At 69.1% G+C, this 54939-nt stretch carries 57 protein-coding genes and 1 riboswitch (2 of these 58 only partly in view); of the genes, 36 read left to right on the forward strand and 21 right to left on the reverse strand.

Going from position 1 to position 54939, the window contains the following annotated elements:
* Both CXQ92_RS15505 and CXQ92_RS15510 read left to right on the forward strand, forming a co-directional pair.
* Window positions 1-995, forward strand: partial view of a tetratricopeptide repeat protein gene (locus CXQ92_RS15505; protein WP_104168634.1) — the 3' portion only. 787 nt of this gene lie to the left of the window's left edge; the window shows 995 of its 1782 coding nt (coding positions 788-1782); the start codon falls outside the window, past its left edge; its stop codon occupies window positions 993-995.
* A gap of 101 nt (window positions 996-1096) precedes the next feature.
* On the forward strand, window positions 1097-1933 hold the full coding sequence (locus CXQ92_RS15510) for a class I SAM-dependent methyltransferase (protein ID WP_104168635.1): 837 nt from the start codon (window positions 1097-1099) through the stop codon (window positions 1931-1933).
* Between the two features lie 92 nt (window positions 1934-2025).
* Here CXQ92_RS15510 and CXQ92_RS15515 read toward each other — a convergent pair whose 3' ends face one another.
* On the reverse strand, window positions 2026-2892 hold the full coding sequence (locus CXQ92_RS15515; RefSeq protein ID WP_104168636.1) for a Rieske 2Fe-2S domain-containing protein: 867 nt from the start codon (window positions 2890-2892) through the stop codon (window positions 2026-2028).
* 108 nt (window positions 2893-3000) lie between these two features.
* The gene (locus CXQ92_RS15520) at window positions 3001-3453 is read right to left on the reverse strand and encodes a hypothetical protein (RefSeq protein WP_104168637.1); all 453 of its coding nucleotides are present in this window, start codon (window positions 3451-3453) and stop codon (window positions 3001-3003) included.
* A gap of 454 nt (window positions 3454-3907) precedes the next feature.
* Here CXQ92_RS15520 and CXQ92_RS15525 point away from each other — a divergent pair, with 454 nt between their 5' ends.
* On the forward strand, window positions 3908-4681 hold the full coding sequence (locus CXQ92_RS15525; RefSeq protein ID WP_104168638.1) for a glycosidase: 774 nt from the start codon (window positions 3908-3910) through the stop codon (window positions 4679-4681).
* 115 nt (window positions 4682-4796) lie between these two features.
* On the opposite strand, the gene CXQ92_RS15530 is transcribed toward CXQ92_RS15525, so the two are convergent.
* Window positions 4797-6323 (reverse strand): PucR family transcriptional regulator, encoded by a 1527-nt coding sequence (locus CXQ92_RS15530; RefSeq protein WP_104168639.1) that lies wholly within the window; start codon window positions 6321-6323, stop codon window positions 4797-4799.
* Between the two features lie 93 nt (window positions 6324-6416).
* Here CXQ92_RS15530 and pxpA point away from each other — a divergent pair, with 93 nt between their 5' ends.
* From pxpA to CXQ92_RS15555, 5 genes are read left to right on the forward strand one after another with little or no spacing between them, the layout of a single operon-like run.
* Window positions 6417-7160 (forward strand): 5-oxoprolinase subunit PxpA, encoded by a 744-nt coding sequence (pxpA, locus tag CXQ92_RS15535; RefSeq protein ID WP_258069991.1) that lies wholly within the window; start codon window positions 6417-6419, stop codon window positions 7158-7160.
* Between the two features lie 31 nt (window positions 7161-7191).
* Window positions 7192-7431 (forward strand): acetyl-CoA carboxylase, encoded by a 240-nt coding sequence (locus tag CXQ92_RS15540; protein ID WP_104168640.1) that lies wholly within the window; start codon window positions 7192-7194, stop codon window positions 7429-7431.
* Window positions 7432-7434: 3 nt separating this feature from the next.
* Window positions 7435-8790, forward strand: coding sequence for an acetyl/propionyl/methylcrotonyl-CoA carboxylase subunit alpha (locus tag CXQ92_RS15545; RefSeq protein ID WP_104168641.1), 1356 nt, complete (start codon window positions 7435-7437; stop codon window positions 8788-8790).
* On the forward strand, window positions 8787-9689 hold the full coding sequence (locus tag CXQ92_RS15550) for an allophanate hydrolase subunit 1 (protein WP_104168642.1): 903 nt from the start codon (window positions 8787-8789) through the stop codon (window positions 9687-9689). Before CXQ92_RS15545 ends, CXQ92_RS15550 begins: the two co-directional genes overlap by 4 nt.
* Window positions 9679-10641 (forward strand): biotin-dependent carboxyltransferase family protein, encoded by a 963-nt coding sequence (locus CXQ92_RS15555; RefSeq protein WP_104168643.1) that lies wholly within the window; start codon window positions 9679-9681, stop codon window positions 10639-10641. The genes CXQ92_RS15550 and CXQ92_RS15555 overlap by 11 nt, the downstream gene beginning before the upstream one ends.
* 15 nt (window positions 10642-10656) lie before the next feature.
* On the opposite strand, the gene CXQ92_RS15560 is transcribed toward CXQ92_RS15555, so the two are convergent.
* Window positions 10657-11721: a LacI family DNA-binding transcriptional regulator gene (locus CXQ92_RS15560; RefSeq protein WP_104168644.1), complete on the reverse strand. Its 1065-nt coding sequence runs from the start codon at window positions 11719-11721 to the stop codon at window positions 10657-10659.
* 221 nt (window positions 11722-11942) lie between these two features.
* Here CXQ92_RS15560 and CXQ92_RS15565 point away from each other — a divergent pair, with 221 nt between their 5' ends.
* The 9 genes from CXQ92_RS15565 to CXQ92_RS15605 all read left to right on the forward strand — a co-directional run bounded on the left by CXQ92_RS15565 (window position 11943) and on the right by CXQ92_RS15605 (window position 20949).
* Window positions 11943-12965 carry an asparaginase gene (locus CXQ92_RS15565; RefSeq protein ID WP_104168645.1) on the forward strand — a complete coding sequence of 341 codons (1023 nt, stop codon included), beginning with the start codon at window positions 11943-11945 and terminating at the stop codon, window positions 12963-12965.
* Between the two features lie 44 nt (window positions 12966-13009).
* On the forward strand, window positions 13010-13897 hold the full coding sequence (locus CXQ92_RS15570; protein WP_104168646.1) for a polysaccharide deacetylase: 888 nt from the start codon (window positions 13010-13012) through the stop codon (window positions 13895-13897).
* Complete coding sequence (locus CXQ92_RS15575; RefSeq protein ID WP_104168647.1) at window positions 13897-15285, forward strand: MFS transporter; 1389 nt, start codon at window positions 13897-13899, stop codon at window positions 15283-15285. Before CXQ92_RS15570 ends, CXQ92_RS15575 begins: the two co-directional genes overlap by 1 nt.
* A complete protein-coding gene (locus CXQ92_RS15580; protein WP_104168648.1) occupies window positions 15272-16036 on the forward strand; it encodes an SDR family NAD(P)-dependent oxidoreductase in 765 nt (254 codons plus the stop codon). Before CXQ92_RS15575 ends, CXQ92_RS15580 begins: the two co-directional genes overlap by 14 nt.
* Window positions 16033-16755, forward strand: a complete 723-nt coding sequence (locus tag CXQ92_RS15585) for an SDR family NAD(P)-dependent oxidoreductase (protein WP_104168649.1) — start codon at window positions 16033-16035, stop codon at window positions 16753-16755. The genes CXQ92_RS15580 and CXQ92_RS15585 overlap by 4 nt, the downstream gene beginning before the upstream one ends.
* A gap of 22 nt (window positions 16756-16777) precedes the next feature.
* On the forward strand, window positions 16778-17140 hold the full coding sequence (locus CXQ92_RS15590) for a hypothetical protein (protein WP_104168650.1): 363 nt from the start codon (window positions 16778-16780) through the stop codon (window positions 17138-17140).
* A gap of 146 nt (window positions 17141-17286) precedes the next feature.
* On the forward strand, window positions 17287-18288 hold the full coding sequence (locus CXQ92_RS15595; RefSeq protein WP_258069992.1) for a M10 family metallopeptidase domain-containing protein: 1002 nt from the start codon (window positions 17287-17289) through the stop codon (window positions 18286-18288).
* A 144-nt stretch (window positions 18289-18432) separates the two neighbouring features.
* Entirely contained in the window at window positions 18433-18978 is a 546-nt protein-coding gene (locus CXQ92_RS15600) for a heme-degrading domain-containing protein (protein WP_104168652.1), read from the forward strand.
* Between the two features lie 294 nt (window positions 18979-19272).
* The gene (locus tag CXQ92_RS15605) at window positions 19273-20949 is read left to right on the forward strand and encodes an HNH endonuclease signature motif containing protein (protein WP_104168653.1); all 1677 of its coding nucleotides are present in this window, start codon (window positions 19273-19275) and stop codon (window positions 20947-20949) included.
* 33 nt (window positions 20950-20982) lie between these two features.
* On the opposite strand, the gene CXQ92_RS18465 is transcribed toward CXQ92_RS15605, so the two are convergent.
* From CXQ92_RS18465 to CXQ92_RS15620, 3 genes are all read right to left on the reverse strand, one after another.
* The gene (locus CXQ92_RS18465) at window positions 20983-21126 is read right to left on the reverse strand and encodes a hypothetical protein (protein WP_219815743.1); all 144 of its coding nucleotides are present in this window, start codon (window positions 21124-21126) and stop codon (window positions 20983-20985) included.
* 200 nt (window positions 21127-21326) lie between these two features.
* Window positions 21327-21980: an SDR family oxidoreductase gene (locus tag CXQ92_RS15615; protein WP_104168655.1), complete on the reverse strand. Its 654-nt coding sequence runs from the start codon at window positions 21978-21980 to the stop codon at window positions 21327-21329.
* A gap of 299 nt (window positions 21981-22279) precedes the next feature.
* Window positions 22280-23668, reverse strand: a complete 1389-nt coding sequence (locus CXQ92_RS15620; protein WP_104168656.1) for an LLM class flavin-dependent oxidoreductase — start codon at window positions 23666-23668, stop codon at window positions 22280-22282.
* Window positions 23669-23704: 36 nt separating this feature from the next.
* Window positions 23705-23817: riboswitch (SAM riboswitch) on the reverse strand.
* 221 nt (window positions 23818-24038) lie between these two features.
* Between CXQ92_RS15620 and CXQ92_RS15625 the strand changes: the two genes are divergently transcribed.
* Both CXQ92_RS15625 and CXQ92_RS15630 read left to right on the forward strand, forming a co-directional pair.
* The gene (locus tag CXQ92_RS15625; protein WP_104168657.1) at window positions 24039-24659 is read left to right on the forward strand and encodes a helix-turn-helix domain-containing protein; all 621 of its coding nucleotides are present in this window, start codon (window positions 24039-24041) and stop codon (window positions 24657-24659) included.
* The gene (locus CXQ92_RS15630; RefSeq protein ID WP_104168658.1) at window positions 24656-24874 is read left to right on the forward strand and encodes a hypothetical protein; all 219 of its coding nucleotides are present in this window, start codon (window positions 24656-24658) and stop codon (window positions 24872-24874) included. Before CXQ92_RS15625 ends, CXQ92_RS15630 begins: the two co-directional genes overlap by 4 nt.
* A gap of 165 nt (window positions 24875-25039) precedes the next feature.
* Here CXQ92_RS15630 and CXQ92_RS15635 read toward each other — a convergent pair whose 3' ends face one another.
* Complete coding sequence (locus CXQ92_RS15635; RefSeq protein WP_104168659.1) at window positions 25040-25798, reverse strand: SDR family NAD(P)-dependent oxidoreductase; 759 nt, start codon at window positions 25796-25798, stop codon at window positions 25040-25042.
* Window positions 25799-25922: 124 nt separating this feature from the next.
* Between CXQ92_RS15635 and CXQ92_RS15640 the strand changes: the two genes are divergently transcribed.
* Window positions 25923-26216, forward strand: coding sequence for a GNAT family N-acetyltransferase (locus CXQ92_RS15640; protein WP_104168660.1), 294 nt, complete (start codon window positions 25923-25925; stop codon window positions 26214-26216).
* Here CXQ92_RS15640 and CXQ92_RS15645 read toward each other — a convergent pair.
* Window positions 26213-26791 carry a TetR/AcrR family transcriptional regulator gene (locus tag CXQ92_RS15645; protein WP_104168661.1) on the reverse strand — a complete coding sequence of 193 codons (579 nt, stop codon included), beginning with the start codon at window positions 26789-26791 and terminating at the stop codon, window positions 26213-26215. The two genes, CXQ92_RS15640 and CXQ92_RS15645, sit on opposite strands and share 4 nt — an antisense overlap.
* Window positions 26792-26885: 94 nt before the next feature.
* Here CXQ92_RS15645 and CXQ92_RS15650 point away from each other — a divergent pair, with 94 nt between their 5' ends.
* On the forward strand, window positions 26886-27719 hold the full coding sequence (locus CXQ92_RS15650; RefSeq protein ID WP_104168662.1) for an alpha/beta fold hydrolase: 834 nt from the start codon (window positions 26886-26888) through the stop codon (window positions 27717-27719).
* A 78-nt stretch (window positions 27720-27797) separates the two neighbouring features.
* Here the strand turns inward: CXQ92_RS15650 and CXQ92_RS15655 are convergent, their stop codons facing one another.
* The gene (locus CXQ92_RS15655; RefSeq protein WP_258070020.1) at window positions 27798-28979 is read right to left on the reverse strand and encodes an NAD(P)/FAD-dependent oxidoreductase; all 1182 of its coding nucleotides are present in this window, start codon (window positions 28977-28979) and stop codon (window positions 27798-27800) included.
* Window positions 28980-29184: 205 nt separating this feature from the next.
* Entirely contained in the window at window positions 29185-29919 is a 735-nt protein-coding gene (locus CXQ92_RS15660; protein WP_104168663.1) for a glutamine amidotransferase, read from the reverse strand.
* Window positions 29920-29996: 77 nt separating this feature from the next.
* Here CXQ92_RS15660 and CXQ92_RS15665 point away from each other — a divergent pair, with 77 nt between their 5' ends.
* Window positions 29997-30716 carry a VIT family protein gene (locus CXQ92_RS15665; protein WP_104168664.1) on the forward strand — a complete coding sequence of 240 codons (720 nt, stop codon included), beginning with the start codon at window positions 29997-29999 and terminating at the stop codon, window positions 30714-30716.
* 221 nt (window positions 30717-30937) lie between these two features.
* On the opposite strand, the gene CXQ92_RS15670 is transcribed toward CXQ92_RS15665, so the two are convergent.
* On the reverse strand, window positions 30938-32914 hold the full coding sequence (locus tag CXQ92_RS15670) for an MFS transporter (RefSeq protein ID WP_104168839.1): 1977 nt from the start codon (window positions 32912-32914) through the stop codon (window positions 30938-30940).
* An 89-nt stretch (window positions 32915-33003) separates the two neighbouring features.
* A complete protein-coding gene (locus CXQ92_RS15675; protein ID WP_104168665.1) occupies window positions 33004-33552 on the reverse strand; it encodes a MarR family winged helix-turn-helix transcriptional regulator in 549 nt (182 codons plus the stop codon).
* 248 nt (window positions 33553-33800) lie between these two features.
* Here CXQ92_RS15675 and CXQ92_RS15680 point away from each other — a divergent pair, with 248 nt between their 5' ends.
* The 4 genes from CXQ92_RS15680 (at window position 33801) to CXQ92_RS15695 (ending at window position 37745) form a co-directional block, all read left to right on the forward strand.
* Window positions 33801-36218 carry an FdhF/YdeP family oxidoreductase gene (locus CXQ92_RS15680; protein WP_104168666.1) on the forward strand — a complete coding sequence of 806 codons (2418 nt, stop codon included), beginning with the start codon at window positions 33801-33803 and terminating at the stop codon, window positions 36216-36218.
* Between the two features lie 291 nt (window positions 36219-36509).
* The gene (locus tag CXQ92_RS15685) at window positions 36510-36896 is read left to right on the forward strand and encodes an SHOCT domain-containing protein (protein WP_104168667.1); all 387 of its coding nucleotides are present in this window, start codon (window positions 36510-36512) and stop codon (window positions 36894-36896) included.
* 57 nt (window positions 36897-36953) lie between these two features.
* On the forward strand, window positions 36954-37415 hold the full coding sequence (locus CXQ92_RS15690; RefSeq protein ID WP_104168668.1) for a DUF6325 family protein: 462 nt from the start codon (window positions 36954-36956) through the stop codon (window positions 37413-37415).
* 12 nt (window positions 37416-37427) lie between these two features.
* Entirely contained in the window at window positions 37428-37745 is a 318-nt protein-coding gene (locus CXQ92_RS15695; protein ID WP_104168669.1) for an SHOCT domain-containing protein, read from the forward strand.
* Between the two features lie 154 nt (window positions 37746-37899).
* Here CXQ92_RS15695 and CXQ92_RS15700 read toward each other — a convergent pair whose 3' ends face one another.
* Window positions 37900-38412, reverse strand: a complete 513-nt coding sequence (locus CXQ92_RS15700; RefSeq protein WP_146067488.1) for a hypothetical protein — start codon at window positions 38410-38412, stop codon at window positions 37900-37902.
* Between the two features lie 215 nt (window positions 38413-38627).
* On the opposite strand from CXQ92_RS15700, the gene CXQ92_RS15705 reads away from it, so the two are divergent.
* Window positions 38628-39923, forward strand: coding sequence for an MFS transporter (locus CXQ92_RS15705; RefSeq protein ID WP_258069993.1), 1296 nt, complete (start codon window positions 38628-38630; stop codon window positions 39921-39923).
* A 4-nt stretch (window positions 39924-39927) separates the two neighbouring features.
* Here the strand turns inward: CXQ92_RS15705 and CXQ92_RS15710 are convergent, their stop codons facing one another.
* Together CXQ92_RS15710 and CXQ92_RS15715 are read right to left on the reverse strand one after the other, a co-directional pair.
* Window positions 39928-40242 (reverse strand): DUF6457 domain-containing protein, encoded by a 315-nt coding sequence (locus tag CXQ92_RS15710; RefSeq protein ID WP_104168671.1) that lies wholly within the window; start codon window positions 40240-40242, stop codon window positions 39928-39930.
* Window positions 40243-40360: 118 nt separating this feature from the next.
* Entirely contained in the window at window positions 40361-41479 is a 1119-nt protein-coding gene (locus CXQ92_RS15715; RefSeq protein WP_104168672.1) for an AraC family transcriptional regulator, read from the reverse strand.
* A 69-nt stretch (window positions 41480-41548) separates the two neighbouring features.
* Between CXQ92_RS15715 and CXQ92_RS15720 the strand changes: the two genes are divergently transcribed.
* The 4 genes from CXQ92_RS15720 (at window position 41549) to CXQ92_RS15735 (ending at window position 45568) form a co-directional block, all read left to right on the forward strand.
* Window positions 41549-43072 carry an NAD(P)/FAD-dependent oxidoreductase gene (locus CXQ92_RS15720; protein WP_104168673.1) on the forward strand — a complete coding sequence of 508 codons (1524 nt, stop codon included), beginning with the start codon at window positions 41549-41551 and terminating at the stop codon, window positions 43070-43072.
* Complete coding sequence (locus tag CXQ92_RS15725) at window positions 43069-43920, forward strand: SDR family oxidoreductase (RefSeq protein ID WP_104168674.1); 852 nt, start codon at window positions 43069-43071, stop codon at window positions 43918-43920. The genes CXQ92_RS15720 and CXQ92_RS15725 overlap by 4 nt, the downstream gene beginning before the upstream one ends.
* On the forward strand, window positions 43917-44837 hold the full coding sequence (locus CXQ92_RS15730; RefSeq protein WP_104168675.1) for an alpha/beta fold hydrolase: 921 nt from the start codon (window positions 43917-43919) through the stop codon (window positions 44835-44837). The genes CXQ92_RS15725 and CXQ92_RS15730 overlap by 4 nt, the downstream gene beginning before the upstream one ends.
* 167 nt (window positions 44838-45004) lie before the next feature.
* Entirely contained in the window at window positions 45005-45568 is a 564-nt protein-coding gene (locus tag CXQ92_RS15735; protein ID WP_104168841.1) for a dihydrofolate reductase family protein, read from the forward strand.
* Window positions 45569-45604: 36 nt separating this feature from the next.
* On the opposite strand, the gene CXQ92_RS15740 is transcribed toward CXQ92_RS15735, so the two are convergent.
* Entirely contained in the window at window positions 45605-46594 is a 990-nt protein-coding gene (locus CXQ92_RS15740; RefSeq protein WP_258069994.1) for an alpha/beta hydrolase, read from the reverse strand.
* Window positions 46595-46774: 180 nt separating this feature from the next.
* On the opposite strand from CXQ92_RS15740, the gene CXQ92_RS15745 reads away from it, so the two are divergent.
* On the forward strand, window positions 46775-47374 hold the full coding sequence (locus CXQ92_RS15745; protein WP_104168677.1) for an N-acetyltransferase: 600 nt from the start codon (window positions 46775-46777) through the stop codon (window positions 47372-47374).
* 85 nt (window positions 47375-47459) lie between these two features.
* On the opposite strand, the gene CXQ92_RS15750 is transcribed toward CXQ92_RS15745, so the two are convergent.
* The gene (locus CXQ92_RS15750) at window positions 47460-47780 is read right to left on the reverse strand and encodes a putative quinol monooxygenase (RefSeq protein ID WP_104168678.1); all 321 of its coding nucleotides are present in this window, start codon (window positions 47778-47780) and stop codon (window positions 47460-47462) included.
* Window positions 47781-47990: 210 nt separating this feature from the next.
* Here CXQ92_RS15750 and CXQ92_RS15755 point away from each other — a divergent pair, with 210 nt between their 5' ends.
* Both CXQ92_RS15755 and CXQ92_RS15760 read left to right on the forward strand, forming a co-directional pair.
* Entirely contained in the window at window positions 47991-48497 is a 507-nt protein-coding gene (locus tag CXQ92_RS15755) for a DUF1232 domain-containing protein (protein WP_104168679.1), read from the forward strand.
* A gap of 44 nt (window positions 48498-48541) precedes the next feature.
* Window positions 48542-49570 (forward strand): isopenicillin N synthase family oxygenase, encoded by a 1029-nt coding sequence (locus tag CXQ92_RS15760; RefSeq protein WP_104168680.1) that lies wholly within the window; start codon window positions 48542-48544, stop codon window positions 49568-49570.
* Window positions 49571-49655: 85 nt separating this feature from the next.
* Here the strand turns inward: CXQ92_RS15760 and CXQ92_RS15765 are convergent, their stop codons facing one another.
* The 3 genes from CXQ92_RS15765 to CXQ92_RS15775 are packed head-to-tail and all read right to left on the reverse strand — an operon-like array spanning window position 49656 to window position 53424.
* A complete protein-coding gene (locus CXQ92_RS15765) occupies window positions 49656-50522 on the reverse strand; it encodes a phytanoyl-CoA dioxygenase family protein (RefSeq protein WP_104168681.1) in 867 nt (288 codons plus the stop codon).
* Entirely contained in the window at window positions 50515-52353 is a 1839-nt protein-coding gene (locus tag CXQ92_RS15770) for a glycoside hydrolase family 2 protein (RefSeq protein ID WP_104168682.1), read from the reverse strand. The genes CXQ92_RS15765 and CXQ92_RS15770 overlap by 8 nt, the downstream gene beginning before the upstream one ends.
* Before the next feature lie 39 nt (window positions 52354-52392).
* Entirely contained in the window at window positions 52393-53424 is a 1032-nt protein-coding gene (locus tag CXQ92_RS15775) for a LacI family DNA-binding transcriptional regulator (protein WP_104168683.1), read from the reverse strand.
* Window positions 53425-53608: 184 nt separating this feature from the next.
* Here CXQ92_RS15775 and CXQ92_RS15780 point away from each other — a divergent pair, with 184 nt between their 5' ends.
* Both CXQ92_RS15780 and CXQ92_RS15785 read left to right on the forward strand, forming a co-directional pair.
* Window positions 53609-54922 carry an ABC transporter substrate-binding protein gene (locus CXQ92_RS15780; RefSeq protein ID WP_104168684.1) on the forward strand — a complete coding sequence of 438 codons (1314 nt, stop codon included), beginning with the start codon at window positions 53609-53611 and terminating at the stop codon, window positions 54920-54922.
* A 5-nt stretch (window positions 54923-54927) separates the two neighbouring features.
* Window positions 54928-54939: the beginning of a carbohydrate ABC transporter permease gene (locus tag CXQ92_RS15785; RefSeq protein ID WP_104168685.1), read on the forward strand. Its footprint extends 960 nt past the window's final position; the window shows 12 of its 972 coding nt (coding positions 1-12); its start codon is at window positions 54928-54930; the stop codon falls past the right edge of the window.

Consider the following 54939-nt stretch of genomic DNA (forward strand, 5'->3'; position numbering starts at 1 on the left):
CCACCGGCCTGGCACAACGCATGGGCGACCGCGCCCTCCAGGCGGAGTCCCTCCTCGCCCTCGCGGAAGCGCTCACGCACGGCGCGGGCGGGCGCGGTACGGAGGTCGCGGACCTGCTGCACCGCGTGCTGTCCCTCTCCCGGAACGGCGACCCCGCGGTCCGGTCCGCCGCGTACCGGGAGCTGGGCTTCCTCGCCGTGCAGCGCGGGTTCCCTGCCAGCGGAGCGCGGTGGCTGGCGAAGGCGGTCGCGGCCGCGCGGGCGCTCCCCGACCAACGGGCCAAGGCGCTCGGCGTGATGGGGATGCTCGCGACCGATACGGCCGACTACCGCGGCGCCGTCGTCGTCCTCACCGAATCGGTCCGCCTCAGCGTCGGCCTGGCCGCTGTCCGGCAGGAAGCCTTCGCGACGACGATGCTCGGGCGGGTTCATCTCCTGACCGGCCGGGCCCGCCGGGCCGCCGTCGAACTGGACACCGCCCTGGCCCTCGTCACACGGGACCACTGGACCGCCTTCTCCCCCTTCGTCGAGGCACTGCGCAGCGAGGCGTACCTCGCGCGGGGCGAGGACCGCGCGGCGGAGGACCTGGCCGATCACGCGACGGCGCTCGCCGGATCCTTCGGTGACCGCTGCTTCATGGATGCTGCCGCGCATGCCAAGGCCTCCGTGCTGCTGGCCCGCGGCGACGTCGCGGGGGCGAGCACGTGGATCGACCGCGGGGTGCAGCCCCACCCCTGGTACCGGTGGTTCCGGGGCCGGAACCTCGACCTCGCGACGACGGCCGCGATGTCCGACGACCCGCCCCGGGCACTGCGGTTCGCGCAGGAACTCGGTGAGCGCTCCAGCCGCTACGGGCACCGGGAACTGACGGTCCGCTCCTATTCCAGCCGGGCGCTCCTCGGCGACGACGGCGCTGCCGCCACGATCCGCGTCCTGGCCCAGGGCATCGACAACCCGGCGCTGACCGAGCATCTGGTCCGCCGTCACCAGCTCTGAGACCCCGTCACACGGTCCATCACACGCTGCCCCGTGACACTGATGCGGTCAGGAACGGCACGCGGCGGAAACGCCGCCATCACCCAGGGAAGGGCATCATCATGACAGAAGTACGAACCAACCCCGACGCCGACAAGGAGCTGAAGGCGCGCCACCGCGCCCTGTGGGCGCAGGGCAACTACGCCGCCGTTGCGGCCCAGATCATCCCGGCCCTCGGGCCCGTGCTGGTCGAGGCCACGGGCATCACCGCCGGGCACAGGGTCCTCGACATCGCCGCCGGCACCGGCAATGCCGCTATCCCGGCAGCGGAGCGGGGTGCCACCGTCACGGCGTCGGACCTCACGCCCGAGCTCCTCGACATCGGTCAGCAGCTCGCCCGGGACCGCGGCGTTACCCTCGACTGGGACGTCGCCGACGCCGAGCACCTTCCCTACCGGGACGCCTCGTTCGACGTCGTCGTGTCCTGCGTCGGGGTGATGTTCGCACCCCACCACCGGGAGACCGCCGATGAGCTGCTCCGGGTGTGCGCGCCGGGCGGGACCATCGGCCTGATCAACTGGACGCCCGAGGGCTTCATCGGCCAGATGTTCGCGACCATGAAGCCGTACGCCCCGCCGCCGCCTCCCGGCGCCCAGCCTCCTCCCCTGTGGGGGCGGGAACAGCATGTGACGTCGCTGTTCGGTGACCGGGTGACGGATCTGCAGGCCGAACGACGGCGGCTGCGGGTGGACCACTTCGAGTCGTCGCGTGATCTCCTGGACTACTTCAAGACGAACTACGGGCCGACGATCGGCGTGTACAAGTCGCTGGCCGGGTCGCCCGACCGCGCTGCCGCCCTCGACGCAGAGCTGATTGCGCTCGCGGACCGGTTCGGCTCCGGGACAGGTGGTCTGTCGATGGACTGGGAGTACCTGCTGGTCACGGCCAGGCGGAGCTGAACGCCCGGCCTGGAGCGCTCGCGCTGACGGGGCTGCCCGGCACCTCGGTGCCGGGCATCCCCGTGGTCGGACTGTATCGTCCTCGAACTGCGTCAGCCGGCGTGCGGGAGCGAGACCTCGACCAGGCCTGCCACCACGCGGGTCCTGAACGACGGCTGAGGTGATGTCGCAGGGCCCTGCCTGACCTCGCCGTTCTTCAGCGAGAACGTGCTGTTGTGCCAGGGGCAGACGACGCAGGCGCCGTCGTCGTACGTCACTGTGCCTTCGTTGAGCGGCCCGGCGAGGTGGCTGCACGTGGCGGAGAGGACGGAGACGTCGTTGCCCTGGCGGAAGACGACGAGCGGGACCTCGCCGAGCATCTTCCGCTCGAGCTTGCCCTCGGGGAGGTCGGTGAGCGCGCCGATCGCATGCCAGCCGGGCTCCACGCGGTGCGGAACGTCCTCGGTGTGGTTGGCGCCGAGCGACTGCCGGTAGGACATATGCCCACCGAGGAATCCACCGGCGGAGACGACGGCGAGGCCTGTGTAGGAGAGCACCTTGCCGGACTTCCCGCGCAGGCGCTGGACGAGGGACAGCGTGTACAGCCCGACGGCGGCGAGGTTCGCCGCGGCGTGCACGATGCCCACGCGCTGCTGCTGTTCGTGGCCCTCGGACCAGTCGGTCCAGCCGGCCAGGGCCGTGGGGCCGGCGGTGACCACTCCGGTGCCGATAAGGATCGCCGATGCCTTGTTCGAACCGGGGATCGCATCGAGGATGGCCGCGGAGAACCAGGTGCCCGTCGGCACGAGGATCATCAGCGGGTGCAGTGGATGGCCGATCGGCACACCGTGGAGGATGTCACGGAGCGCGCCGGGCTTGATCACGGCCTGCACGACGTCGCGCATCGTGGTGACGAGAGGATCGAGTCCGGTGGCGTTCTCGAGCTTCTCGACGGATTGCAGGGGGCGGAGGGTCTTCATGGTGTCTCCTCGAGGTGCGGGTGGGCAGCAGCGGAGCTATCGCCTGATTTTCGAAGCATACTGAGGATCGCCGACGTGTGTCGCGCGAATCCGAATGGACGCCGGGCTTCAGTTCTGCCCGCGGCGCCCAGCACCGAACAGGGTGCGCCTGTCGCGCCACGCGCCGGTGGACCACAGCGCCCACACCACGAGCAGGGGCTGGAAGAACAGGCGGGTGAGGCGGGCGCCGTCGGTATCGAGCCCGAAGGCGCTGACGCCGTCGACGTACTGGGCGATGTTGCCGGGGAAGATCGCGACGAAGAAGGCGGCGACCACCCAGCCGACGACCACCCGGTGCCGGCCGGCGGCCACCAGTGCGGCGCCGAGCACGAGTTCGACGACGCCCGATGCGACGACCACGACGTCCGTGTCGAGCGGCAGCCAGGCCGGGACCTGCGCGGCGAACTCGGTCCGGGCGACCGTCAGGTGGGCCGTGCCGGCGACCAGGAGGACCGCGCCGAGCACGAGGCGCGCCGTCGTCCTCGCAGTGGACGTGCGCTTCGAAGCTGCGAGGGACGCCATGCTGCGCACGATAGCACCTGCGCTTCCGCTCGCCGTCGGCCGTCAATAGGTAGTCAGGGACGAGAAACGGGTAGCTGCACGGTCCGTCTCCGCCGACTGCTTCTCCTACTCTGGGGACCGGGCCGGCAAGCATGTCTCGAGCGCACCGGTCGGTCGGATGAGGGAAGATGACGGCGCCTGCCTGCACGAAGAAGCGCCGTCCTGACGATAAAATCAGGGTGCTGTCGTCATCGGACCCCGAACCACGTACCCTGCCTCTTGTAAGAATCCCGCCCGGATCCCACCCGCCATGAGCGCGGGCGACCGGTCACGATGACCGGCAGTCAGCTGCAGGAACACCACGAAGGAGATCGTCATCGCCCCCCGCAACCGCACCAATGCCCGTCTGCGCACCACCCTCGCCCTGCTAGCCGACCACCAGGCGTCCGGCTCCGTCGTCGCGCCCAGCGAGCTGATGGCCAAGGCCGTCGCGGAAGTACCGTTCGATGACAAGGAAGCGGAGCTCCTCGCCGGCGGTGTCCCCCGCGGGTTCAAGGCGCTGACGACGGCGACGTCGAAGCTCGTGAAGGCCGGCTGGCTCGTCAAGGGCCGCAGCGGCTGGACCGCCACCGACGAGGGCGTCCGCGCCGTCGCGGCCTTCGCCGATCCGGAGCAGTTCGTCAACGCGATGATCAGTGGCGCTCCCGTGCCGGAGCAGGTCGAGGCCGTCGTCCACGCTCCCCAGGCGCCCGAGCAGCTGGGTGAGCAGGCGCAGGCGTCCCCGATCGAGGATCCGACGCCGCCCGACGTCCCCCCGACCCTCGAGGTCTCGCCCGACGCCGTGGCCGAGGAGGCCCCGCCCGAGCTCGTGGCTGCCGCCGCCGAGGCGCTCGCAGCGTCGCCCACCGACGAGACCGCCGGTTCGACCGCCGACCTCGCATGGCAGGACCAGCCGCAGTCCGTGGCCCTGTCCGGCGACTTCGCCCCGCTGTTCGGCGACGCCGGCCACTGGAGCACGGACCTCCGCGAGCTGCAGTTCGCCTGGGAGCCGACGGAGAACCTCTGGCTGCACACGCTGCAGCTGCCCGCCGGGACCTACCAGTTCAAGATCCTCGTCAACGGATCATGGGAGGAGAACTACGGCCGGTTCGGCACGCGCGACGGCGCCAACCACGAGCTGCACCTGATCTCCGACACCACGGTGACGTTCCGGTTCGACTACGGCACGAAGGACATCCGGACCTCCTAGGTACGGATCGACCCGTGGCCCCGTCCGCTGGCCCCGGGTGGCGGGCGGGGCCGTCGTCGTCCCGGGGTGGTGACGGCTGCCGTCGTTCCGGGGTGTCGGCGGCGTTCGGCCGCTGCTAGCGGCGGTCGATCACGGACGCCGCTGCACTGGACGCCGGCAGGGTCCCCGACCGCAGGATCTGCAGCGCCAGGAGGCAGGTGGCCTGGCCCTCGAGCGACGTCAGCGACAGGTGGAGCAGACCCTCGAGCTTCCCGAGGCGCTGGGCCAGCGTATTGCGGTGGATGAACAGCTTGCCCGCGGTGCGTCCCGGTTGCGCGTCGTGCTCGAGGAACGCCTCCAGCGTGCCGAGCAGATCCACCGAGTGCGCGGCGTCGTAGTCGATGACCGGCGCCAGGAGCTTGTGGGCACCGGCGCGGGCACCGGACGATGCCGCGGAGGCGATCAGCGAGCGGATGCCGAGATCCGGAGCGCGGACGGGCGCGCGGACCTCCCCGACCATCGTCCCTGCCTGATGGATCCCCAGGCGTAGCTCGTCGATCGTATGGCAGGCCCCCTTGAGCACGAGGGGCTGGCCGGGCAGCTCCCGCACACATGCCGCGAGCAGCCCGGTGGCGGCATCCTCCGCGTCCGCACCGTCCAGCGGCCTCTGGGCGAAGGCGTAGAGGATGCCCGACCTGACCTGCACCCGCACGTCGTCGAACCGGGACTGCAGCAGGAGGCGGATACGCCAGGCGTTGGAGAGGTTGCGGCGTCCCGCGGTCGCAGCCAGCACGAGCGTGGGCTCGTGGACGTCCAGGCCGGTGGATCGGAACGTCCCGGTGAACTCCTCCAGGGCGACCCCCGCCCAGTCGGGTACCTGGTCCAGCAGGGTCTCGAGTTCGCGTTCCTTGTGCGTGGTGGTGTGGAGAGCGGTCTGCAGCTGCACGGCGATGATCGACGCCGCCGGTGCGAGCAGCGTCGCCACGGGGTGCTCCGACGTCGCCTCCCGCACGACCAGCAGGAACGAATCGCCGCTGCCCATGGGCAGCGGGATGCTGCCCTGCCCGGTGCCCGGCAGGTCCGCGAGGTCGGCCGGGGTCCAGACCGAGGCCGACGGCGAGCGCGCGATGACCACGCCTGCTGCGTCGACGATGGCGAGCTGACCCACGGCCGCCAGCGCCGCGGCGTCGAGCACGGCCTGCAGGTGGGAGCCGGACGCGGCGAGCTGCGCGCATTCCTGCGCCAGCTCCCAGGACCGGTTGACGGCTGTGAAGCGTTCCACCTCGAGGACGTTCGTCACGTGGCGGTGGACCTGCAGGAAAGGAACGGACTGCGGGATCTCCAGCAGCGGCACGTCGAGCGCCGTGGCCGCCCGCACGAGCCCCGGCGGGATGAGCCGGTGCGCCGTCCCCGTCCCGAAGGCGATGGCCGCCACCCGCACCCGGACGAGCCGCTCCACGTAGGCGGTCCAGGTGCGCTGGTCCTCGATGTTCAGCCCGATCCCGTTGGTCAGCAGGACGACGTTGTCGCTGAGGAACGGCGTCGGATCGATGGTCTCCGCCGGGGCACACCAGCTGATGTCCCAGCCCAGCCGCTCCACGGACGACGGGGTGTGGAGGCGCAGCTGAAGCGCATCCGCCGCCAGCAGATCGGCGACGATCATGGGGACCTCCTGTGTGCAACGGCCCTCCGACAGGGGAGAACGGAGGGCAAACGCCCACTATATCGGCACCCGATCCATCTCTATGGTTGTCGCATGACGGACGTTGCAGACCGGCGTGGGACGCCGATGATCAATTCGGACATGGGCGAGTCCCTCGGCCTCCACTCCTTCGGTAACGATCCCGCCCTCCTGGAGACCGTCGACGCCATCAACGTGGCCTGCGGATTCCACGCGGGAGATCCGGACACGATGGCGGAGACCGTCGCTGCGGCCCTCGAGAAGGGCGTGCTGATCGGCGCGCACCCCGGGCTGCCGGACCTCGTGGGCTTCGGGCGGCGGGAGATGAAGCTCTCTCCGCAGGAGGTGGAGCACATGATGCTCTACCAGGTGGGTGCGCTCAGCGCCTTCCTGCGGCGGGAAGGCGCGAGCCTCAACCACATCAAGCCCCACGGGTCCCTCTACGGCATGCTGGCCCGGGACGCCGACCTCATGAGGGGGGCCGCGCGGGTGGCCCGGCTCTTCGACGTCCCCGTCTACGGCATCGCGGGCACCGCCCACCAGGCCGTCTGCGAGGAACTCGGGGTGCCCTTCGTGGCCGAGCTCTACGTGGACCTCAACTACGGGCCGGCCGGTGAGCTCCTCATCCAGCGCCGCCCCGAGCCGACCGACCCCGACGCTGCCGCACGCCGCGTCACGCGCGCCCTGACGGACGGCGTCGTCGAAGCCTCCGACGGCACGCTGCTCACCATCCCGTTCGACAGCATCTGCGTCCACTCGGACGCACCCAACTCCCCCGCGGTGGCAACAGCAGTCCGCACCGCCCTCGACGCCCTCTGACCTCCCCGACACCCCACCCGAAAGGACCCCCGTGGCCGACATCGTCTCCCCACTGCCAGGCATCTTCTACCGCAAGCCCGGTCCGGACAAGGACCCCTACGCGAACGAGGGCGATGCCATCGAAGCGGGCCAGACCATCGGGGTGGTGGAGATCATGAAGCAGTTCTCCGAGATCCGCAGTGATGCGTCGGGCACACTGGAGAGCTTCGCCGTCGACGACGGCGGGACCGTCAACCCCGGCGACGTCATCGCCACCGTGTCCGAGGGCTAGCGGATGGAACGCGTCCTGATCGCGAACCGCGGGGAGATCGCCGTCCGCATCATTCGCGCCGCCCGGGAACTGGGACTGGAGACCGTCCTCGCCGCGAGCGAGCCGGACGCCGATTCCTACGCGGCGTCGCTCGCCGACTCCGTCCAAGTGATCGGCCCGGCGCCGGCCGCGAAGAGCTACCTCGACGGCGCCGCGGTGCTCGCGGCCGCCGAAGCCTCGGGGTGCGACGCGCTCCATCCCGGGTACGGCTTCCTGTCCGAGAACGCGCGCTTCGCCCGCTCCGTCCTCGACGCCGGCATCACCTGGGTGGGCCCCTCCCCCGACGCCATCGAACTCATGGGCAACAAGTCCCGCGCACGGCAGGCCGCCCAGGACGCCGGCGTCCCGACCCTGCCCGGGAGCGACGGCGCGCTGGACCCCGACGTCGACCCCCTCCCCATCGCACGGGAGATCGGCTACCCCCTGGTGGTCAAGGCGTCGTCCGGCGGCGGAGGGCGCGGCATCCGGCTGGTGACCCAGGAGGAGGACCTCGTCCAGACCCTCGACGTCGCCCGCGCCGAGGCCCAGGCGGCGTTCGGCGATCCGACGGTGTACCTCGAGCAGTTCGTCTCCCGCGCACGCCACGTCGAGGTGCAGATCCTCGGCGACGGCGAACGCGTGATCCACCTCGGCGACCGCGACTGCTCGCTGCAGCGCCGCCAGCAGAAGATCATCGAGGAGGCCCCCGCCCCCCTGCTGCCCGACGCCGTCCGCGACACCATCCGCGCCTCCTCCATCGAGCTCGGCCGCCAGTGCGGCTATGCCGGCCTGGGAACCGTCGAGTTCCTCTACGACCCGGACCGGGAGCAGGCGGCGTTCATCGAGATGAACACCCGGCTCCAGGTGGAGCATCCGGTCACGGAGATGGTGACCGGCATCGACCTCATCCGGGAGCAGCTGCTGGTCGCAGCCACGGGCCGCCTCCGCCTCGACCAGGAAGACATCACCTTCCGGGGCCACGCCTTCGAGTTCCGCATCAACGCCGAGGACCCGTCGCAGGGCTTCATGCCCAGCCCCGGCACCCTGTCCCGTCTCGACTGGCCGGGCGGCCCCGGGGTGAGGATCGACTCCGGCGTCGTCGCAGGATCCGCCGTCGCACCGTTCTACGACTCCCTGCTCGCCAAGCTCGTGGTGTGGGACGAGACCCGCACCGAAGCCATCCAGCGGTCGGCGCGGGCATTGGCGGAGGTGAGGATCGACGGCGTCAAGACCACGATCCCGCTCCTGTCGACGGTCCTCCACCGGCCCGAGGTCCGGGACGTGACCCACCACTCGAAATTCATCGAATCGACCCCCGACCTCCTCGGAGCTGACGCATGAGCCACGCACCCCAGCACCTCGAGGCCGCCCGCTACACGTGGGGCGGCGACGAGTTCCTCTTCGTCGAGATCTCCGAGAGCATGAGCCTCGCCGCCAACTTCAAGGCGAACGCGATGGCGGCCCGGCTCGCCGCGCGTGCCATCGACGGCGTCGTGGACATCTGCCCCGCCAACGCCTCCCTGCTGGTGCGTTTCGATCCCGACACGGTGCCGCCGGACGAGCTGGAGTCACTCGTGAGGGAGGTCGAGGAGGAGGTCGCGCACCTGAGCGAACAGACACTCGAGACCCGGATCATCGAGATCCCGGTCTGGTACGACGACCCCTACACCCGGGAGACCGGCGCGCGCTTCCGCAAGGGCCACCAGCGGCCCGAGGGCACGGACCTCGATTTCGCGGCGGAGGAGAACGGCCTGTCCTCGCCGCAGGAGTTCATCCGGAAGCACCACGAGTCGCCGTGGCTGGTGTCGATGGTGGGATTCGTGGCCGGCCTGCCGTTCATGTTCCAGATCGTCCCGCACGAGGATCAGCTCGAGGTCCCCAAGTACCTCAGCCCACGCACCGACACCCCGCCACTGACGGTGGGGCACGGAGGATGCTTCGCCTGCATCTACTCGGTGAGGGGCGCCGGCGGTTATCAGATGTTCGGTATCGCCGCGGCGCCGATCTTCGATCCTGCCCAGAAGCTCGCCGACTTCTCGGACTTCATGATCTTCTTCCGACCGGGTGACATCGTGAAGTTCAAGCCGATCGACGAGGACGAATACACGGCGATCCAGGCGGAGGTGGAAGCGGGAACCTTCACCTATCGCCAGACGCCCGTGACCTTCGACCTGCAGAAGGCCCTGACCGACCCCTCCGCGCACAACCGGGACATTCTGGAGAAGCTCAATGGCATTTGACATCCTCGAACCCGGCCTCGCGACCTCGGTCCAGGACCGGGGCCGGTTCGGCTACTACAACGTGGGCATCCCGCAGGGCGGGGCCATGGACCAGTTGTCCGCATCCATGGCGAATGCGCTCGTGGGCAACACCGCCGACGATGCCGTCCTCGAATGCGCCTACCTCGGGCCGCGCTTCACCACGGACACCGACGCCGTCATCGCCGTCACGGGTGCGCCCGTCGAGGTGCGGGTGAACGGGACGCCGGTGGACGAGTGGAGCCGCCTGTCGCTGGCCGCGGGCGACGAGGTGTCCTTCGGGATGCTCTCCGGCGGGACGCGCTACTACATCGCCGTGCAGGGCGGGATCGACGTGCCCGTGGTCCTCGGGAGTCGCAGCACCTACACGCTGGGCGCCCTCGGCGGCTTCCAGGGCCGCGCCCTCAAGGCCGGCGACACCGTCCCGGTCGGCGCCCCCTCCGGCTCCGGGCCCGCCATGGACGTGATTCCCGAGAACCTGCGCCCCGTCCATGCGAAGGAAGTGACGGTCCGCATCCTGCCCGGCCTCTACGACCACCGCCTGACCGCGGAGGGCATGGAGACGCTCGTCAGCGCGGCGTGGAAACTGACCCCCGTGGCGGACCGCATGGGCCTGCGGTACTCGGGGCCGGACCTGGAATGGAAGCCGCGCATCCAGCCGTTCGGCGCGGGGTCCGACCCCTCGAACATCGTGGACGCGGGCTACGCCATCGGATCGATCCAGGTGCCGGGCGGCAAGGAGCCGATCGTGCTGCACCGCGACGCCGTCTCGGGCGGCGGGTACGCGATGGTCGCGACGGTCATCAGCGCCGACATGGACGTCGTCGCCCGGAGCGCGCCGGGGACGCTGACCCATTTCGAGCCCGTGACGATGGAGCAGGCCCTCGCGGCGCGAGCGGACGCAGCGGAGGTGCGGCGCGCCGTCTGGGCGTGAGGTCGAGGGCCCGGGTCAGCCGACCCGCACGCCCCGCCTCGCCCCGACGGCGCCCGATGCGCTGCTCTCCCGCACGAAGAGTTCCGGCCGGTGGCGTACCGACGCGACATCCTCCCCTGCCATGACTCGCCGGAGCATCCCGACGGCTTCCCGGCCGATCTCGAGCATCGGCGAGCGCACCGACGAGAGCGGGATGGGCAACTGCGCGGCCAGGGAGGTGTCGTTGAACCCGACGACGGCGATGTCCTGGCCGACGACGAGCCCCGCGGCGCGGAACGCGCCCATGGCGCCGATGGCGGCGAAGTCGTTGACGGCGAAGACGGCGGTCGGGGGCTCCCCGGGTCGGCTCAGCAGTTCATCGCCCGCCCGGCGGCCGCCCTCGGTGTCGAAGCGCGAGGGCAGGATCCGGTCCCCGGGCACGTCCCCTCCCAGTTCGTTCCAGCGTTCCACGAAACCGTCGGTGCGGTCCACGCCCGTGCTCGCGTAGGGCTCGCCCGCGATGATCGCGACGGAGCGGTGTCCCGTGGTCCACAGGTGGTCCGCGACGAGCCTGCCTCCGCCCGTGTCGTCACACGTGGAGGAGGGGAACCCCGGGTAACGGCGGTTCATGAGGACGAAGGGCACGTGTCGCTTCACGAGGTCGTCCACCAGGCTGCTGCCTGCATGGACGTCGCCGAGGATCAGGCCGTCCACCCGCCGCGCCAGCATGATCTCGGCCTTGCGGCGCTGCTCGTCGAGGTCGTCGTGGGAGTTCATCACGAAGGTCGAGTGGTTGCTCTCGGCCGCGGCCTCCTCGACGCCCTCGTACATGGTCGCCAGGACGATGTCCGAGAGGCGGGGCACGATGACGCCGATGGCCCGCGTGCGCCGGGTGCGCAGGCCGGTTGCCTGCGGGTCGGGTGAGTAGCCCCTCAGCTGTGCCAGGTCACGCACTTTCCGTGCGGTCTCCTTCGACGCCGCCCCGCGCGCCACCGCCGAATCGGAGTGCAGCACGCGGGAGACCGTCGAGACATGGATGCCGAGCTCCGCGGCGAGGTCCTTCAGGGTGACTGCTGCGCGCCCCCTGCCTGATGAATCCACGTTCTCCCCCTTCGCCCTGCGGATTTGTTTCGGCTACATGAAATCTCAGCCGATCCATTGACGAGACCAAGGTCACATCCTATGGTTTTCCTCATTCAACCCAAACGTTTGGGTTTCGTCCAGTTCCACTGAGGTCGCACACCTGCAGAACCCTCGTCACCGCTGGGGCGCTCTGCTTTCCGCAACTCTCACCCAAACGATTGGGTAAGGAGGCAGCACCGATGGAATCAGTCACCGGGCACGTCGTGCTCCTGGCAACGGGTGGCACGATCGCCTCCCGGGTCGACGCCACGGACGGCGCGACCGTGGCCGCCGATACAGGCGGCACGGTCCTCGCCGCGGCGGGCACGAGCGCCGCCGTCCAGGTCGTGGACCTCATGCAGAAGGGCTCGTACCTCCTCACCTTCGACGACATGCTCGCGGTGTGCGAGGCGGTCCACGCCGCACTCGAAGCACCGGAGACGCTCGGGGTCGTCGTCACCCATGGCACCGACACGATGGAGGAGACCGCGTACCTCGCCGACCTCCTCCACGACGACCCGCGACCGGTGGTCTTCACGGGATCGCAGCGCGCGGCCGACAGCCCGGCGCCGGACGGCCCGGAGAACCTGCGCACCGCGATCACCCTCGCAGCATCCTCCGAGGCCCGGGGAAGGGGCGCACTGATCGTGTTCGACGGCGAGGTCTTCGCCCTTCCCGGGACGCGGAAGACCGAGACGACGAAGCTCCGTGCGTTCGGCAATCCCGACCTGGGGTCGGCGGGGTCGGTCGCGACCACCGGAGAGGTCCTGCTGGGGGCTGCTCCCCGGCGGCTGGCCGCGCTCGACATCCCCCCGACCGGCGCGGGCAGCCGCGTGGACATCGTCGCCTGCTACCCGGGAGCCGACGCGACCCTGTTCACCGCGGCACTCGCCGCCGGCGCCCGCGGGATCGTCCTCGAAGCCACCGGGCTGGGTAACGCCAATGCGGAGCTCAGCGACGCCGTACGCCATGCCGTGCAGGACGGCGTCGTCGTCGTCACCAGCACCCGCGTCCACGCCGGACCGGTGCTGGGCGTGTACGGAGCAGGTGGCGGCAGGACGCTCGAGGACGCAGGAGCCGTCCCGTCCGGTTTGCTCCGACCGTCCCAGGCCCGCACCCTCCTGCAGGCGCTGCTCGCGCTCGGCCTGCCCGCCGAGCAGGTGGTCCACCAGATCCGCCGGCGCGGCGACCCGGCACTCCTGGCTCCCGTTCCGCCCCACTGACCGTTTCCCCGATTCGACCCACCCGCACCAGGAAAGGCCCACCCATGACGAAAGACATCCAGATCGCCTTCGGCGTCGACGTCGATGCAGTTGCCGGAATGCTCGGCTCCTACGGCGGCGAGGACTCCCCCTGCGACATCTCCCGCGGACTCTTCAGCGGAGACGTCGGAGGCCCGCGGATCCTCCGCCTCTTCGAGAAGTACTCCCTCCCCTCCACCTGGTTCGTCCCGGGCCACTCGCTCGAGACCTTCCCCGATCTCACCCGGATGATCGTCGACGCAGGGCACGAGATCGGCGTCCACGGCTACTCCCACGAGAACCCGATCGCCATGACCCGCGAACAGGAGACGGCGATCCTCGACAGGTCCATCGAGCTCATCGAGAAGGTCTCGGGACGTCGCCCCACGGGCTACGTCGCACCGTGGTGGGAGTTCTCCCCCATCACCAACGAGATCCTGCTCGAGCGCGGCATCAAGTACGACCACTCCCTCATGCACAACGACTTCGAGCCCTACTACGTGAGGGTCGGGGACAGCTGGACGAAGATCGACTACAGCCGGCCCGCCGAGGCCTGGATGAAGCCGCTCGTCCGGGGGCGGGAGACCGACCTCGTCGAGATCCCGGCGAACTGGTACCTCGACGACCTCCCTCCGATGATGTTCATCAAGGCGGCGCCCAATTCGCACGGGTTCGTCAATCCGCGGGACATCGAGCAGATGTGGCGGGACCAGTTCGACTGGGTCTACGCCGAGATGGACACCGCCGTCTTCACCATGACGATCCACCCGGACGTCTCGGGCCGCCCGCAGGTCCTCCTCATGCTCGAGCGCCTCATCCAGCACTTCAACTCCCACGAGGGCGTCACCTGGCACACCTTCGACCAGATCGCCGATTCGTTCCTGGCACGCAACCCCCGAAAGGAAGGCAACTGATGTCCACCAAAGAGGCGGGCGTCGATCTCTCGACGCCGACCGGGAACGAGCAACGGCAGTTCCCCGTCTTCTCCAAGAAGAAGACCAGCACGGCGACCGTCCTCGCCCTGTGCGCCTGGACCGTCGCCGTCTTCGACTACGGGCTGTTCGGCACGCTGCTGCCGGCCATGCAGGAGGAGTTCGGCTGGACGGCACCGGAGGCTTATGCGGTCAACACCTGGATCGCCGTCGGAACGGCGATCGTGTGCTTCGGTGTCGGTCCGGTTATCGACCGGCTCGGCCGCAAGAAGGGGATGATGCTCACCGTCGGCGGTACCGCCATCGTCTCGGGCGTCACGGCCTTCATCCCCGCCGGCCTCGGCGTCATCAGCAACTCGCTCCTCGTCTTCGTGCGGTCCTTCGGCGGACTGGGCTTCTCCGAGCAGGCCGTCAACGCGACCTACATGAACGAGGTCTACCAGGTCACGGAGGACGAGCGGAAGCGCAAGCGTCCCGGCTTCCACTACTCCTTCATCCAGGGCGGCTGGCCACTGGGCTTCCTGCTCGCGAGCGCCCTCGCCCTGGTGTTCCTGCCGCTCCTGGGCTGGCGCGCGCTGTACCTCATGGCGACCATCCCTGCGATCATCATCGTGCTGCTCATCAGCAAGAAGCTGAAAGAGACGCCGCAGTTCGAGCTGCACCAGCGCCTCACCGAACTGGAGAAGGGGGGCAAGAGCGACGAAGCCCACGCGCTGGCGGGCGCCTACGGCGTCGAGCACTCCTCGACGTCGCCGCTCAAGCGCATCTGGGAGGGCGAGTTCCGCCGCAACACGATCGTCTTCTCGCTCGCCTGGATCCTCAACTTTTTCGGCATCGCGATCTTCAGCGTCCTCGGCACCTCGGTGCTCGCGAACGCCAAGGGCGTGGAACTGTCGGACGCCTTCTGGATGCTTATCGTCATCAACCTGCTCGCCTACTTCGGCTACGTGTTCCACGGCTGGATCGGCGACAAGGTGGGCCGCAAGCGGACCATCATCGTGGGCTGGATCATCTCGGGCCTGTCCTTCGCCGTGATGCTGAGCCCGCTCGTGTCCAGCCCGTTCCTGATCATCCTCACGTACGGGACCGGCCTGTTCTTCCTGGTGGGGCCCTACGCCGCGATCCAGTACTTCATGGCCGAGTGCTACCCCGTGAGCTGCCGTGCCACGGGCCTCGCGTTCATCGGCGCCATGAGCCAGCCCGGGACGATCATCGGCGGCGCGCTCTTCACGATCGTCGCCGCGCAGGCGGGCACCGGCGCAGCCGCCCTCTGGGTGGGAGCCGTCGGCACCCTGCTCTCCGGCGTCCTGATGGTCGCCGCGCGACCCGTCGCCGCCGTCGCCCTCGAGGAACCGCATGCAGCAGTCTGAGGTAGCCATCGTCACAGGCGCCGCCAGCGGGATCGGCCGCGCACTGGCCGTCCACTACGCGGGCCGGAACGTCCGGACCGTCATCGGCACCTTCCCCGGCGACCCGCACGATCCGGAGGAGACCCTCTCCGGCGTGCGGGCCGCGGGCGGCGACGCCGTCATCCACGAGGTCGACGTGCGCTCCACCGAATCGGTGGACGCCTTCGCCCAGCGCGCCCTGGACGAGTACGGGCGCCTCGACTACGCCGTCGCGAATGCGGGCATCCTGCGGAACGCCCCGCTCGACGACCTGACGGACGACCTCTGGAACGCGATGCTCGACGTCGACCTGACCGGCGTGCTCCGGACGCTCCGGTCGGCGTCCCAGCGGATGACGGGACCCGGTGCGCTCGTCGCCGTGTCCTCGATCGCCGGGGGCATCTACGGATGGGAGGAACACGCCCATTACGCCGCGGCGAAGTCGGGCGTGCTCGGACTCATCCGGAGCGTCGCCTCGGAGCTGGGTCCGCGGGAGATCCGGGCCAATGCGGTGATCCCGGGCCTGATCGAGACACCGCAGTCCCTCGACCCCGTCAACTCCCTCGGTCCCGAGGGCCTCGAACGGGCGGGCAAGGACATCCCGTGGGGTCGTGTCGGCAGGCCGGAGGAAGTCGCGGACGTGATCGGCTTCCTGACCTCCGACGCCTCCCGCTACGTCACCGGACAGTCGCTGGTCGTCGACGGCGGCCTCACCATCAAGATGCGCGCATGACGGCGGGCCCGGACGGTCGCCGGACGGGACCCCGGGCCGTCGTCGTGACCGGCGGTGGCAGCGGCATCGGCGCGGCGATCGCCGAGGCGTTCGCCGCCCAGGGGGACAGGGTGGTGGTGATGGACCGTGTCCCAGGTCCGGGGATCATCGAGGTCGACGTCGCACGGGAAGAGAGCGTGAGGGAGGCCTTCGCGGAGGCACGCGACGGGATCGGGACCATCGACGTCCTGGTCAACAGCGCCGGGCTGCTCACCGAGTCCCCCCTCGAGGACATGACGCTCGCGCTGTGGACGGAGACCATCTCGGTGGACCTCACCGGCGTGTTCCTGTGCTGCCGGGAGGTCGTCGGTCCCATGCGGCACCAGCGGTGGGGAAGGATCATCAACATCTCCTCGCAGCTCGGCATCAAGGGCGGCATGGGGCTGGGTCATTACAGCGCAGCGAAGGCAGGCGTGATCGGCATGACCAAGGCGCTCGCCCTCGAGGTCTCGGCGGACAACGTGCTCGCCAACTGCATCGCCCCGGGGCCGATCGAGACGCCGCTCGTGGACGCGATCTCCGAGGACTGGAAGGCCGCGAAGCGCAAGGAGCTGCCGCTGCGGAGGTTCGGCCTGCCGGCCGAGGTCGCACCGACAGCCCTGCTCCTCGCGAGCGATCCGGGCGGGAACCTCTTCGTCGGCCAGACGCTCGGCCCCAACTCGGGTGACGTGATGCCGTGACGGCTCGCGTCCTGGACCTCTGATGTGCGGCGCGTGCGGGCGCGCCGTCATCGCGGATCCGGTCCTCGGCCCGGTCCGGCGGATGCGGGACCTGCTGCTCGTGGCCCAGATGGTCAATGTACTCGTCGACGGACTGCCGGGCAGGCCGGTCGTCCGGGTGATCGGAGAAGGGTGGATCGTCGCAGGGCGCACGGGACGGACGAGCACCTGTGACACCGTGCGGGAACTCTGGCTCGCGATGCTGGACCACGGGCGAGCGGACGCGACCTCCTGCATCGCGGAACGGGTGGCGCGGAGTCTGCCCGGCGCGTCGCCGCTCGCGGACCGGGTGCTGCGCGAGGGCATGGCGGCAGCGAACGACTTCCTCGGCGGCGCTGCGGGGTAGGCCGACCCACGGTACCGCCCGCTACCCGTTCGCGGAGCGGCAGCCTTCGCTCAGGTTTCCCCAAGGACTCGCCACTCGCCCTGATCCGGCGTCGGCCGTACAGCAGGATGGTGCGGGGATCAGTCGGCTGGGGAGGTGCGGGGCGCATGGGGGCAATGGATCGCGAGTGGTACCACGAGGGCCGCGACGCTCGGATGAAGGCCGTCCAGCGGTCGCCGTCGGGCAGGATCCCGCGGTGGGCGCTCGACGACGCCCTCGGCACGCCGTCCACTCCCCCGTCCCGGCGGGGCGCACCGACCTACGAGCGGGCACCGGCCTACGAGCGTGCGCCGGCCGGGAGGCGCAACGCATCGGGCCGCAAGCGGAAACGACGATTCGGCACGGTAGCGGGCCTGATCCTGATCGCCGCCCTGTACGCGACGCCGTCGTTGTTCGACCGCTTCGTCCTGCCGGTCGCGCTGCCCTACCTGCCCGGCGCCGACGTGCCGCCCCGTGGAGTCGAAGCCCACGGCGTGCCGCTCGGGACGCCGCCGCCGGCGCCGTCGTCGACGGCGTTCACGCTGATGGACTCGCCCGTCGAGGAGCAGGAGTGGGTGGCCTACGACCCCTGCCGTCCCGTGCACTACGTCGTCCGGCCCGACAACGCCCCGGCCGGGTCGGAGGGACTCATCCAGGAGGCCGTCGCCGCGGTGTCCGCCGCCACGGGCCTGCAATTCGTCGACGACGGCACCACCACCGAGGCTCCCAGCGAAGAGCGCGACCTCTACCAGCCGGAGCTGTACGGGAAGACCTGGGTGCCGGTGCTGATCACGTGGACCAGCCCTGAGGAGATCCCGGGACTCGCCGGGGACATCGCGGGGCTCGGCGGCAGCGACTACGCCCAGGCGCCGGGGCAGCCGCTGGTCTACGTGGGCGGGCAGGTGCAGCTCGATGCGCCCGACGCCGCCATATCCCTCGGATACCCGGACGGACGCGCGTATCTGAGGGCGACGATCATGCACGAGCTCGCGCACGTCGTCGGACTCGACCACGTGGACGACCCCGACGAGCTGATGTACACGGAGAATGTCGGGCAGGCCTCGTTCGGCGAGGGCGACCTCGCAGGGCTCGCTCTCCTCGGCGCAGGGCCTTGCGCGCCGGGACTCTGACGCGGCCCGGGCGCCTACGCCGTCGCCGCGGCGTGTTCGACGGCGGCAGGAGGCACATTCGGGCCTCGCACCGCACTCCGAAGAAAATTCCTAAACAACAGAGGAAAAGTCCGCCACATCCCGCCGACGACGTAAATTAAGGAGATGAGCAATGACGCCCTCCCGACAGCCGTCCTACCGTTCGATCCCGACGGCGGCAGCGAACAGTCTGCCGAGGCGCTCGAGGCGCTGATCGCCACGGTCGAGAGGGAAGTCGACGAACTCCAATTCACCCGCTTCACGAACGACGACGCCGTTGCTCTGGGGCAGCTGATCGTCCAGTTGGGTGCGGGTCGCAACCTGCCGATCGCGGTCTGCATCCGACGGCCGGACCACATCCTGTTCCGGGCCGCACTCGACGGGACCACGCCCGACAACGACTACTGGCTCGACGCGAAGAGCCGCACCGCCGAACGATACCGCGTTCCCTCCCTGCTGGTCGGCCTCCGGGGGCGCCGCAATGGTGGGCGGGTGGAGGACGATCCCCTGTTCGACACGACGACCTTCGCCGCGCACGGCGGGTCCTTCCCGTTGTACATCCAGGGCGTCGGCCCGGTCGCCACGGTGACGGTCTCCGGCCTGCCGCAGCTGGAGGACCACCGGCTCGTCGTCGAGGCGCTCCGGACCTTCCACGCCGCCGCGGGCCTGTAGGCACCGGACCGACGCCGCTGCGGGTTTCGCATCACGCGGGCGGAATGATCCGCTGGGGCTCCTTCAAGGGCACTGTCAGGGTTTCGGAGAAGTGAACGACGGCGGGACGCCTCCGAGTGCGCCCACAGGCTTGACGGCGCCTCGAGGGTGCCGGTGTGCGGAGTTGCGGTCCTGTGGAACAGATGGGCGCTGGGATTCCACACCTGCTACCTATGTGGATAAGTGAGGTCGACTCTTCCTCCACATTCGCGCCCCCACCGCGCTATTAGTACGCACGTTCTATAAAATTGAGGCATGACCACCGCACCTGTCGAGGGCCTCACCGCACCTCCGGATTCCCTGGACGTGGCATGCACAGCGCTTGCCGAATGCGCCCGCGGTATCGGCCAGGTAGGTGGCACCCGGTCGCGGCAGGACGCCGTGGACTTCCTTCTGAGGATCGAGCACGCCTCGAGGATTATGGACCACCTGCAGATCCTCGCCGCCCGTCTCGCCGAGGATCACCACCTTGCTGACAGTGACGACGAGCGACAGGGCGGCGGTTCGCTCCTTGCGCGGGCCGAGCAATCGGTCAGCGGAAACGTCCTCACTGGTCCTGCCACCGACACCTCGCCCGCATCGCCCGGCAACGAATTCAGGAACTGCACGGACTTCCTCCGTGCCACGCTGGGCATCAGCCGGGCAGAAGCGAAGCGCCGACTGTGCCTTGCAGACGTCCTACTCCCCCGCATTTCGCCGACCGGGGCACCTGTTCCTGCCCGGCTCTCAACGCTGGGCGCCGCGGTGACCTCGGGCCGCATCAGCGGGCGGGCAGCGACGGTCGTCGCTCAAGCATTACAGCGGGTGGAGTCCTTCGCCACACCTCAGCACCTCGAGTCGATGGAGCACCACCTGACACGGCAGGCGATGGAGGCCGACGAAGACATCCTGCGGGTACTGGCACGTCGGTGGGAAGGCGTCCTCGATCAGGACGGGCAGGAGCCGACGGATAAGGTGCTGCGTGCGCGGCAAGGCGTCTTCTTCCGAGGGCGGCGCCATGGACTGCATTTCGTCGAGATCGGGGCGACGGATGAGCAGTTCGAGCTACTCGCGACTGTCATGAATTCAGCAGCGAATCCGCGTGGCCCATCGGGACGGACGGATGCGGCTGCGCCGGGCGGCGGACCGGGGTCTTCGGGGCCCTCGAGGGCTTCGGACGTCCGAGGAGTACCGTGCACTCGACACACGGGGGCACACGCCTCTCATGATCGGCATTCATCGGATGACCGGGACGCGGACGAGAGCCGAGCGGGTTTCGTTGATCCCCGGATGGCAACGAGGGCTCAGGCCCTCCTGGATGGACTCGTCGCCGCGTGTAGGGTCGCACTGAGCACTGCAGCGCTTCCTTCGACCGGCGGCCACCGACCGCAGATCATGGTGACCATCGATCACAGGGACCTCATCGGCGCCTCGCACCGGGCGGGGTATGCGGTTTTCTCCGGGCAGATGAGTGCAGGCAGCATCAGGAAACTGGCGTGCGATGCCGACATCATCCCGCTGGTGCTGGGCGGCAAGGGCCAGGTACTCGACATCGGACGGGCGCAACGGCTGTTTCCCCCGCATCTTCGGCGAGCGCTCGTTGCGAGGGACAAGGGCTGCGCCTTCCCTGACTGCTCCATCCCGGCCGCCTGGTGCGAAGCACACCACCTGAAGCCTTGGTCCAGGGGCGGCGCGACGAGCATCGACAACGGCGTCCTGTTGTGTTCACGCCATCACCACGTCATCCATCAGGGTGCATGGACTGTTCAGTCCCGACAGGGCATTCCGTGGTTCACTGCCCCGCGGACGCTCGGCCCTCCGCGAAGCGCCCGACGGAACAGGTACTGGCAGGCCGGGCAATCCGTCGACGAGGCACTGGTCGAGGATGCCTCCGAGCTGACCCCGCACGTCTCGGAGCACACCACGGACTCCTTGGAGCACAGCACCGGATGACCGGTAAGCCCGGGAGCGGTGCACCTCATGCGCTCAGCGCTTCCGGTGCGTCCGGTGCGTCCGATCCGTCCGATCCGTCAGGTCCGTCAGGTCCGTCAGGTCCGTCAGGTCCGTCAGGTCCGTCAGGTCCGTCAGGTCCGTCAGGTCCGTCAGGTCCATCAGGTCCGTCAGGTCCATCAAGTTCATTCGGAGCGGTGCACCCGATGCGCCCGGTCCACCGGATGCATGTCGCGCGTGCGGTGCCCCGTCTACCACGTGCCAGGTGCCGGCCTTCGTGAATCAGGACCGTCCCCCGCGACACACCGAGGGCGACGGTCGCCTGGCATGCAGAAGGCGACACCCACAACAGGACGTCGCCTTCACATCGCGGACCTGGACTACAGTGCTGCTTCGATGGCCTCCGCTACCGGCGTCTCACCGCTGTTGAACTGGATGGTCTTGTCCACTGTGCCGAGGTTGCCAAGCACGACTGCGGCCACGAGCGCGACGTCCTCGCGGGCCACCGAGTCCTGCTGCGGCTCGGCAGACACCTCGATCATGCCGGTTCCCGGATCGGTCGTGAGAACTCCGGGCTGGAGGATCGTCCAGGCCAGTTCCGAGTTGCGCAGGTGCTCATCGGCCGCAGCCTTCGATTCGGCATAGTGGAAGAAGCCGTTGTCCTCGGGGACTCCGTGGTCCTTGCGTGCCCCGAGGTAGGACACCATGACATAGCGGCCCACTGACGCTTCATGGGCAGCGTCCATCGAACGAATCGCCGCGTCACGATCCACGGCATACGTTGCCTCTGGGCTCGCGCCACCTGCACCGGCAGACCACACGACGGCGTCGTGGCCACGGAAGACATCAGCCATCTGCGCCACCGACAACTCGGAGACGTCAGCGACCACGGGGGTCGCGCCCGCCTGCTCGACATCGCCGGCATGGTCCTGGTTGCGGAAGATCGAACTGACCTGGTGACCCTGGCTCGTGAGGATCTTCGTGAGGTGCAGGGCTACTTTTCCGTGCCCACCGATGATGGCTACGCGTGACATGGGAACTCCTTCTGTCGAATGACTGGTCGTCGGATACCTTGTCTTCGACGCTAGTCCCCGCACCTCGGGCTGGCCACCTTCCTGCGGGTGTTCCGCCGCCAGCGCAGGCCTATTCCCCAGGACCGGCGCCAATGCTCAGGACATCTCGGGGCCCTGCTGACACGTCCGACCGGACGGGCCGGACTGCCGGTGCGGGACCCAGCGAGGCGTCAATAGCCGACGCGTGAGCGTGCAGACCCGACTGACACGTCAGCACCGCACCGCCGAGGGGTCGATGCCCGACAGACCCGGCTGACACGTCAGGGGCGGATCGTCTGGAGTCGGTACCGCGCACCGCGATGCTCCTCGGGCAGACGATCGCCCTTCCCGAACAGCTTCTGCCGCAATGTTCCTTCCGTGTACTCCGTCGGGTACGCACCACGCTTCTGCAGCTCCGGCACGACGAACTCGATGATGTCCTCGAAAGTCCCCGGGGTGATTGCATAGGCGAGGTTGAAGCCGTCGACGTCGGTCTCCTCGACCCACGCCTGGAGTTCATCGGCGACCTGCACACCCGAGCCGACGATGCGCGGACCGAGCCCACCGATCCCCGCCGACTCGGCGATGTCCCGCACGGTCCACGGCGAGCCGTCGTCGTTCACCTTCTGGAAGTTGGCCACGGCGGACTGGATGGCGTTGGACTTGACGTTGCCGAGCGGCTCGTCCGGGTCGTAGACGGAGAGATCCACGCCCAGCCACCCCGAGACGAGCACGAGGGCTCCCTCGTAGCTGACGTACTGCTGGTAGTCGGCGTGCTTGGCCTGGGCCTTCTCCTCCGTCTCGTCCGTGATGACGGTGAGCAGCGTGTAGATCCGCACCGAGTAGCGGTCACGACCCTCGGCTTCGACGGCATCCCGGATCTTCCTGACCACGTCCTTCAGCCGCTCCTTCGTGGGTGCAGCGACGAACACCGCTTCCGCGTTGCCGGCCGCGAAGGCGATGCCACGGGAGGACGCGCCGGCCTGGAAGATGACCGGCGTCCGCTGCGGTGACGGCTCGCTGAGATAGATCCCCGGCACCTTGAAGTACTTGCCGTCATGGTCGATGTCGTGGACCTTGGCCGGATCCGTGAAGACGCCCGTCTCGCGATCGCGGACCACGGCGTCGTCCTCCCAGGACCCCTCGAGCAGCTTGTAGAGGACCTCGAGGTACTCATCCGCGTGGTCGTAGCGCGCATCGTGCTCGAGCTGGTCCTCCTGGCCCATGTTGCGTGCGGCAGAAGGAAGATACCCGGTCACCACGTTCCAGCCGACCCGCCCCTTGGTGAGATGGTCCAGCGTGGAGAGCCTGCGCGCGAAGGGATAGGGGTGCTCGTAGGCGGTGCCTGCCGTGACGCCGAACCCGAGGTGCTCGGTGACGAGCGCCATCGCGGAGACGAGCAGGAACGGGTCGTTGACCGGCGTCTGCGTCCCCTGCCGCAGGGTGGCCTCGTTGGACCCGCCGTAGACGTCGTACGTGCCGAGGACATCGGCGATGAAGACGCCGTCGAACAAGCCCTTCTCGAGGGTCTTCGCCAGGTCGGCCCAGTAGCTCAGGTCCTTGTAGCGCCACGACTGGTCGTCGGGGTGGCGCCACAGCCCCGGCGACTGATGACCCACGCAGTTCATGTCGAAAGCGTTGAAGCGGATACGGCGCGGTGATGTGGGCATGAAGATTCCTCATGTCGGGGCACTGCCGTGGCGGAAGCGCCATACTTGCCCGCACTGCCTGTGCCGGCCGAATCCTCACCTGGGGCACCCCACTACAGCGAGAGGGTTGCCGTCCAACGAACCAGGGTTTTGCGTTGGAGCTCTTGATTCTGCTCACGAGCGTAAGTGGGGCGAGACGCCGCCGTCCACCCGCCGTCGTCACCGGGCGTCACGCGTCCAGCCTCCCCGATGCCCGGCTAGCACCTGCGGCACCGCGAATATCCCCTGTCCGGCGAATGCCCGACGGCGGTAATGCGCACTGGGCGAAGAGAACAACAGGAAGTGCAAAGAAACCATTGCAAATATTTCTTTGCAATGGCACACTGATGTCATGGATGAAGCCAACGGCAGTGGAAGACAGCCCGCCAACGACGGCGACCGCGTCGTCGACGGGGCAGCACTCAAGGCCCTCGCTCACCCCCTCAGGATCCAGCTGCTCGAGGTCCTGTCCAGCTACGGACCGCAGACCGCGAGCAGCATCAGCAAACGCATCGGCGAGTCGAGTGGGGCTACGAGCTACCACCTGCGGCAGCTGGCGCGTTACGGGCTCGTCCGGGAGGTGGCGGATCGCGGGTCCGCCCGTGAGCGGTGGTGGGAACGGCCCCGGGGGTCCCTGACCCTCAGCACTCCCGAACTCGAGCAGGACCCCACCACACGGGAAGCCGCGCGGCAGGTGAACCGCCAGTTCGAACGCGGCCGATCCGAGGCACTCGCCACCTTCATGGCCAGTGGCTCCGAGTCCATCCCACCCGAATGGGCGGACGCAGCCGTGATCGCAACGATGAACGCCCACCTGACGGCGGACCAACTCGCCGCCCTCGCCCTCGACATGAGCGAGATCCTTCGCGAGAAGCTCGACGCCTACCGCTCCGAGCCGGGCACCCCGGCAACCCGCCCCGTCCAGATCCACTTCAACGCCTTCCCCCTCATCGACCTGCAGGAGTCGTCATGACCAGCACAGCCCTTCACATCGGCTACCCGGCGCTCGCCGGCCCACCCCGGGGAGGTCTCGCGTCCCGGACGCTCATCCGCCTGGGCACCGCCTTCATCGCAGCAGGATCGTCTCTGGCCTCCGCGGACGGTACCAACGGGGAGCTCTTCCACCGCCACCTCGAGCGCAGGTGCGACCTGCAAGCCCTCGCCCACAGCGGCATCCATCTCCTCTAGCCGCGCTGCGGGTATCGTCCTCCGGGACGACCACCCTCGTCGGACCGCACCACGGTGACAACGGCCTTCCGGGCAGGCGGTAACTGCCTCCTCCAAACGCACTTCGGCGACCACCGAAGACAGGACGCACCCCGGCGCCCCCGCAGGCTGGACACGCCGCGCCGACTACCGCAGGTAGGACGCCCCGTTGACGTCCACCACAGTGCCGCTGACCCAGAGCGGAGCATCGATTGCGAGCCAGGCAACCGTCTGCGCCACCTCTACCGGCGTCGCGACGCGGTTGAACGGACTCTGTGCGCGCACCGCGTCGCCGCCCGGACCGTCGAGCACGGTTCTGCCCATGTCGGTCTCGACGAACCCCGGCGCGACGGCGGCCGCGAGGATTCCGTGGGGTGCGAGCGCTACGGCGAGAGACTGGGTCATGGAGTGAAGTGCCGCCTTGCTCGCGCCGTAGGCCGACGTGACGGGTTCACCCCGGTAGGCTCCGCGTGACCCGACACTCACAAGCCGTCCACCTTCAGGCCCCATCGGTCGGTCCAGGAGGTGCCGCGCGACGAGCCAGGCCAGGTTCGCGGGCCCCAGGAGGTTCACATCCAGCGTGCGGCGCCATGCTCCCTGCCAGTCCTCGAAGGACACGGCATCGATGGGGTGCGCCACGAACATGCCGGCGTTGTTCACCAGGACGTCGAGACCGCCCAGTCCGCCCACGGCCCCGTCGACGATGCGCCGGCAGGCCTCGGGGTCGCCGACATCCCCGACGACCACGACGTGACCGTCCCCTGGAAGCCCTTCGCACACAGCGGTAGCGGCGTGCTCATCACGACCGGCGTGGACTGCGACGCGGTGTCCACGCCCTGCGAGATCATGGGCGATGGCCGCGCCGATGCCCCTGCTTGCACCGGTCACCAGAATGTTCGAGGTCATGGTTCAGACGGTACATCGTGGGCGGCAGCACAGCAGGGAGGCCTGCTCCTCCGCAGGAAAGCGAACGGCGTACCACCTGATCGCGTTCGTTGACCCCTGCCATCACGGATGCAAGGGTGACTGGATGAGCACCGATTCCACGGACGTCCAGGTCAGCCACAACGAGGCCGAGAGCCGCTATGAAGCCACCCTCCACGGCAACCCCGTAGGCACTGCCGCCTACGAACTGTCCGACGATGCGATCACCTTCACGCACACGGTCGTGGATCAGGGCGTCGAGGGTCAGGGAATCGGAAGCACCCTCATCCGGTACGCGCTCGACGACGCCCGCGGGCAACACCTCACGGTCGTTCCGCAGTGCGAATTCGTGGCGGCCTTCATCGAGGACAACCCCGACTACCAGGACCTGACGGCCTAGGCCGCTCCCCTGATCCCTTCACGCAGGGCCGCGTCGATGAGTACCTCCGCCGCCCGGCGCGCCTGACCCGCAGCCTCCGAGGAACCGGCGATCGCCGCCGTCGTCTGCGCGCCTTCAGCCAGGATCGACAGCTGCGGCGCCAGGTACGGCGGAGCGCCCGCCGCCTCCGCAAGGTCTCCGACGTACTCCTGGAACGACTCCTTGTGCTTTCTCGCGTACTCGGCGACCTCAGGGCTCATGGCACCGAGTTCGGCGAAACTGTTGATGAAGCCGCAGCCGCGGAAGGAGTCCTCGCCGAACCAGTGCGCGAGGTAGTCGAAGATCGCGAGGAGCCGGGCCCTCGGACTTCCCGCCGCGCGGACCTGCGCATCGAGCCCCGCGGCCCAGGACCGGTGCCGGCGTTCGAGGACGGCCATCACGATGCTGCTCTTGGACGGGAACTCCTGGTAGAGCCTCTTGAGCGAGACGTGCGCGGCGGCGCGCAGCTCGTCCATGCCGACAGCCTGGATGCCCTTCGCGTTGTAGAGCCCGTCGGCGGTCTCCACGATACGGCTGCGGATCTCGGGGCTCGTCATCTATCCATTCTACTTGAATTGAGAACGAACGTTCTCTATATTGGCCACCGAGGGAGAACGGACGTTCTCCCCGCTCGAGATAAGGACCACACACATGGGCTTCATCAAGGTCGGCACCGAGAACAGCACGGACATCGAGCTCTACTACGAGGACCACGGCGCGGGCCAGCCCGTCGTCCTCATCCACGGATATCCCCTCGACGGCGGCTCGTGGGAGAAGCAGACCGCTGCGCTCCTGACCGCCGGGTACCGCGTCATCACCTACGATCGCCGCGGCTTCGGCCGGTCCAGCAAGCCGACGACGGGCTACGACTACGACACCTTCGCCGCGGACCTGAACATGGTCCTGGAGACGCTCGACCTCAACGACGCCGTCCTCGTCGGCTTCTCGATGGGTACGGGCGAAGTGGGCCGCTACATCGGCACCTACGGCGAGTCCCGCGTGGCGAAGGCCGTCTTCCTCGCGTCGCTCGAGCCGTTCCTGCTCCAGACCGACGACAACCCCTCCGGCGTGCCCAGCTCGGTGTTCGACGGCATCCGGAGTGCGGCAGTCGAGGACCGCTACGCCTGGTTCACGAACTTCTACGACGACTTCTTCAACACGGACAACTTCCTCGGCAACCGCCTCAGCGAGGAAGCACTTCGCAACGCCTGGAACGTCGCCTCGGGGGCGTCCTGGTACGCGTCGTTCGCCGTCGTCGATTCCTGGCTGACCGACTTCCGCAGCGACGTCGGGAAGGTCACCGTCCCCGCCCTGATCGTGCACGGCACCGACGACCGGATCCTCCCGATCGATTCCACCGGCCGCGAGTTCACCAAGCGCCTCCCCTCCGCCGAATACGTGGAGATCGAGGACGCCCCGCACGGCATGCTCTGGACACACGGCACCGAGATCAACGAGATCCTGCTCCGCTTCCTGTCGAAGTAGGCCACGGACCGACGGCGGGGCGCCGGCACACCCGGCGCCCCGCCGTCGTCCGCGGAGCCGTCCGCGCCGGAGTGACGGTCAGGCTCGGCCCTTCAGGATGAGGTTCCAGTAGACCTTCGGCAGCACGAACCGCTCCAGCACATACGTGAGGCGTCGTTCGCGGGCGAGATCGTCCCACCCCGGCACCGTCGGCATCGGAGCGTACTTGTCATCGAACTCCGAGAAGACCACTGTGTTGTGGCTGACCACGAACGGGCAGGCCGAGTAGTGGTTGTACTGCGCGGTGGGCTTCTTCCCCTTGCGCACGGCCCGGAGGTTCTTCGCGAGGACCGTCGTCTGCATACGCAGCGCGGCCCCGGACTTCGAATTGAGCGTCGACGCGGCATCGCCCAGGGACCAGACGTTGGGGAAGCGCGGATGACGGAGGATCACGGGGTCCACCTCGACGAAGCCGGTCCGGTTCCCGTGCGCCGGCAGCTCCGTGGACTTCAGCCACTCGGGAGCGGACTGGGGTGGCACCGCGTGGAGGATGTCGTAGCCGAGGGTCTCCGAGATGCCGCTGGCGGTGTTCGTCAGCTCGACGGTACGGCCCTCCGGGTCCACGGAGGCGAGTTCGGTGTTGTACCGGACGTCGACGCCGTATTCCTCGATCTTCCTGTTGAGTTCCTCGTCGATGATGTCCATGCCGAAGATGGTGGGCGTGGACACGGCGAGGACCACGTGGATGTCCTTGAGAACACCCTGGCGCTGCCAGTAGTCGCAGGCGAGGTACATGGGCTTCTGCGCCGCGCCGTCGCACGACGCCGGTCCGGGCGGCTGGGTGAAGACGACGGTGCCGCGGGTGAGGTCCCGGAACAGCTTCCAGGCCTTGGGCGCGAGCTCGTATTCGTAGTTCGACGCGCCGTGCGGCCCTTCCATCGCCTCCTTGAGGCCGGGGATGGCGGTCCAGTCGTTCTGGATCCCGGGACAGACGATCAGGTGGTCGTAGGTGACGGCGCTGCCGGAGGCGAGCAGCACCGTGTTGGAGCCGCTACTGACGTCCGTCGCCTTGTCCTGGATCCAGGTGATCCCCCGCGGCATGACCTCTGACTGCAGGCGCACGGCCTCGAAGGCGTCCGCCGTGCCGCCGGCGATGTGAGAGAAGAGCGGCTGGTAGAAATGCCGGCTCCGCGGTTCGATCACGGCGACATCCTTGAACCGGTACCTGCGCAGCCGCCCGGCCAGGGAGACGCCGGCGTTGCCACCGCCGACGATCAGCACCTGGTGGTGGCGCTTCTCGCCGGGTTCCGGCGTGACGGGGACGGTGCGGCCGGCCCGTGCGGTACTCGTGCTCGATCTCGTGCGGAAACGGATGACGGCTACCTCTTCTGTGTCGCCCTGCGCGGCGTGTCTTCCGACAGTACCTCCCGGCACCGCCCCTCGTCAGGACGCGTTTCCGTGGTGGCGCGACCTGCTGAAGCGCTCCTCAGTCCCGCGCGTACCGCCGCACGAACGCGCCGAGGATGGCTGCCGGGTGGTCCACGGCGGAGGCACGTGCCCGCTGGATGTAGTCGTCGGCCTCCTCGGGCGGGAAGTACCCTGCGTACCGGTAGGTCCTGATCCGGCCGATGAGCGCCTCGACGTCGAGCTCGGGGTGGAACTGGGTGGCATACACGTTCTCGCGCACCCGGAACATCTGCACCGGGCAGGTCGCCGAGGATGCCAGCAGGACCGCCGACGACGGCAGCGTGGCGCACGCCTCCTTGTGTCCCACATAGGCGGAGAACGACGACGGCAGCCCGGCGAGCAGCGGGTCCGTCCGGCCGTCGTCGGTGAGGGTGATCTCGATGGCGCCGATCGGCTCCCCATACGTCGAGTCGATGACGGCGCCCTGGTGCCGACCGAGGGTGCCGACCCCGTAACAGGCGCCGAAGAACGGGAAGTCCTCGGCGACCACCGTGTCGAGCAGCCGGCCGAGTTCGCTCTCCACGCGCAGCTGCACGTCGCCCTTCGACTCCTCCGGGTCCGAGGAGTTGAAGGGGCTGCCGCCGAGGAAGATCCCGGAGTAGTCCGCGAGATCGAGCTCGGGCAGGGGCCCGGCCTCGAGCCGGACGCGCCGCAATTGGCCCTCGGTAAGGCCACCGAAGCTCAGGAAGCTCTGGAATTCGGCGTCGGCAGCGTAGTCGTCGACGCGGGTGGCCAGGAGCAGGAACGGTTTCACTCCTCGATGCTACTGGGGGTGGCAAGGCAAGCCGATCCTCCGTAGCCGGGCGAGGGGTGCGATGCTTTACTGCTTCCATGACGGATATGCCGGTCCAGCGCAGCGAGCCTCATGACGGCGGCGTGGCGGGGCGCCTGAACTGGTTGCGTGCTGCGGTCCTCGGAGCGAACGACGGCATCGTGTCCACTGCCGCGACCGTCGTCGGCGTCGCCGGTGTGACGAACGCGGTCGCACCCATCCTGGTCGCGGGGACAGCAGCGGTGGTCGGCGGATCCGTGTCCATGGCGCTGGGAGAGTACGTCTCCGTCAGCAGCCAGAAGGACAGTCAGGAAGCCCTGATCGCGAAGGAGCGCCAGGAGCTCGCGGAGGATCCCGACGGCGAACTCGCCGAGCTCGCGGGTCTGTACGAGCAGAAGGGATTGACTCCCGGGACGGCCCGGCAGGTCGCTGCCGAGCTGACGGAGCACGATGCCCTCGCCGCCCACCTGTCCGCCGAACTGAACATCGACGAGCTCGAGGTCGTCAATCCCTGGCACGCGGCGTTCGCGTCTGCGGCGGCGTTCGCGGCCGGTGCCGTCCTCCCCCTGCTGGCCATCCTCCTCCCGCCCGCCGAGTTCCGGATCCCGGTCACCTTCGTGGCGGTCCTCGTCGCCCTGGCGATCACCGGGGCGATCAGCGCCCACGTGGGCGGGAGTTCACGACGCCGCGCGACGATCCGGCTCGTGATCGGCGGAGCCCTGGCCATGGCCTTCACCTATCTCGTCGGATCGCTGCTCGGCACCACCGGTATCGCGTAGGCGCACGGTGGTGCGGACCTGCCAGGCAGGTTTCCGCCGGTCGCCGGGCAGGTCCGGCAGAACTGGCAACCGGCCGGTCCGGCATTCGAAGTACTCGACGCCGCAGGCGCCTGGCCCGATGGACGAGGACCAGCCCTCGTGACGCCAGGCCACCGGGATCACCCGGCGGCCTGGCGTACTGCTCGTCCCACTGCTGGTACTGCTGCTCCTGCGGATCGGGACTAGCGGTCTACCCCGGCGCGGTCCTCGAGATGGACGTCCACCGCGGAGAGCCCGGATGATGCGGACAGCTCGTCCAGCACGGACAATTCGGTCAGTTCGTCCAGCTCTGACAATTCGGTCAGCTCCCTGGCCGACAGTTCGGACAGTTCCCTGGCTGCACGGTCCACATCGGCCCGGTGGATCTCCACCGGACCGGCACTGTGCCGGCCGTGGGACGGCTGGACGGCCACGACGTCGGACTCGCCCACCGTCCGACGCCCATCGGCGTCGTTCCGGTCCGAAGCGGCCGCACCCTGGTGCGCGACGCCGGCGGCCGGCCGCATAGCAGCACTGATCGACAGCACATCGACCCGGGCGTCCGACGACGCGCCAGGAACCGAAACGCCGGACCGGGCGTCCGACGGCGCACCGGCGACCGACGGCGTCGCACCCGTCGCCGCGGGTGACATGGACGCCGCCGGACCGGCCGGCGCGGCCTGGGCGAAATCGACCGTCCGGCGTAGCGGGGTCTCCTTGATGAACAGGACACAGCCGAGTCCGACGACAGCGATGGCCGCGGTGATCAGGAAGATCAGCGCCGTGCTGTCGCCGTAGGCGGCCCGCACGATGTCGGCGATGGGCGCCGGCAGGTCCACGAGGTCGAGCGACCCGCCCGCCGCACCTCCATTGACAGGGATGCCGGCAGCAGCAAGCCCCTCGGTGGTCCTGGTCTCCACCTGCGTACCGAGGATGGCACCCAGGACGGCGACGCCGGCCGCCCCGCCCATGGAGCGGAAGAAGGCGACGGACGCACTGGCGGTGCCGATGTCCTTGACCGCCACGGTGTTCTGGACCGCGAGGACGAGGTTCTGCAGCAGGAGTCCGAGGCCCAGGCCGAAGACGAAGGTATAGATGCCCACGACCCACAGTTCGGTCAGGTGGTCGATGGTCCCGGCGAGACCGAGCCCTGCGATGAGGAAGAGGGAGCCGGCGACCAGGAACCGCTTCCACTTGCCGGACCGGGTCACGAGCAGCCCGGCGCCGATGGAACCGATGAGGTTGCCGGCGATCATCGGCATGGTGAGCAGCCCGGCCTCGGTGGGTGTCGCGCCGCGTGCCACCTGGTAGTACTGGCCGAGGTAGCTCGAGCTCGCGAACATGGCGACGCCGACAGTGATCGAGGCGATGATGGCGAGGGCCGTGGTGCGCTGGGAGATGATCTTCAGCGGGATGATCGGCTCGGTCACCTTCGACTCCACCACGAGGAGGAGGGCGAGGAGGATGACGCTGCCGCCGACCATGAGGGCGCTCTCACGGGAGAACCACTCGTAGTAGCCCTCCTTGCCGGCGAAGGAGACCCAGATGAGGAGCAGGCTGACGCCCGCCGTGAGCAGGATGGATCCGAGCCAGTCGATGCTGGCCTTGCGGCGCGTATCCGGGAGCTTCAGGGTGACCTGCAGCAGCACCAGGGCGATGATCGCGAGCGGCACACAGACGAAGAACGTCCAGCGCCAGCCGAGGGGCGAGTCCACGATGAAGCCGCCGAGGAGCGGGCCTCCGGCCGTCGCCACGGCCATGACGCCCCCCATGTAGCCGGAGTACCGCCCGCGCTCACGCGGGGCGATGATGGTGCCGATGATCGCCTGCGCCAGGGCAGTCAGGCCACCCATGGCGACACCCTGGATGACACGGGCCGTGAGGAGCAGCGGGATGGTCTGGGCGAACCCCGCCAGGACCGACCCCGCCACGAAGATCACGATGCTGAGCTGCACCAGGACCTTCTTGTCGAACAGGTCGGCGAACTTCCCCCAGATGGGGGTGGTCGCCGCATTGGCGAGCAGTGCGGCCGTGATCACCCAGGCGAAGTCGGTCTGCGACCCGTTGAGGTCGCTCATGATGGTCGGCAGGGCGTTCGCCACGATCGTGCTGCTGAGGATCGCCGTGAACAGGCCGGCGAGCAGCCCGGTGAGGGCCTGCAGGATCTGCTTGTGGCTCATGGGGTCGCCGGCCCCGTGGTGGTGCGACGTCGGGGCCGATTGCCGCTCGGAGACCCCGACTGCCTTCGTTCGGGTGGGATGGGTGGCCATCAGCGTTCTTCCTTCATGATCTCGGACGCGGGGTCCAGGTGGGAACGGCCGTCGTTGCCCGTGCTGTCGAGTGCTGTGCGTGGTGCTTCAGGAGGTGGTACGTCGGGCGGTCCGGCCGCCCGCAACGCGAGTGTGAGGTGCCGGACGGAGAGCGACGCCGCTTCGGCCTCGCTCTCCGTCCACCCGGACAGGACCTCCCGCAGGGTCCCTGCCCTGCGCTCGTACGTCTCGGCAAGACACGCGCGACCCTGCGATGAGAGCGAGAGCAGGCACGCCCGACCGTCCAACGGATCCGGGGTGCGGACCACGAAGCCGTACTGCTCGAGGTCGGCGAGCTGCCGGCTGAGGGCGGACGGACCGATGCCGAGCCGGGCAGCCAACGCCGATGCCCGCAACGGCTCACCCTCATCGATGAAGAAGAGGACCCCCGTGTGAGCCGGACCCAGCTCCGAGTACTTCATGCCCGCCGCTGTGACCGCTCGCAGCGCACGCTGCAGGTCGAAGATGTTGTGCACCAGTTCTCCGGCGGTGGACTGTCCTACGGACATCGAGACTCCCGACTCATATACTTCGTTGCTCTAAGTAACGTTACTCCCGTCATTTCGTTAGGTCAACTAACTAAACCGGGCGCCGGCGTCGTTCATCGCACGAATGCGGTCTCCCGAGTCAAACCGCGCCGGCCAGGCGTGGAAGGCTTGCGGCCCCACCCGGTAGCCTGTTAGGCCTGAGGTATCAGGGCGGGTGGACCACCTGTCGAGGAGTGCCCATCCCTGGGCCACGAAGGAGGACGTCCGCGATGACGCGCAGTGAACCCCGTGTGAACGAAGTCGACGAGAAGGACATCGAGGTCTCGAAGGGGCCCAAGGACTGGGCAGCGGGCCTCCCCGGCGTCTACTACTCCATGAAGCCTGCGATCGAGCACATGGGCGTGAAGCGCACCCTCCAGACCGTCCTCAAGATGAACCACAAGGACGGCTTCGACTGCCCGAGCTGCGCCTGGCCCGACCCCGCCAAGCGCAAGACCTTCGAGTTCTGCGAGAACGGCGCCAAGGCGGTGACCTGGGAGGCAGCGCCCGTGGTGATCTCCTCGGACTTCTGGGCCGAGAACTCGATCACCGATCTCCGTGAGCGCTCCGAGTACTGGCTGGGCATGCAGGGACGCCTCGTGGAGCCCGTGTACAAGCCCGCCGGCGAGGACCACTACCGGCCCGTGAGCTGGGACGAGGCCTTCGAGATCGTCGGCAACAAGCTCAAGAGCCTCGACGCCCCGGACGATGCCGCGTTCTACACGAGCGGCCGCACCTCCAACGAGGCCGCATTCCTGTACCAGCTCTTCGTCCGCGGCTTCGGCACCAACAACCTTCCGGACTGCTCCAACATGTGCCACGAGTCCTCCGGCTGGGCCATGGGCCAGACCATCGGCATCGGCAAGGCGACCGTCACGTTCGACGACTACGCCGACGCGGACCTCATCATCGTGATGGGTCAGAACCCGGGAACGAACCACCCGCGCATGCTCACCGAGTTGGAGGCCTGCAAGGAGACCGGCGGCCAGATCGTCGCCGTGAACCCGTTGCCCGAAGCCGGCCTCAAGCGCTACAAGAACCCCCAGAAGGCTAAGGGTGTCGCGGGCAAGGGCACCGAGATCGCCGACCAGTTCCTCCAGATCCGGCTCGGCGGCGACATGGCCCTCCTGCAGGCCGTCTCCAAGCGCGTGTTCGAGGCCGAGGCGAAGAACCCGGGGACGGTGCTGGACCACGCCTTCCTCGAGGAGCACTGCGAGGGCCTGGATGAGCTGCGCGACTACCTGCTGAAGCTCGACGACGCCACGGTCATCGAGGCCACCGGCCTGCGGATCGAGGAGATCGACGAACTCGCTGCCCGCTACCTCGCTGCCGACAAGGTGATCATCACCTGGGCGATGGGCATCACGCAGCAGAAGAAGGGCGTCGCCACCATCAAGGAGATGATCAACCTCCTGCTGCTCCGCGGCAACATCGGCAAGCCCGGCGCCGGCGCCTCCCCCATCCGCGGCCACAGCAACGTCCAGGGCGACCGCACCATGGGGATCTGGGAGCAGATGCCCCAGACCTTCATGGACGCCCTCGGCAAGGAGTTCAACTTCGACCCGCCCCGGGAACACGGCGTCGATGCTGTGGAGTCCATCCGCCGCATGCGGGACGGACAGGTCAAGGTCCTCGTGGCGCTCGGCGGGAACCTCGTCTCGGCGATCTCCGACACGCAGGTGGCGGAGAAGGCCTTCGAGAACACCGACATGACGGTGCAGATCTCCATCAAGCTCAACCGCTCCCACCTCATCACCGGCGAGGAGGCGCTCATCCTCCCCTGCAAGGGACGCACGGAGATCGACCGTCAGGCCACCGGCGAGCAATTCGTCTCCGTCGAGGACACCGTGTGCGCCGTCCACCCCTCCTGGGGCAGCGTCGAACCCGTCTCCGACAACCTGCTCTCCGAACCGGCGATCATCAGCCGACTCGCCCGCGCAACGATCGACGGCAAGATCGACGCGGACTGGGAAGGCTTCGAGAAGGACTACGACCTCATCCGCGAGCACATCGCCAACGTGGTCGAGGGCTGTGAGGACTACAACCAGAAGATCCGCCGGGAGGGCGGCTTCATCATGGCGAACGGGCCGCGCGACTCGCGGACGTTCAACACCCCCACGGGCAAGGCCGTCCTCACCGTCAACGACCTCGAGTACCTCGAGCGCCCCGAGGGCACGCTGATCCTGCAGTCGCTCCGGTCCCACGACCAGTGGAACACCACCATCTACGGTCACAACGATCGCTACCGCGGCATCAAGAAGGGCCGCCACGTGGTGTTCATCAACCCCGAGGACATCGCCGAGCTGGGCCTGGAGGACGGCCAGAACGTGGATGTCCACGGCGTGTACGACGACGGCGTGCAGCGCGTGCTCCGCGCCTTCCGCGTGGTCTCGTACCCGACGGCGCGCGGCTGTGCCGCCGCGTACTACCCGGAGGCGAACGTGCTGGTCCCGCTCGACGAGGTCGCCGAGGGCAGCAACACCCCGAGGTCGAAGCAGATCATCGTCCGCTTCGAGAAGAGCACCCACACGGCGCCGTCGTCGCACGACCACGTCGCGACCGTGCAGGCCCACGACGTCGAACCGGACGGCTTCCCGACCAACGGCACGACGACGCCGGCGAAGAAGGCAGAGGCAGCGAACGCCTGACAGCACCTTCCAGGAGCAGTCAGCGGCCGACAGGAGGGCGCGGCGGATGTCCCGCCGCGCTCTCCTGTCTGTCCGGATCCCGACTGCCATGTCCGGATCCCGACTGCCTGGTCAGCGCTCGGCGAGACCACATGCGCTGTCCATACGACGCCTCCCAGCGAGGCGTCGTGATCGCTCGCGCGGCGGGACCATCGACCCTGTTTGATCCCTCCCGGGCCCCCTAGCCTGATGCCTAGGTGTGGTGTGCACTCCCGCACTCGGCACCCATCGGGCTATACGAGGAGATCTGTCATGGACGTTCTGGAAGGCATCTGGGATTTCGTCTGGTTCTTCTTCTGGACCTTCGCCTTCATCGCGTATCTGATGGTCCTGTTCTCGATCATCGGCGATCTGTTCCGTGACCACGAGCTGGGCGGATTCGCGAAAGCGGTCTGGCTGATCTTCCTCCTGTTCCTTCCGTTCGTCACGGCACTCGTCTACGTGATCGCACGCGGGCAGGGCATGAGTGAGCGGCAGATGAAGGTGATCCAGCAGCAGCAGGAGTACGAGACTGAGCGCATCCGCTCGATCGCCGGTGTCAGCTCCGCCGACGAGATCAGCAAGGCCGCGTCCCTGTACCAGAGCGGAGCGATCACGGCGGAGGAATACGAGTCGCTGAAGGAGAAGGCCCTCCACTAGCGGCATCCCGCACGACCGGCACCCCCTGTTACATACCGATCCCCAGGAGGAACTGCAGTGACCACGACACCCACGTCAGCAGTCGACGACGAGACTCTCGTCGCCCCGATCGATTTCGTCCTGCTCGAGTTCTCACCCGAGCGCCTGACCGGCGAGGCCGCCCCCGCGCTCATGGACCTCGTGGAGCGAGGGGTGATCCGCCTCTTCGACCTCCAGATCGTCCGCAAGGCGGAGGACGGGAGCGTCGACGTCATCGAGCTCACCGACCCTATCTCCGAGAGCGGCGGGTTCTCCTCCTTCACCGGGGCATCCTCCGGGATCCTCGGAGTCGAGGACATCGTCCAGGCGACCGCTGCCATGAGTCCCGGCACGGTGGCGGCGCTCATCGTCTACGAGAACACGTGGGCCGCGCGGTTCGTGGCCGCGGTCCGCGCGAGTGGTGGCGAACTGATCGCCAGCGCACGCATTCCCGCCACCGACATCATCGAGGCGCTCGACGCGCTCGACGAGACCAACTGAGGAGATCACGACATGCCAGGTCTACTGCGCGGGGTAGCCCGCACCGCCGTCGTCGCCGGCACCGCCACCGCCGTGAGCGGACGGGTGCAGCGCCGACAGGCCGCCAAGTTCGCCGACCGCGACGCGCACACCGCCGCCGACCGCAGCCGGGCCTACGAACAGGACATAGCCGCGCAGGAACCGGAGTACGCGGACGCCGCCGAACCACCCGCCGCGCCGGAGCCCGCCAAGGACATGATCACCCAGCTCCGGGAACTCGCCGCCCTGAAGGAGGACGGGATCCTCACCGAGGAGGAGTTCGCGGCACAGAAGGCCAGGCTCCTCGCGTGATCGCCCGGCGGGCTTGATGACCCGGCGGCGGCTGACGGTCGCCCTTCTGTCCACTCAACGGCTGTGGCCTGCCTTCGCCGCCGTCCGCCCTCGTTCGGCAGACTCGTGTGCACTGCTCCTCGGGTGATACATGTCGGCGCTCTGTCCGCGACTCTCAGTGGATGATCACTTTGAGCCCGATCATCGCCAGACCGAACAGGGCTGTCGTCACAGCGCCGAGGATGCGTACCGGCACCGGAGCCCGGCGCTTCGCGAAAGCGAGATAACCGAGCACCGCAAGGGCGGCAACCTCCGCCCACAGCGCGAACCACATGGCATTCTGGTCGTCGATGACGCGGGTCGCCCCCAGCAGAAGGATGGCAGCCGGGATCGCCGCTCCGATGACCAGACCCGAGGACCGCCGCACCGATGCCCGGAATGCCGTGTTCAGTTCCACGCGGTCGTGTCGACCGACGTTCAGGTGTGCGAGCGTCCCGGCGTAGATATGGGCAGCGAAGAACACCACCACCGTTCCCGCCACGGTCCAGAAGACCGCCCAGCTGCTCTCGCCGTGCCTGCCGGCGGTGACGATGATCCCGGCAACCAGGATCAGGGCGTAGATGGCCTCCTCGGACACGAATCCCGCGTCCATCGCTCGGACTCGTCCAGTCGGTTCTGCCTCAGTCATGGCCACAGGATACGCTGCGACGATTTCCACAGGGATCCGGACCTGTCGACGGCGCGACCCGATGCACCGGCGATATCTGCGGCCGACGTCGACCCGAACGGATCGGGACGCGACCTCCGGATGGGTGGCCGGCATCGCGTCTGGTGATCGAGCTCGCGCACGGCGACTGCGCGGATAGACTGCTGCGGTCGTGACCACAGGGAGGAGTGGACGTCGTGGAGAAGCAGCCGGATACACAGCGGACCCAGCAGACCCGGCAGCCGATCGGGCAGCAGGATCAGCAGCGCCGCGTCCTCCGTGTCCTCGTGTCCGCCCAGGTGCTGGGCGGACTCGGCGCCGGGGCCACGCTGTCCCTCGGTGCGTTGCTCGCGGCGGAGACCTCCGGGTCGAGCGCGTGGTCCGGGATGGCCGCCACCATGGCCACCCTGGGCGCTGCTGCTGCGGCCGTCCCGCTCGCCTCGCTCGCCCAGCGCCGTGGCCGCCGGGTATCCCTGGCCACAGGCGCCGTCGTGTCCGGTGTCGGCGCGGTGCTGGCGATCGTCGCGGCGTCGCTCTCCGCGTTCCCCCTGCTGCTCCTCGCGCTGGTGCTCCTGGGCGTGGGATCCGCGACGGGACTGCAGGCCCGCTTCGCCGCCACCGACCTCGCCACCGAGGCGACGCGCGGTCGGAGCCTCGCCATCGTCGTCTGGTCGACCACCATCGGGGCGGTGCTGGGGCCGAATCTCTTCGAACCCGGCGCGGCCGTCGCACTGGTGCTCGGCATCCCGCCGCTCAGCGGTGGCTTCGTCTTCTCGGCTGCGGCGCAGGTCGGCGCCGCAGCCGTCTATGGGTTGGGACTCCGGCCCGATCCGCTCCTGACAGCACTCGCCCGGCAGGCGGAGGCCCGCCCCGCCGGCAGCGCGCCCCCGGAGCGCCGCCGGGGCCTGCGCATCCTGGCCGACAATCCCACGGCCCGCTTCGCCGTGGTGACGATCGCGGTGAGCCACGCCGCCATGGTCTCGCTCATGTCCATGACCCCGGTGCACCTGCACGACCACGGTGCGGGGCTGTCCATCGTGGGGCTGACCATCAGCCTGCACGTGGCGGGCATGTACGCGCTGTCGCCCGTGTTCGGCTGGATCGCGGACCGCTTCGGGAAGACGGAGGGCATCCTGTGCGGGCAGGCGCTCCTGCTCATGGCCCTCGTCACGGCATGGCGTGGGTCGGAGTCCGAGGCGTGGGTGACCACGAGCCTGGTGCTGCTCGGCCTCGGATGGTCGGCGTGCGTGGTCTCGGCGTCGGCGCTCCTCACCGGTGCGGTGGGAGCGGCGGAACGGGCACCCGTCCAGGGCTCGTCGGACCTCGTGATGAACCTTGCGGGTGCCCTGGGCGGAGCCCTTGCGGGCCCCGCCCTGGTGCTGCTCGGTTACGCGGGCCTCGGCCTCGCGGCCGCGGTGGTCGTCGCCGTCGTCGTGGCCTGGACGCTCACCCGTCTCCCGTCGACACGACGCGGCCTCCCCGCGGACGCGTGAGGCGTCACTGGGCCGAGCCGGTCCAGCCCTTCTGCTCGTTCGTCTGCTCGTCCTTCTCGATGACGGTCAGCACGGTCTTCACGGCCTTCTCGATGGCAGCGTCCGCCTCCGCCCGTCCGTCGGTGGTGACAGTGCCTGCAGCGTAGCCGACCATGAAGGCGCTGATCGCGCCGGCGTCCGCCGTGAGCAGGTGGGAGGTCCGGTTGGCGAGCTCCACGATCCGTGCGTGGTCCAGTTCGAGGTCGAGGACCTGCAGGGCCTGGCCGAGCGTCCGGCTCCAGTCGTTCAGGGTGCGCTCTGCGTCGTCGGGCGTTGCCATGGTGTCTCCTCGGGTCGGGGCGGTCGTGGCTGCCTGAGATGGGCTGCGCCTATCAAGCTGTACCACCGGCACCGCCGTCGTTCAACGACGACACCTCGATCGTCGACTTTCCTTGACTTCACCCGCCTCCGGGGATGCGCCTTACGGACCGAGCGGACGGGGTCGGCTCTCCTCGGAGATCATGACGCCCGGTCCCCGACGCCTGCCTGCCAGTGGAGGTACGCTCCGGCTCCACCCCGCTGCCGGAGCGCACCGCCCGCGGCGTCGTCCCGTACCACCGGCGGACGCACCGCGTGAGGGCGGACTGTTCGGACAGCCCCACGAGGGCCGCGACCTGCTGCAGCGGCAGGTCCGTCCGGGTGAGCAGCCGCAGGGCCGCATCACGGCGGGCGTCGTCGAGCAGGGACTCGAAGGACGTGCCCTCCGCGGCGAGCCTCCGCTGGAGGGTCCGGGCATGCAGGCCGAGGAGCCTCGCGGCGGAGTCGATGCGCGGTGGCGACGTGCCCAGCATGCGGTCGATGGTGTTCCGGACCTGCGGGGCGACCACACGCCCCGGCTCGGGGAAGTGGCTGTGCAGGTAGTCGAGGGCGATCTCCCGCAGGGTGCCGTCCACCCCGGCGAGCGGGCGGTCGAGCAGGCTCCGGGGCACGCGCAGGAGGGAGGCGGGCTGGCCGAACCTCACCTCGGCCCCGAAGAAGTCCGCGTACCGGGCCGCGGGCGCCTTCGGCAGGTGCGAGAGGTGGACCGAGTGCAGGCCGTACGGCCCGTCCACCAGGAACCGGATCATGCGGTGCGAGAAGGCGAGGATCGCGTCGATGGCCTGCCGCGGTGGATCACCCTCGGAGGATCCGTAACAGAGGCCCACGTCGCCGGGACGACCCTCGGGGTCAGCGACGATGGTGAACCGGAGCACCGGGCTGTGGAGGAACAGGAACTGGGAGGCGCACTCCAGGGCCGCGCCCACCGTCGGCGAGTTCTGGATCGCGACCGCGAGGGGGCCGAGGATACCGATGTCCTGGTACTCCGAGATGCGCAGGCCGAGGTCCGGACAGGGCAAAGTGCGGGCAGCCCCCTCGAGGAGCTTCGCCATGGCGATGTCGGAGACGAGGACGTCGTCGCTGTCGATCGCCTCCAGCGGCACGCGGTACTGGGCGGCGAGCGCCGCGGGATCGCCCCCGAACTGCTCGACGACGTCACGGAAGCCGCGCATGCCGGCGGAGCGAATGACGGAACCCATGTCGTCCAAGGGTAAATAGCTGTCGCACGAAGTCAAGCCCCGCCTTGACGGTCACGGAATAATGATCGGATGGACACTTCCCTCGAACACCTCGATGTCGTGATCGTCGGAGCTGGCCTCTCCGGCATCGGCGCTGCCTACCGCATCTCCACAGAACTGCCGCGCAAGAGCTTCACCGTCCTCGAGGCGCGCGATGCGATCGGCGGTACGTGGGACCTCTTCCGCTACCCGGGCGTCCGGTCCGACAGCGACATGTTCACCCTCAGCTACCCGTTCCGTCCGTGGACCGAGGCCGAGGCGATCGCCGACGGCTCGTCCATCCTGAAGTACATCCGCGACACCGCGGAGGACCCCCGCATCCGCGAACGCATCCGCTTCTCCACCAGGCTGATCAGCGCCGCCTGGTCCTCGGCGGACGCCCGGTGGACCCTCGACCTGGATGTCACGGAGGACGACGGCGGCGGGTCCGTCACCGTGGAGCGGCGCCGGCTCACCTGCGGATTCCTCTACCTGTGCAGCGGCTACTACGACTACGACCGCGGGTACGAGCCGACCTTCCCCGGCCTCGAGTCCTTCGAGGGCGAGGTGGTGCGGCCCCAGTTCTGGCCCGAGGACCTGGATTACACCGGCAAGCGCGTCGTCGTGATCGGCAGCGGCGCCACCGCCGTCACCCTGGTGCCAGCCATGGCGAAGGACGCCGCCCACGTGACCATGCTGCAGCGCTCCCCCACCTACATCACGGCCGTGCCGAGCCGCGACAGGTTCTCCGACGCCGCCCGCCGCCACCTGCCCGCCGGCCTCGCCCACCACGTGGCCCGTGCCAAGAACGTGCTGTTCACGCAGGCGTTCTACCAGCTGTGCCGCCGCCGCCCGGAGATCGCCAGGAAGCTCATCAGGACCCAGACCGCCCGGATCCTCGGTAATGAGCGGATGGTGGAGGAGCACTTCACTCCGGCCTACGACCCGTGGGACCAGCGCCTGTGCGTCGCCCCCAGTGCGGACCTGTTCAAGGCGATGAAGCAGGGCTCGGCGTCCGTGGTCACGGACACCATCGACACGTTCACGCCGCACGGCATCCGCCTGGCGTCCGGACAGGAACTCGAGGCCGACGTCGTCGTCACTGCCACAGGGCTCTCGATGCTGCCGCTGGGAGGCGCGACCTTCACCGTCGACGGCGCCCCGGTGAACCTGGGCGACTCCTGGGTGTACCGGGGACTGATGGTCAGCGGCGTCCCGAACCTCGCGCTCTGTGTCGGCTACACGAACGCCTCGTGGACGCTGCGGGCGGACCTCAGCTCCCGGTACGTCTGCCGGCTCATCCGGTACATGGACCGCCACGGCCACCGCTTCGGGGCACCCGCCGTCGACGGACCCATGAAGGCACGGCCCATCCTGGACCTGACCTCCGGCTATGTGCAGCGCGCCGTCTCCGCCTTCCCGAAGCAGGGCGACCGGCAGCCGTGGACCATGCGGCAGAACTACCTGCTCGACGCCCCCACAGCACTGCACGGCAACCTCGCGAAGAACATGGTCTTCGACGCCCCAGCACCGCCCGCCGCCCCTGCCCCCGACCTCCAGGAGATCCACGCGTGAGCATCCAACCCTTCCAGTTCGCCGGGTCCACCGCCGTCGTCACCGGCGCGGCCGCGGGCATGGGCGAGCACCTCGCCCATGGCCTCGCCGAGCGCGGCAGCACCCTGCTGCTCGTGGACCGGGACACGGACCGGCTCGACGCCGTCGCCGCGTCGATCCGCGCCACCCACCCGGGCAGCAGCGTCACGACCTTCACCGCCGACCTCGGGGACCGCGACGCCGTCGAGCGCGTGGCGACAGACCTCCTTGCCGCGACCGACCGCGTGGACCTGCTCGTCAACAACGCCGGCGTAGCCCTCGCAGGCCGCTTCGACCAGATCAGCATGGACGACTTCGACTGGGTCATGGCCATCAACTTCACCGCCCCGGTCCTGCTCACGCACCGGCTGCTCCCGCGGATCGCGCCCGGCGGGCACATCCTGAACGTCTCGAGCCTGTTCGGCCTCGTGGGACCGAAGGGCCAGACCGCCTACTCCGCCAGCAAGTTCGCGCTGCGCGGCTTCACGGAAGCACTCCGCAACGAGCTGCTCCCCCGCGGGATCGGCACCACCACCGTGCACCCCGGCGGCATCCGGACGAACATCGCCCTCAACGCGCGGATCGGCGGGGACCTCAGCGACCGCGACGTGAAACACGCGAAGGAGGACTTCGACAAGCTCCTCACCTTCCCCGCGGACCGCGCCGCCGAGCTCATGCTCGAGGCGGTCAAGGCGCGCAAGGCCCGCCTGCTGATCGGGCTCAGCGCGAAACTGCCCGACGTCGTCGCCCGTGTGGCGCCCATGTCCTTCGGCACCCTCGAGCGCCGCGCCACGAGCCTCGCCCGCCTCGCGGGCAAGGTGCGCCGATGAGCGCCGTCCGGCCCGGCGCCGGACCGTCGACCGGGACCTCCACAGCAGAGACCTCCACAGCAGGGGGCGACGACGGCTATCTGCGGGTGGACGGCGTCCGAGTCCGCTATCGCGACGCGGGCGCACGGGACAGGCCTCCCGTCCTGCTGCTCCACGGGATCGGCCGCAGCCTCGAGGACTGGGAGGGGCTCTACGCGCGCCTCGCCCCGGACCACCGGGTGATCAGCGTGGATCTGCCCGGCTTCGGCCTGTCCGAGCGCACGGCAGGCCGGTACTCGATGGAGTCGATCGCCCGCTTCGTGATCGCGGCGCTCGACGTCCTCGGGGAACACCGGCCGCTGCACGTGGTGGGCAATTCGCTGGGCGGTGCGATCGCCATGAAGATCAGCGCCCTCGAGCCGCAGCGGGTGCGGAGCCTGGTGCTCGTGAACAGTGCCGGGTTCGGCCAGGAGGTGACGATCGCGCTGCGCCTGCTCGCCGTCCGCCCCCTCGGCCGGCGCCTCATGAAGGACAAGTCCCGCAAGGCCGCCTACCGGACGGAGCGCGCCCTGTTCTACGACAAGCGGTTCGTCACGGAGGAGCGGCTCGACCATGCGCAGGAGGTGGGCCGGAACCCCGTGTACGACGACGTGCTGCTCGCCGTCGCCCGGCACCTCGGCACCGTCCGCGGCGTCCGCCGTCGCTGGCGGACGGAGCTCCTCCGTACGGTCGCCGCACAGCACAAGCCCACCCTCGTGGTGTGGGGCGACGAGGACCGCATCCTGCCGGCGTCGCATCTCGAGCACGCCCGGACCGTGTTCCCGCACGCCGAGGTCCACCTGTTCGAGAAGTGCGGGCACATGCCCCAGATCGAGCGGGAGGACGAGTTCGACGCCCTCGTCCGGCAGTTCGTGAACGGGATCGAGGCGCAGGAGTAGCGCGACCCGGCACCCTCCGCGTGATCCCTGATCATGCCCACCCGGCGCCCTCGCCCGGTGAACATGGTCGAACATTCCCACCCTGCGGACCCGGGCATGGGGACGAACGGCCCGGCGCCCGGCATGAGCGCCCTTCCCGCGACGTGGACCGCGTGGTGGAATGGCGCATGACGCGCGTCATCTTCTACACCGCCACCACCCTCAACGGCTTCATCGCGGACGAGCACAACTCGCTGGAGTGGCTCTTCGCCGTCGAACCCCCGCCCCCGGAGGAGTACGAGCGCTTCTTCGACAGCGTGGGCGTGCTGGTGGAGGGCTCGACGACGTACGAGTGGGTGCTGGCCTTCGAGCGGCTGCTGGAGGAGCCGTCCAAGTGGGGTTCGCTCTACGGCGACCGGCCCACCTTCGTCTTCACCACCAGGGAACTGCCTGTCCCGGAGGGCGCGGACGTACGCCTGGTGTCCGGAGACGTCCGGCCGGTGTTCGGGCAGGTGAGCGACGCGGCAGGACCGCGGGACATCTGGGTGGTCGGCGGGGGCGACCTCGCGGGGCAGTTCCTCGCCGCGGGCCTGCTCGACGAGATCCGGATCGCCGTCGCACCCGTCGCGCTGGCGGGAGGAGCGCCGCTCCTGCCCCTCCGCGTCGAACCCGACCGGCTGACGCTGCGGTCCGTCGAGCAGCAGGGGCAGTTCGCCGTCCTGACCTACGACGTCGCGGCCGGGGACCGCTAGGCCGCCGTCGCTCAGCGGCGATTGCGCCACGCTGCGTCAGCCCTGGTCGGCACCCGGGACGTAGGTCTGCTGCCAGCGCCCGAGTTCCTCGAAGAACTGCGCACGGGCCGGCTCCGGCGAGAGCGCGAGGTCGTGGATGCCGCCCGCGATGCGCACGAGGGTGACGAGACGGCCGAGCTTCGGTGCCCGACCGGCGATGTGCGCGACGTCGAGCACGACGTCGGTCGACGAGATGCGCGTGGGCTCCTTCACGGGATTCGAGGTGGCGTCCGAGCACGCGACGAACACCGGGCAGTCGATCGCGAGCCCACGGTTCAGTTCCGCGTGCCCGCGGCGGATGGCCCGCAGCCAGCCGGCGACGACGGGGAAGCCGCCGTGAGGCTTCCACGCGAGGTCGTACTCCCACTCCCCGCCCGACTCCCGGTGCAGGTACCGGCCGTAGCCGGAGCCGAGCTTCCCGACGACGGCACGCGGCCTGAGCGTCCCGAGGCGGTGCACGGCCGCGGTGCCGAGGGTCCGCTGGAACAGGCTCGCGTTGAGGTCGAACCAGGGGCTGTTGAGGACGAGGCCGTCCACGATCCCCTGCCCGTGACGGCGGTGCGTCCACAGGGACGTGACCAGGCCGCCCGTCGAATGGCCCATGACCACGAGGACGTCGTGCCCCTCCTCCTCGCGGATGATGCGTGAGGCCTCATCGAGTTCCTCGTCGTACGCGTCCAGCGACGTGATGTAGTTCGGCGTCTGGTGCTCCCGGAGGGACCGCCCGTACTTCCGGAGGTCCAGCGCGTAGAAGTCGAAGCCGGCGGCCAGCCAGGCGTCGGCGAGGTGGGTCTGGAAGAAGTAGTCCACGAAGCCGTGCACATAGAGGACCGCCCGGCGCGAGCCGGCGGGGAGGGTCCGGCGCACGAGCGTCGCGACGACGTCGCCCTCCTCGTCGGGGCGCAGGGACAGCGTCCGTACCTCGTAGCCCGCCCCCAGGATGTCCTCGCGGTAGGCGTCCTGCTGTTCTGTCTCGGTTCTCATCATGATCCTCGTCGATCTGTTCCTGCCGGACGGGCTCCGGTGCGGCACGGGCGACCTGCCGGGCATCGTTCACCGGGTGGGACCGCCGTCACCAGTGTGTCACCCGTCACCTCTACACCGCCGCCACTGCACCGTCGCGGCCTCCGGTCCACGCCCCGTTGCCGTTCGGAATACATTGGCATCATGAGCATCGACAGGACCGTGGACGGGACGCGCGACGCCGGCACGGGCACGACCATCGACATCACGACGGCGACAGCGGCCGACGCAGCACAGCTCGCCGCCGTCGCAGCCGTCACCTTCCCCCTGGCCTGCCCGGCCGACTCCCTCCCCGAGGACATCGAGCGGCACATCGCGACCCAGCTCTCCGCGGAGCGCTTCGCCGCGTACATCGACTCCCCCCGGCACACCATCCTCTGCCTCCGCGAGGGTCATCGCATCGGCGGCTGGAGCATGGTGGTGGTGGACCAGCCCACGGATCGGGACGTCCTCGCGGCGCTCTCGATCTCACCCACCGTGGAACTCAGCAAGTTCTACGTCCACCCCGACCACCACGGTGCCGGCGCGGCCGCGGCCCTGATGCAGCGGACGCTGGAGCTCGCCGCCGGGTCGGGCCTGCCGGGGGTGTGGCTCGGCGTGAACCAGGAGAACGCGCGGGCCCTCCGCTTCTACACGAAGCACGGGTTCCGGCGCGTGGGGACCAAGCGCTTCCGGCTCGGCGAGCGCTTCGAGGACGACTTCATCATGGAACAGGCGCTCCCCGACGGGGCGGGGAACGCCTGACGGGCGACCGTTCCGCGCCGGATGGCCGCCCGGACCGTGCGGGGCGTCCATCGGGCGTTCGCCCGATGGATGCCCCGGCGAAGCGCTAGCCGACGGTGAGTTCACCCATCTGGCCCCAGCCCTCGGCGCCGATCCGCTCGCTGATGATCTCCGGCGTCTTCACGAGGGCCTGCGGCATGTCCTGCATCGCCCGGGAGAAGTGGTCGCTGTTCACGTGCGCCTCCGCGGCGTCGTCCTGGAACGCCTCGACGAGCACGAACTGGTGGGGGTCCTCGACGCTGCGGGACCAGTCGAACCAGAGGTTGCCCGGCTCCTGGCGCGTCGCCTCCGTGAAGTCCCGCGTCAGGTCGATCCAACGGTCACTCCACTCGGGCTTCACGGTGAATTTGACGACGATGAAGATCATGGGATGGCGCCTTCCTGGTGGATGCTCGGTACCTCTCCAACCTATAAGGTCCTCCCGCGGGCCGCATGCGGGCCTGCCCCCTGTGCAGGGGGAGTTGTCGGACCGCGGAACTCGGGTGCAGCTCCCGCCCCCTGACGAGGGGCCGCTCCGACCTCAGGGGCGTTACCGTCGGACCCTGTCCACCGGGGCAGGACGAGCGGGAGGAGAGCCGTGAACTGGGAGCCGGTCCTGGAGCTCGCCGTCGCGATCCTGGCAGCCTATGCGTTCCTCCTCGCCTGCCTCGCCGTCTATGCGCAGCGGCATCCGGAGGTCATCTCGCTGCGGGACGCGCTGCGCCTGGGCCCGGACCTCCTGGGGCTGATCCGCCGCCTCGCAGCGGACCGTTCGGTCCCGGTGCGGGCGCGCGTCCTGCTCGGCCTCCTCGTGGCTTACCTCGTGGTGCCGATCGACCTCGTGCCAGACTTCCTGCCCGTGATCGGTTATGCGGACGACGTCGTCATGATCGCCGTCACCCTGCGGGCGGTGGTGCGGGCCGCAGGTCCGGAGGCGCTGACCCGCCACTGGACGGGGTCCGACGCCGGCCTGCGCGCCGTCCGCGCACTGGCAGGCGTGGGTCCGGGAGCCGGTGGTGCAACCGGCCGGGCGGACGGGACCGACGACGACGGGGCGGACGACGACGGGGCGGACGACGACGGGGCCGGCCGCAACACGGCGTAACGCAAAGGCACGGACGTTTTTTGAACGGGCGTAGTCTCCTGCGCATGCAGCAGTCCACGGGATCGATCCCCACCCTTGACCTCAGCACCGCCCGTTCCGCCGATGGATCCTTCACCCCCGGCTTCATCGAGGAACTGCGCGACGCCGCCCACACCGTCGGCTTCTTCCACATCATCAACTACGGCGCCACCCTCACGCAGGCGGACGATCTCTTCGACGTCACCCGCCGCTTCTTCGAGCTTCCGCTGGAGGAGCGCCTCCGGATCCACAACCGGTCGTCGCCCCACTTCCGCGGCTACGCCGGCCTCGGCACCGAGATCACGCGCGGCCGCCCCGACGCCCGCGAGCAGATCGACTTCTCCCCCGAGCGGGAGCCCCTGGCCGACTACCCCGCCGACGAGCCGTACTGGCTCCTGCAGGGCCCGAACCTCTGGCCCAGCACCGCACTGCCCGAACTCGAGGAACAGGCGATGGCCTGGGCGGCACTGATGTCGCGCGTCGGCGCCGAACTCCTCTCGGCGATCGCCGTCGCCCTCCACCTCCCGGAGGACTACTTCGCCGAACCCTTCGAGGGCACCCCGGCCTGGATGGCCAAGCTCGTGCACTACGTGGGCGGCGTCGTCGAGGGAGCCGGCTCGCAGGGCGTGGGCGCCCACGCGGACTACGGGTTCGTGACCCTCCTGCTGCAGGACCAGGTGGGCGGCCTCGAGGTCCTCCCCCACGGCGCCGACGAGTGGGTCCCGGTCACGCCGATCCCGGGGGCGCTCGTGGTGAACCTCGGCGAGATGCTCGAGGTGGCCACCGAGGGCTACCTCGCGGCGACCATCCACCGCGTCACCGCACCCGCGCCGGGTGTGGACCGCTACGCCGTCCCGTTCTTCTGGTCCCCGCGCCTCGACGCCGTGATCGAGCCGGTCCCCCTGACCGAGGACCTGCGGTCCGCCGCCCGCGGCATCTCGGACGACCCCGAGAACCCGATGCTGTCCTCCTACGGCTCCAACGTGCTGAAGGGCCGGGTGCGGGCGCATCCCGATGTCACCGAACTCCACCACCCGGAGCTCGCACGGAAGTAGCCCCTCCGACCCGGCACGAACGACGGCGGCGGCACCCACCCGGGTGCCGCCGCCGTCGTCGTCCATGGAACGTGAGGGAGAGCGCTCAGGCCTCGCCCATCATGAGGCCCTCGATGGAGTGCTTCTGCGTGATCGGCACCAGGGTGTCCACCACCGGGCAGACCACATGGCGGCGGACCCGCTCGGGCAGGGCCTCGTAGAAGGGCTTCGTCACCGCCATGGCGTGGTGTTCGGCGTTGCCCGCGCCGGGGGCGTCCACCCCGAGCACGAGGACCGGCCGGGACTTCTGCGACTCGTTCTTCGTGCCGCGGTGGATCGTCAATGCGGACCGGGCGGAGATGTCACCCATCGTCGGGAACTTGCGCTCGGCGAGACCCTCGTACCGCGCATACGCCGCCTTCGGCGGGAACATCTCGTGGTCGAAGCCCTCGGGCAGGTCCCACTGCGTGCCGGGAGCGACCTCGAAGGGACCCATGTCCTCCTCGGTGTCGACGGCGGTCAGGTTGAACGCCAGCGACGTCAGCCGCCCCGTCTCCCGCGTCTCGGCCGGCATCGGGAAGTCGCGGTGCCAGGGCTGGTTCACGGCGCCGGGCCCCGGGACGTCGAAGCCGAGTTCCACGATCTCGTAGTCCGGACCCAGGACGGACTCGCACACCATGCGCACCCAGGGGTGGTCCACGAGATCGACCCAGCCCCGCATCTGCTCGGGGTGGATCTCGACGTAGTGCCGCTTCGGCCCCCGCCCCACGGCGCCGTCCGGCCGCGCGAGTGCCTCGGCGAGGGCTGCGTCGATGTCCTCGCGCATCTCCGCCGCCCACTCGCGGGTGAACGCGCCCGACCGGGCGATCACGCCCCGCGTGTACAGGCCTTCGACCGCGGCCGCCGCCTCGGGCGACGCTCCGTCGGGGATCCGGGACTCGACCGGTCCGGGGTTGACAGTGGAATCATGCATGCTCAGGCCTCCAGGCGTTGCCCATCACGATCTTGCGGATCTCCGCCACGGGAAGCTTCGGCTTCCGGTTCTCGTCCGTGAGGCCGTTCGCCTCCTGCAGGGTGTCGGTCAGCTGGGTGTAGCAGAACCCGGACAGGAACGGGCTGTCCTCGAGGGCCGAGATCAGCGCCTGAAGACGCCGCGCGAAGTCCTCGCCGGACTCGGCGGTGGAGTAGCCCCACGTGTCGATCGGGCTGTTCGGCGCGTAGAGGATCCCCCCGAACTCGGACACCATGACAGGTTCGGTCCGCGGCAGGCCCGGCAGGACGCTCAACCGGCGTCCGGCCGGCCCCACGCCGTCGACGAGCGACTGGAAGGTCGGCAGGTCCCGGTAGCTTGCGTGGAGGTCGTCGTACGTCGTCGCGTAGTCGTGGACGGTGAAGATGTCCGACTCCACGTGCTCCCAGCCGTCGTTGGAGATGACCGGCCGGGACGCGTCGAGGGCCTTCGTCAGGTGGTACATGGCCTGGGCGAAGTGCTTCTGCCGCGGGTCATGGGAGATCTGCTGCACGCCCCAGCTCTCGTTGAGAGGCACCCAGGTCACGATGCACGGGTGGGACCGGTCCCGCTGCACCACGCTCACCCATTCCCGGGCCACGCGCTCCATCGCCGTCGGCGAGAATTCGAACGTGCTGCCCATCTCCCCCCACACCAGCAGGCCGAGGCGGTCAGCCCAGTAGAGGAACCGGGGGTCCTCCACCTTCTCGTGCAGGCGGGCGGCATTGAAGCCGAGGTCCTTGATGAGCTGGACCTCCTCGCGCAGCGCACCGGCGTCCGGCGCGGCGAGGAGCGACTCCGGCCAGTAGCCCTGCTCGAGCACCGACCGCACGTAGAAGGGGCGGTCGTTGAGGAGGAAGTGGCGTCCGGCGGTCCCGACGCTGCGGAGACCGAAGTAGGACCACACCTCGTCCACCGGTGAGCCGTCGGCGTCGAGCAGGGTGACGGTCGCGTCGATGAGGCGAGGATGGTCCGGGGACCACAGCAGCGACTCGTAGGCCTGGCCGTTGGCCTGGTGCGGGATCACGCAGTCCATCACGACACGGGACTGGGTGGCCGACGTCGAGTAGGTGCCCAGCGGCCGGCCCTCGAAGCTGAGGTCGACACGCACCGTGAGGGCGCCGATGCGCTGCGGCGAGATGTCGAGCTCGAGCCGGGCGGAGCCGTTCGGGACGTCAGGCTCCCAGGTCGCCGCCTCGATGAACGACGCCGGGACGGATTCCAGCCAGACGGGCTGCCAGATGCCCGTGGTGCGGTGGTACCAGATGACGTGCGGATCCTCGAGCCAGTCCTGCTTGCCGCGGGGCTGCGCGACGTCGTGCGGGTCGTCCTCGGCCCGGACGACGAGGACGAGGTCCTCGCCCGTCCTGGCATGGCTCGTCACGTCGAAGGAGAAGGGGCTCTGGCCGCCCTCGTGGGAGCCGACGACCTGCCCGTTGATCCAGACCGTCGCCCGGTAGTCGACGGCGCCGAAGTGGAGCAGCAGGCGGTCACCCTCGCCCGCGCGGCCGCTCTCGTCGATGTCCGCCTGCGTGATCGTGCGGCGGTACCAGACCACCGGGTGGAACCCGGTCTCGTGCACGCCCGACATCGCGGACTCCGGGGGGTACGGGACGGTGATGGTGAGGGGGAACGGCGTGCCGGCGGAGAACCAGGAGTCCGCTTCGCCCGCGTCCTCGTCGTCGTGGCTGAAGTCCCACTGGCCACCGAGATCCGTCCATCGGCGGCGGAGGAGCTGGGGCCGCGGGTAGGTGCCGTCCTGGGTACTGGCTGTCAACGCTTCTGGAGTCCGCATGCGGATATCTTGTCCCATATTTGCAGCGCTGTAAAGATCCTAGTGGGGCTGTAGGGCCGGGGCTCCGAGGGGTGCGCTCTCCCGGATCGTCAGCGCATGGGAGACGATGCGGTGCCGTCCCACACCGTGGTAGCCGTCGATCCGCTCGCGGAGCAGTGCGAGAGCGGTGGACGCGAGCTCCCGCTTGTCCGGCGCGACCGAGGTCAGCGACGGACTCGCCCACCGGCCGAGCTCGGTGTCGTCCCACCCGACGACCGCGACGTCGCGCGGCACCTGCACGCCCGCCTGCCGCAGTGCGAACAGCGCGCCCGTCGCGAACCTGTCGTCGCGGCAGATGAGGCCGTCGAAGACGAGGCCGGAGGCGACGGCGTCGCGTACCGCCCGGGCACTCTCCTCCGGCGTGAAGTCGGACACCGACAGCACCAGCCCGGGATCCAGGGGAATCTTCGCGTCGACGAGGCCCTGCTGGTACCCGAGGAGCCGCTGGTCCGTGGATCCCGTGGCGTCGCCCGCGACGACGCCGAGGAACGCGATGCGGCGCCGGCCCTCGCCCACGAGGTGCTGCACGCCCTCCTGCGCCGCCACGACGTTGTCGATCATCACGTGATCGGCCGTGACGGCCATGACCGATTCCCCGAGGAGCACCACGGGGACATCGCGCTGCAACCGGGCGACCTCCATGGACTGCATCCGCACGGGATGGAAGATGACGCCGTCCACGAGCCCCGTCTCCCGGTCGTTCAGCACGGCCCGTTCCGCCGCGGGGTTGCTCAGCGTCTGCTCCACGATGACCCGGTAGCCGACGCGGCTCGCCTCCTCGGCGATGTACCGCGAGAGTTCCGAGAAGTACGGGTGGTCGATCTCCGGGATCGCGAGGGCGATCATGCCGGTCTTGCCCGTGGCCAGACGCCGCGCCGTCAGGTTCGGCTTGTAGCCCAGCTCGTCGATCGCCTGCTGCACCTTCCGGCGCATGTCCGGCGTGACGTGCGGATAGTCGTGGACGACGTTCGACACCGTCTTCATCGACACACCGGCCGCTTCGGCCACATCCGCAAGTCGGACTCTCTTCATCTACGTCTCCTCGGGTCGACCCCAGTCTAGATCGGCGCGCCGAGGGCGCCACGCCGGGACGGGATTCTCCGGGACAAACTGCTGGACAAACTGCTGGACACCAATTTTACAGCGCTGTAAGCTCGGTCACACGCCGAGCCACTCACCTGGAAGTGCGCAACGTTTTCAACGAGGAGGACACATCATGACCCATCCGAAGCGATCCCTGCGCGGACGACTTCAGGCTGCAACAGCCCTCAGCGCCGTCGCGCTGCTCGGCCTGACCGCGTGCGGCGGCTCGGGCAGCGAGCAGGCCGCCAGCGAATTCACCGGCGAGTACGACGGCCCCGCCGTCGAGCTCTCCTACTGGAACGGCTTCACCGGCGGTGACGGCCCGTTCATGGAGAAGATGGTCGAGGAGTTCAACGCTGAGCACGAGAACATCAAGGTCGTCTCGAACACCATGCAGTGGGCGGACTTCTACCAGCGCCTCCCGGCGGCCGTCACGGCCGGCGAGGGCCCGGACGTCGGGGTCATGCACCTGGACCAGCTGTCCACGATGGCCGCGCGCAACGTCATCGTGCCGGTCGACGATCTCGCGGACACCCTGGAACTGACGGGCGACGACTTCACCCAGGAGGTCTGGGACGCCGGCGTCTACCAGGACGAGCGGTTCGGTATCCCCCTGGATGTCCACTCCCTGGCCATGTACTACAACACGGAGCACTTCGAGAAGGCCGGCATCACCGAGGCACCCACCGACGCGGCGTCCTTCGAGGACGCACTGAAGAAGCTCCAGGCGGCCGGCTACGACACGCCGTTCTGGATGCCGGCGCTCTGGCCCAGCCACCTGATGAACCTCTCCCTCCAGTGGCAGAACGGCAACGAGCCGTACGACGGCGAGGCGTCCCAGGCCAATTTCGCGTCGTCCGAGGGCCTCGAGGCCATCGAGTGGCAGCGGGGCATCGTCGACGACGGGTACAGCCCCTCCAACGTCGCGATCGACTCGCAGTACGTCGCGTTCAAGAACGGCGAGAACTCGATCACCTGGGACGGAATCTGGCAGTTCAACGACCTCGAGGCCTCGGGCATGTCCTACGCCGCGGCGCCCATCCCCACGATCTTCGACGAGAAGGCGGTATGGGCAAGCTCGCACAACTTCTTCCTGCCCCGCCAGGCGCAGCCCGATCCTGACAAGGCGGACGCCGCCAAGGTGTTCATCGCCTGGATGAGCGAGAACTCGGCCGAGTGGGCCGGCTCCGGCATGATCCCCGCCCGTGAATCGGTCCGCGCCGAGGGTGCCCTCGACGGCATGCCGCAGGAGGCCATCGCCGAGGACGTCGACTCCATGCGGTTCCTCCCGGCGGTCCCCGGTATCGGCCAGGTCCAGACGGAGACCCTCGAGGTCGGCGTCAACAAGGCCGTCCTCGGTGAGGAATCACCCGAGGACGCCATGACCGAGGCGGCGGACAACGCTTCGACGCTCATGGAAGAGAACAAAGCGTCGTTCGGAGAGTAAGAACCATGACCACGCTG

Origin of the sequence: Arthrobacter sp. SX1312, from assembly GCF_002929295.1 — a bacterium.
Classification (GTDB): domain Bacteria; phylum Actinomycetota; class Actinomycetes; order Actinomycetales; family Micrococcaceae; genus Arthrobacter_D.

Excerpts from the sequence above, each read along its gene's own strand:
- CXQ92_RS15510 (WP_104168635.1), top strand. The coding sequence starts at position 1,097 with ATGACAGAAGTACGAACCAACCCCGACGCCGACAAGGAGCTGAAGGCG.
- CXQ92_RS15515 (WP_104168636.1), bottom strand. The coding sequence starts at position 2,892 with ATGAAGACCCTCCGCCCCCTGCAATCCGTCGAGAAGCTCGAGAACGCC.
- CXQ92_RS15520 (WP_104168637.1), bottom strand. The coding sequence starts at position 3,453 with ATGGCGTCCCTCGCAGCTTCGAAGCGCACGTCCACTGCGAGGACGACG.
- CXQ92_RS15525 (WP_104168638.1), top strand. The coding sequence starts at position 3,908 with ATGGCCAAGGCCGTCGCGGAAGTACCGTTCGATGACAAGGAAGCGGAG.
- CXQ92_RS15530 (WP_104168639.1), bottom strand. The coding sequence starts at position 6,323 with ATGATCGTCGCCGATCTGCTGGCGGCGGATGCGCTTCAGCTGCGCCTC.
- pxpA (WP_258069991.1), top strand. The coding sequence starts at position 6,417 with ATGACGGACGTTGCAGACCGGCGTGGGACGCCGATGATCAATTCGGAC.
- CXQ92_RS15545 (WP_104168641.1), top strand. The coding sequence starts at position 7,435 with ATGGAACGCGTCCTGATCGCGAACCGCGGGGAGATCGCCGTCCGCATC.
- CXQ92_RS15550 (WP_104168642.1), top strand. The coding sequence starts at position 8,787 with ATGAGCCACGCACCCCAGCACCTCGAGGCCGCCCGCTACACGTGGGGC.
- CXQ92_RS15555 (WP_104168643.1), top strand. The coding sequence starts at position 9,679 with ATGGCATTTGACATCCTCGAACCCGGCCTCGCGACCTCGGTCCAGGAC.
- CXQ92_RS15565 (WP_104168645.1), top strand. The coding sequence starts at position 11,943 with ATGGAATCAGTCACCGGGCACGTCGTGCTCCTGGCAACGGGTGGCACG.
- CXQ92_RS15570 (WP_104168646.1), top strand. The coding sequence starts at position 13,010 with ATGACGAAAGACATCCAGATCGCCTTCGGCGTCGACGTCGATGCAGTT.
- CXQ92_RS15575 (WP_104168647.1), top strand. The coding sequence starts at position 13,897 with ATGTCCACCAAAGAGGCGGGCGTCGATCTCTCGACGCCGACCGGGAAC.
- CXQ92_RS15580 (WP_104168648.1), top strand. The coding sequence starts at position 15,272 with ATGCAGCAGTCTGAGGTAGCCATCGTCACAGGCGCCGCCAGCGGGATC.
- CXQ92_RS15585 (WP_104168649.1), top strand. The coding sequence starts at position 16,033 with ATGACGGCGGGCCCGGACGGTCGCCGGACGGGACCCCGGGCCGTCGTC.
- CXQ92_RS15590 (WP_104168650.1), top strand. The coding sequence starts at position 16,778 with ATGTGCGGCGCGTGCGGGCGCGCCGTCATCGCGGATCCGGTCCTCGGC.
- CXQ92_RS15595 (WP_258069992.1), top strand. The coding sequence starts at position 17,287 with ATGGGGGCAATGGATCGCGAGTGGTACCACGAGGGCCGCGACGCTCGG.
- CXQ92_RS15600 (WP_104168652.1), top strand. The coding sequence starts at position 18,433 with ATGAGCAATGACGCCCTCCCGACAGCCGTCCTACCGTTCGATCCCGAC.
- CXQ92_RS15605 (WP_104168653.1), top strand. The coding sequence starts at position 19,273 with ATGACCACCGCACCTGTCGAGGGCCTCACCGCACCTCCGGATTCCCTG.
- CXQ92_RS18465 (WP_219815743.1), bottom strand. The coding sequence starts at position 21,126 with ATGGACCTGACGGACCTGATGGACCTGACGGACCTGACGGACCTGACG.
- CXQ92_RS15615 (WP_104168655.1), bottom strand. The coding sequence starts at position 21,980 with ATGTCACGCGTAGCCATCATCGGTGGGCACGGAAAAGTAGCCCTGCAC.
- CXQ92_RS15620 (WP_104168656.1), bottom strand. The coding sequence starts at position 23,668 with ATGCCCACATCACCGCGCCGTATCCGCTTCAACGCTTTCGACATGAAC.
- CXQ92_RS15625 (WP_104168657.1), top strand. The coding sequence starts at position 24,039 with ATGGATGAAGCCAACGGCAGTGGAAGACAGCCCGCCAACGACGGCGAC.
- CXQ92_RS15630 (WP_104168658.1), top strand. The coding sequence starts at position 24,656 with ATGACCAGCACAGCCCTTCACATCGGCTACCCGGCGCTCGCCGGCCCA.
- CXQ92_RS15635 (WP_104168659.1), bottom strand. The coding sequence starts at position 25,798 with ATGACCTCGAACATTCTGGTGACCGGTGCAAGCAGGGGCATCGGCGCG.
- CXQ92_RS15640 (WP_104168660.1), top strand. The coding sequence starts at position 25,923 with ATGAGCACCGATTCCACGGACGTCCAGGTCAGCCACAACGAGGCCGAG.
- CXQ92_RS15645 (WP_104168661.1), bottom strand. The coding sequence starts at position 26,791 with ATGACGAGCCCCGAGATCCGCAGCCGTATCGTGGAGACCGCCGACGGG.
- CXQ92_RS15650 (WP_104168662.1), top strand. The coding sequence starts at position 26,886 with ATGGGCTTCATCAAGGTCGGCACCGAGAACAGCACGGACATCGAGCTC.
- CXQ92_RS15665 (WP_104168664.1), top strand. The coding sequence starts at position 29,997 with ATGACGGATATGCCGGTCCAGCGCAGCGAGCCTCATGACGGCGGCGTG.
- CXQ92_RS15670 (WP_104168839.1), bottom strand. The coding sequence starts at position 32,914 with ATGAGCCACAAGCAGATCCTGCAGGCCCTCACCGGGCTGCTCGCCGGC.
- CXQ92_RS15675 (WP_104168665.1), bottom strand. The coding sequence starts at position 33,552 with ATGTCCGTAGGACAGTCCACCGCCGGAGAACTGGTGCACAACATCTTC.
- CXQ92_RS15680 (WP_104168666.1), top strand. The coding sequence starts at position 33,801 with ATGACGCGCAGTGAACCCCGTGTGAACGAAGTCGACGAGAAGGACATC.
- CXQ92_RS15685 (WP_104168667.1), top strand. The coding sequence starts at position 36,510 with ATGGACGTTCTGGAAGGCATCTGGGATTTCGTCTGGTTCTTCTTCTGG.
- CXQ92_RS15695 (WP_104168669.1), top strand. The coding sequence starts at position 37,428 with ATGCCAGGTCTACTGCGCGGGGTAGCCCGCACCGCCGTCGTCGCCGGC.
- CXQ92_RS15700 (WP_146067488.1), bottom strand. The coding sequence starts at position 38,412 with ATGACTGAGGCAGAACCGACTGGACGAGTCCGAGCGATGGACGCGGGA.
- CXQ92_RS15710 (WP_104168671.1), bottom strand. The coding sequence starts at position 40,242 with ATGGCAACGCCCGACGACGCAGAGCGCACCCTGAACGACTGGAGCCGG.
- CXQ92_RS15715 (WP_104168672.1), bottom strand. The coding sequence starts at position 41,479 with ATGGGTTCCGTCATTCGCTCCGCCGGCATGCGCGGCTTCCGTGACGTC.
- CXQ92_RS15720 (WP_104168673.1), top strand. The coding sequence starts at position 41,549 with ATGGACACTTCCCTCGAACACCTCGATGTCGTGATCGTCGGAGCTGGC.
- CXQ92_RS15730 (WP_104168675.1), top strand. The coding sequence starts at position 43,917 with ATGAGCGCCGTCCGGCCCGGCGCCGGACCGTCGACCGGGACCTCCACA.
- CXQ92_RS15735 (WP_104168841.1), top strand. The coding sequence starts at position 45,005 with ATGACGCGCGTCATCTTCTACACCGCCACCACCCTCAACGGCTTCATC.
- CXQ92_RS15740 (WP_258069994.1), bottom strand. The coding sequence starts at position 46,594 with ATGATGAGAACCGAGACAGAACAGCAGGACGCCTACCGCGAGGACATC.
- CXQ92_RS15745 (WP_104168677.1), top strand. The coding sequence starts at position 46,775 with ATGAGCATCGACAGGACCGTGGACGGGACGCGCGACGCCGGCACGGGC.
- CXQ92_RS15750 (WP_104168678.1), bottom strand. The coding sequence starts at position 47,780 with ATGATCTTCATCGTCGTCAAATTCACCGTGAAGCCCGAGTGGAGTGAC.
- CXQ92_RS15760 (WP_104168680.1), top strand. The coding sequence starts at position 48,542 with ATGCAGCAGTCCACGGGATCGATCCCCACCCTTGACCTCAGCACCGCC.
- CXQ92_RS15765 (WP_104168681.1), bottom strand. The coding sequence starts at position 50,522 with ATGCATGATTCCACTGTCAACCCCGGACCGGTCGAGTCCCGGATCCCC.
- CXQ92_RS15770 (WP_104168682.1), bottom strand. The coding sequence starts at position 52,353 with ATGCGGACTCCAGAAGCGTTGACAGCCAGTACCCAGGACGGCACCTAC.
- CXQ92_RS15775 (WP_104168683.1), bottom strand. The coding sequence starts at position 53,424 with ATGAAGAGAGTCCGACTTGCGGATGTGGCCGAAGCGGCCGGTGTGTCG.
- CXQ92_RS15780 (WP_104168684.1), top strand. The coding sequence starts at position 53,609 with ATGACCCATCCGAAGCGATCCCTGCGCGGACGACTTCAGGCTGCAACA.